The organism is Aquirufa rosea (genome assembly GCF_004118285.1).
Taxonomy (GTDB): domain Bacteria; phylum Bacteroidota; class Bacteroidia; order Cytophagales; family Spirosomataceae; genus Aquirufa; species Aquirufa rosea.
The window spans coordinates 115,343-173,013 of record NZ_SDHY01000004.1 but is presented as its reverse complement, the minus strand read 5'-3'; the positions used below and the strand labels follow the sequence as shown (position 1 = coordinate 173,013).

The window sequence follows — 57,671 nt, the reverse complement described above, 5'->3', positions numbered from 1 at the left end:
ATCGTTGAATTGCTCAAAGCTGATAATTTTGAGCCATACCTCACGGTAAAAACCCAAAATCAATTTGAATTTAAGCACGTGGAACCAGGATTATATATAATACGAGTTATCGTAGACGAAAACAATAATGGTTATTGGGATATTGGCAACTTTAAACAAAAAAGAAAATCAGAAACTGTCCATTTCTTTGAAAGTAAAATCAAATTAAAAGCCAATTTTCAAATTTCCGATTTGTTGATAAATGTTCAAAAATAGTGTGGAAAACTTGTGTAAAGTCGTGGAATAAATAAACAATTTAATTAATAATTGTGGATAAAATGAAATAGGCAAAACATATAGACAATTGAATAGCATCGTTCCACAGAAAAACTAAAAGTTATCTACAAGATTAAACTCAACAAAAAATACTTAAATACTTAATAATTAAGTATTTATAAATCAAATTAGATCTTATCCACTTATCCACATCAAATAACAACAAGAAACAAAAAAAAGATTTTAAATTTTTTTACTTTTTTAAATAATATCATGTGGAAAAGTATTTCTAAACCTTTCCTAGTTCTTTTTTTACTATTCCTTGGATACCATGTATCCTTAGGTGCTCCGATAATTAAAAGTTCTGATTCCCTGTTTGTCCAAAAGCTCCATCAGATTGTACAGATTAAAAAGGAGAAAAAAAAGTTCAAACAATTGGATGAATTGTTTACAAAAAACTTAAGTAATAATTCATTTTTAACATTTTATTCATTTAATGAAATAATTAAAGAAAATTTAGCATCATTTTGGATTAAGTACTGTGGACAAATTGTTGATAAGTTGATTAGTCAGCAGGAATTAGATAAATCTAAGGATTGGTTGCTAGATTTATACGAACAGAGAATCTCGAATCGGGAGGTAGAACAGGTATTAGTTTCTTTAGTTCAAGCAAAACCTGAACAGGTGGAGCCAGTGGAGTTATTGATTCATTGGTATGGATTGAATCAACAATGGGAAAAAGTTTGGATTCATAGGAGGGCATTGGACATGCGTCTTAAACAAGGAGGAAAGGAAATTACCGATTTTGGTATTATGGCTTTTCAAAGACAGCAATGGCCTTTGGTAAATCAAGTATTCGATTACTTGATTAAGTCTTATCCAAAATCTCCGCAAGTTGCTTATTGGAAACAAATTTTATTAGCTTCTCGTGAGCAAAGTATTCAAAATAAACAAGCCATTGATAAAACCGAGTTTTCTAATTTGATTCAATCATATCGGGACTTAAGAAGGGATCGTGGGATAAATCCCACTACAGTAGAAAGCTATTTATCTGAGGCGAGAATATTTTTGTTTCAATTGAATCAATTGGATTCAGCCGAAAAAGTTTATCGAAAGGGGATAGAATTATCAGAATTTAATGTCTATGTGCAAGCTCAAATGAAATTGGAATTGGGCGACTTATATTTATTCGCAGGTAAAAAGTATGATGCATTGATTCAATATGCACAAGTAGAAAAACAAGTAAAGGATTCACCTATAGCTTATGAAGCGAAATTAAAAATGGGTAAACTTTATTATTATACTGGTGACTTTGAGTTAGCCAAGGCCAATTTTGATGTTTTAAAGCAAAGTACTCAAAAGGAAATTGCCAATGATGCATTGAATTTGAGTTGGGTTATAGAAGATAATACTGGAGTAGATTCCTTGGAAACCGCTTTAAAAACTTTTGCTACCATTCAATGGTTGTACGAGCAAAAAAAGGTTCTAGAGGCCGATTCAAAATTGGAGCAATTGCTGAAGGATCAAAAGGGTCAAAGTTTAGAGGATGATATTCTTTATCAGATGGCAAGCAGGGCCTTGGAAAAAAGTCAGTGGGAAGAGGCAAAGAAATTATACAAAGAGATTTATGAACGTTTTGAATTAGATATTTATGGTGATGATGCGCTTTATCACTACTTACGTTTGAATGGTTTTAAGGATCGAGAATTAGGTCTACAATTCATCACTAAATACCCCAGTAGCATTTATCTTCAAGAAATAAGAAGCAAATTAGCTAAACCATAAAGTGTATAAATTATATCCTAAAAAATAACTTAAATCTCATATTTTCTTTCTGAGATTTATCTAACTTTGATTTATATATACTAGAACCATTTTAGATATGAAACATGCTTCATTAACACGTGTATTTGATTTGTTAAAAGTTTATGAAAACTTCCACAAGTCTGATTTATTAAATAAAAAAGAGGATGGTTACTGGAAAAACTATTCGAACAAAGATACCTTAGAAATAATCAATGAATTAGCCTTAGGCTTGTTGAGTTTAGATATTCAACCAGGCGACAAAGTGGCCATTATTTCTACCAATAGACCGGAGTGGAATTTTGTTGATTTTGCAGTTCAAATCTTAGGAGCAGTGACGGTTCCTTTGTATCCGACTATTACGGTAGAGGATTATGCTTTCATTTTTGAGGATTCAGGAGTTAAGCTAGTTTTTGCTGAAAACGAGGAATTGTACTTAAAAGCTAAAGAAGCAGCTAAAGACAATCAAAAAATTAAGTCAATTTATACTTTTGATCCTATTGCAGGAGCAAATTTATGGACAGAAGTAAAGGAATTAGGTCAAGGTAAGGATGCAAGTAAATTGGAGCCAATCAAAGGTTCTGTTCAGCCCAATGATTTATTGACATTAATTTATACTTCGGGTACTACAGGTAGGCCTAAAGGGGTAATGTTAACCCACCATAATATCATAAGCAATGTGAAATCTTTGGACCGAGGAGATTTTTTTCAAATTAACCCGAGGGATAAGGTGTTGAGCTTTTTGCCTATGTGTCATATATATGAGCGTACAAATCTTTATCTGTATTTATTTTATGGTGTTTCTATCTATTATGCAGAAAATTTAGATACTGTAGCCGAGAATATAAGAGAAGTTAAACCAGCCATGTTTGCTACTGTGCCTCGTTTATTGGAAAAGGTGTATGACAGAGTGTTGGCTAAAGGGAATGAATTGACTGGTTTTAAGCGAAAATTATTTTTTGCTGCGATTGATTTCGGTTTGAAATATGATCCAATGGAGAAGTTGGGCTTTTTAGATGGTATTAAACTTTCCATTTACAGGAAATTGATTTTTAGTAAATGGCAAGAGGCTTTGGGTGGAAATATTAGGGCTATTACTTCGGGTTCTGCAGCACTTCAGCCTCGTTTATCTAGAATATTTTGGGCTGCAGATATTCCAATTGCTGAAGGATATGGTTTAACAGAGACCTCTCCTGTTATTTCCGTTTCCAAGATTAGTCCTCCCGATTTTAAAGTAGGATGTGTAGGAACTTTGTTGGATTGTATTGAATTGAAAATTGCCGAAGATGGAGAAATTTGTGTGAAGGGAGATTCGGTTATGCCAGGATATTATAACAATCCAACGGCTACGGCTGAAGCCATTGACTCAGAAGGATGGTTTCACACGGGAGATATCGGAGAATTAGTGGAGGGAAAATACCTGAAAATTACGGATCGAAAGAAGGAAATATTTAAAACTTCAGGAGGTAAATATGTGGCACCCCAATTGGTTGAAAATAAGTTGAAGGAATCGGCATTTATTGAACAGTGCATGGTGGTTGGAGAAGGTCAGAAATTCCCTTCTGCTTTGATTATTCCTGAGTTTAATGCTTTACAGATTTGGTGTAAGCAGCAGGACATTCATGTGACGACTCCTGAAGAAATGATTGTACATCCGAAGGTATTGGAAAAAATGAATGAGGAGGTTTTGATGACCATGTCTTCCGTCGCTAAGTTTGAACAAGTTAAAAAGTTTGTTCTATTACCAAGATTATTCACCATTACAGATGGAGAATTAACCCCCACATTAAAGTTGAAGCGAAAGATCATCGTTTCCAAGTATGAAAAATTGATCTTGGGCTTGTATGATTAGAGGAGTTTGATACCTTTAATTCCTTAGAATTAATAGCCGAAGTCACGGATAATTTTTAGTAATTTTACACGATGTGCAATTGTGGAGGGGATGCTTCATCCTTTCTTTTTAATCATTGAATCAATAATATATGTCTCAAAAACAAAAAGTGGCTTTAATTACGGGCATCACAGGTCAAGATGGTGCGTATTTGGCAGAATTTTTACTTAACAAGGGTTATCAAGTACACGGCATTAAGCGGAGAAGCTCATTGATTAACACGCAGAGAATAGATCATTTATACCAAGATCCACATGTAGATTCTTCTAATTTTCACCTACATTATGGGGATTTAAGTGATTCGACTAACATCATACGAATTATTCAAGAGGTTCAGCCAGATGAGATTTATAATTTGGGGGCCATGTCTCATGTTAAAGTTTCATTTGACGAGCCAGAATATACGGCTCAAGTGGATGGAATAGGAACCCTACGTATTTTGGAAGCGGTTAGATTATTGGGCTTGACCCCCAAAACTAAGATTTATCAAGCTTCTACATCTGAACTTTATGGTTTAGTGCAAGAGGTTCCACAATCGGAAAAAACGCCTTTTTATCCGAGGTCGCCCTATGCAGTTGCCAAAATTTATGGTTACTGGATTACTGTAAATTACCGGGAAGCTTACCAGATGTTTGCGGTGAACGGAATTTTGTTCAACCATGAATCTCCTTTACGAGGGGAAACTTTTGTAACTAGGAAAATTACTAGAGGAGTTTCTCAGATTGCCTTGGGACAATTAGACAAGATATATTTAGGAAATCTTGACGCTAAGCGCGATTGGGGACATGCTAAAGATTATGTGGAAGCTATGTGGTTGATTTTGCAACAAGAAATGCCCGAGGATTTTGTCATTGCTACAGGCATTACTACCACCGTACGGGATTTTGTGAAGATGGCATTTCATGAGGTAGGAATTGAGTTGGAATTTTCTGGTTCTGGAGTGAATGAAATCGCTAGAGTGAAAGCTTGTCATAATCCATTATATCAAGTGGAAATAGGGAAAGAAGTGGTGGCAGTTGACCCTAGATATTTTAGACCTACGGAAGTGGATTTATTGATTGGAGATCCAACCAAAGCACAAACTAAGTTAGGTTGGAAATTAAAATATGATTTACCTGCTTTGGTAAAAGATATGATGAGTTCTGATATTCAATTATTTACTAATCGATAAATGAACACATCTATAGCAATTATTGGATTAGGCTATGTAGGTTTTCCTTTGGCGGTAGAATTTGGAAAACAATATCCTACCTTAGGCTTTGATATAGATATTGATCGAATTAATGAATTACAAAAAGGAATAGATCGAACCAACGAAGTTTCGGAAAATCAATTAGCATCTTCTAAATATTTAAAATTTTCGTCACGTAAGGAAGATTTATCCGACTATCAGGTTTTTATAGTAACGGTTCCTACGCCAATTGATCATTTTAAAAAGCCGGATTTGAGTCCTTTGATGAAAGCCTCCGAAATGATTGGAAAATCTTTAAAAAAAGGAGACATCGTTATTTATGAGTCAACGGTTTATCCTGGTTGCACGGAGGAAGATTGTGTTCCGGTACTAGAAAAGTTTTCTGGGCTAAAGTATAATCAAGACTTTTATTGCGGCTATTCTCCAGAAAGAATTAATCCTGGTGATAAAGTAAATACTCTCACAAATATTAAAAAAGTTACGTCAGGCTCTACTCCTGAGATAGCCGATATAGTTGATAATTTGTATCGTTCTATCATTTTTGCGGGTACCCATAAAGCATCTTCTATTAAAGTAGCTGAAGCTAGCAAGGCAATAGAGAATGCTCAAAGAGATGTTAATATTTCATTCGTTAATGAATTAGCATTGATTTTTGATAAAATGGGTATAGATACAACAGAGGTGTTGGAAGCTGCAGCAACAAAATGGAATTTTTTAAATTTTAAACCAGGTTTGGTTGGAGGCCACTGTATAGGAGTTGATCCCTATTATTTATTACATAAATCAGAAAGTTTGGGATATTATCCACAAGTAATTCTTTCTGGGAGAAGGGTAAATGATAATATGGGTATATTTGTGGCAAATAAACTTGTTAAGTTATTGATCAGAAAGGGTCATAAGGTAGAAGGGTCTAAAACCTTAATGTTAGGTATAACCTTCAAAGAAAATTGTCCTGATATTCGAAATTCAAGAGTGGTAGATATTTATCGAGAATTAATCGACTTTGGAATGGAAGTAGACGTATATGACCCTTGGGCCAATCCAAAGGAAGTATATCGTGAACATGGAATAAAGTTAATTTCGGATTTGGCAAATAGCTACCAAGCGATAGTATTAACTGTCGCTCATCAAGAGTTTTTACATTTGGATTACAAAACATTAAAAGCACCAACAGGTATATTATTTGATATTAAAGCTATATTGGATCGGACCTTAGTAGATGCTCGCTTATAATTATTTCTAAATCGTATGGCTTGGTATGCCTTATACACCAAATCTCGTCAGGAGAAAAAAGTAGCTTTTCGACTTGAGGAGCTGGGAGTTAGTTGTTATTGCCCATTAACTAAAAAGAGGAAACAATGGTCCGACAGAAAAAAGTGGGTAGAAGAACCATTGTTTAAATCCTATGTCTTTGTAAATATTGACTTAGAGGCTCAATCAGCCACGGTGAGAAAAGTGAATGGTGTGGTCAATTTTGTGTATTGGTTGCAAAAACCAGCTCTCATTCAGGATTCAGAAATTGTCGCCATTCAACATTTTTTGGCGGAACATGCCGAAGTAGAGGCTCATGGAAATTTGGTCAATATCGGTGATTTTGTAACCTTAGATTCTGGTGCCCTATCAGGTCAAAAGGCAGAGGTGATCGGATTTAAAAATAAACATGAAGTTCGATTAAAAATTGAAAGCCTCGGTTTTGAGCTTGTTGCTTATATAAACCAAGGGCCGTAATCTCAAATTTTCAATTATCTTTGAATTCATGAGTCAAATGAACCCCAAGTATTCTTTTATTTCCATGATTGCTTTTAAAATCATGGTCCTTTTATGCATACTGATAGATTCTCATTCTCTTAGGGCTCAGAGAAATGTTCAATCCAATTTTTCTGTTGGGATGGGAGGATCTGTTGGGGGTGTATATAATCCCTTATGGTTGCGCGCTAACCAATATGGTTTGGTACCCGCCTCGGGCTCTTATGGATTTTCAGGGATTTCCTATTTAGTGGATTATCGCCCAAATAAAAAAATTGATTGGGCTTATGGTGTTTCATCACAAATTAATTTAGGGGAGAATAAAGCTGATGTCTTTTTTCCAGAGGCGTATGTAAAGGGGAAATTGGGTATTTTCGAATTGGCTGCTGGTCGACAAAAACAGATGTTTGGTTTAGTGGATTCTACTTTGAGTTCAGGTTCCTACATTTGGTCTGGCAATGCATTGCCTATGCCCAAAGTAGAATTACAAGTTAAGGAGTATTGGTCGCCAGGCTTCTTGAAGGGCGTTTTAGCTTTTAAAGGATCTTATGCACATGGATGGTTTGAAAACTCCAGAGAAGATGTTAGAGATTTTTATTTACATCAAAAAACATTTTATGGGCGCCTAGGTAAACCTCATTGGAAAGTTAAATTTTATGGAGGTTTTAATCATCAAGTTCAGTGGGCAGGTAGATTAAAATATGCAGATCCATATAATATTTCAGCCAAAAACGGAGTAATTCCTTCTGATTTTAAGACTTATATATCAGTAGTAACGGGTCGCTCAAATGCTGTAACAGGTGATACAGCTACTTATGGATACAACGATGGATTTAATCGGTCGGGGAATCATTTAGGCACTGTGGATGTGGGTTTAGAGATTGAATTAAATAAATCAAAGGTGTTTTTTTATCGACAAAGTATCTACGAAGATGGATCTTTATATTATGGCAATAACATTACCGATGGTTTGCATGGTTTAGCAATTACACGAAAGGTCGATCAAGGGTTAGTTAAATTGGTATTTGAATACTTAAATACGACTTCACAAGGGGGTACGATTTTTAGTGATAAAACTAATATTAGAGGATTTGATAATTACCTGAATAATGGAGTTTATTTAAATGGATGGACTTATTTTGGGAAAGGGATTGGAACACCTTTAATGACTTTAGATGCTGAAACAGATTTAAGCCCCTCTAATAGGATTTATTATGATAACAATCGGGTAGAGGCTTTTTATATAGCGGGAGAACTAGCTATGGGTAGGAACAAAATTCAATTTAGAGGTAGTTTATCTAATGCCATTGGGTGGTTTGGGTCTGAATATTTTCCAGTTAAAAAACAATATTCAGGAGGTATTTTATGGCATAGACCTATCCAAATTCCCGGTTTCCCAGAATCCATCTTAAAAGCTAATTTGGGACTTGAAAAAGGGAACTTGACTGCTCCCACTATTGGAGGCAATGTAGCCATCAGTATTCCTTTGGATTAATTAACCAAAGAACAAATAACTTACGAATATCGCTGTAATTATTCCAGCTAAGTCTGCCGTTAGGCCCGCCCAAAGCGTATATCTGATATTTTTTACTTGAACAGAGCCAAAGTATAAGGCAATCACATACAATATCGTTTCAGCCGAACCTTGAAAAACACAGGCTAATCTTCCCACAAATGAGTCGGCCCCAAAAGTTTTCATCGTATCAATCATCATGGCCCTAGACCCACTACCACTGACTGGATGTAAAAGGGCAGTTGGCATGGCATCGATAAATCGGGTGTCTAATCCTGACAAATTAACTAACCATTTCATGCCATCTACGATAAAATCTAAGGTTCCAGAATTACGTAAACAGCTGATTGCCACCAGCATTCCCACTAAATAAGGAATGATTTTTACAGATGTTTCAAATCCCCCTTTAGCTCCTTCTACAAAGGTGGAAAAGATGTCAATTTTCTTCCAAAAGGCTGCGACGATAAAACTTAAGATTAAGGTGAATAATAATCCATTACTGAAAATTTTGGATTGTATTTCTATCTGCTCTTTGCTTAATGAACTAAAATAAGCCAAAATTCCTCCAAAGAAGATGGTAAGCCCTAATATCCAACTTAATAATACGGGCTCCAATAAGTTGATTTTTTGTTTGATGGAAACAAATATTAATCCAACTAAAGTGGCGGCGTAGGTAGCCATTAAACAAGGGATAAAAACATCTGAAGCATCTTTCGCCCCATAAATGGCCCTTTGTGCCATGATACTTAAAGGAATCAATACAGGTCCTGCACTGTGCAAAGTAAGAAACATGATTTGCGCATTGGAGGCGGTTTCTTTGTCTGAATTAATATCTTGAAGACCTTGCATAGCTTTTAATCCAAAAGGAGTTGCGGCATTGTCTAAACCTAATAAATTGGCAGAAAAATTCATGATCATTTGTCCGTGGACTGGATGGTCTGAAGGTATCTCAGGAAATAGGCGTGTGAAAAACGGACGAATTCTTTTGGCTAAAAATTGGATGGCCCCGGCTTTTTCACCAATCTGTAAAATACCCATAAAAAAGGTCATCACTCCCGCTAGGGGTAATGCTATTTTCATAACGGCCATTTCGGCAGAATCAAACATGCCATCTACCAAGATTTTGAAAATTTCTGTATTTCCGAAGAATAAGAATTGAATGATAGCAACTATAAAAGCTACCCCAAAAAATAAAAACCAAATCCAGTTTAAAGCCATAAAGAATTCTAGGTAAGATAGGCACCTACCCAATTAAAATTTGGCTAAATTTAGGGAATTTCTTGATTTTTATGTGGTATTCCTTTTTCATTCCTTGGGTATTTATTGCTAGTTTTTGGCCCTTTATAGGAATGGCCCAGCAAAAGCCTTGTATGTATGAAGACAAAATGCGGCAACAAGGCTTGGTAGAAGTACAAGCTGAGGTGAAGCAGATTTTGGTCCAATTGAAATATGCTACAGTGGATAATTTCATGCACAAAAACGTATATGGATGTTTAACCAAGGCATTTCTTCAGAGGGAAACGGTGAAAAAATTGGCCTATGCCCAATCACTGTTGGAGCAGCAAAAGCCTGGTTACCGATTGTTGATATATGATGCTGCGAGACCTTTATCTAAGCAATGGGACCTTTGGAATGCTTTACCCCAATACCCTCCTGTTGTGAGAAAAAATTATGTGGCATCACCTCAGGAGCATTCCATTCATAATTACGGAAGTGCGGTCGATTTAACCATTGCGGATGAATCAGGGAATCCATTGGACATGGGAACGCCATTTGATTATTTTGGAAAAGAAGCGTACCCCAAGGCGGAAAAAGAATTATTTGACCAAGGAATACTTAGCGATAAAGTCATTAAAAACAGGCTTTTACTTCGAAATATCATGCAAAAAGCAGGCTTTCTGCCGATTGAATATGAATGGTGGCATTTCAATGCTTTTTCTCGGGCGGAGGCTAAGAAAAGATTTCAAGTAGTTCAATAAGTGGGATTTATCCTTTTGGCTTGCCGTTTATCCAAAATCTCCCAATTGCCCCATCTAAAAATAGTAACATTGTGTTAAATACTTTTTATTCAGCTATGCACAGGAGATCATTCCCAACCATTGTATGTCTTTTTGCCTTGCTTTTTGCCATGACTTTTACATCTTATGGGCAAACAGCTATTCAAAGTAATGGCTCAATAGTAAAATTAAAATTGAACCAAGCAGTAGATATTGCTTTGCAACATAATTTGAATGTAAAATCATATCAAGTTAGTTTACAAAATGCTGAGCTTCAGTACCAGCAGGCTAAGTATAACCAATTGCCATCCTTATCGGGAAATATTAACCAAGCAGCGAGTTTTGGACGAAGCATCAACCCATATACCAATGGTTATGACTCAAGAAATATCAATTATAATAACTTAGGATTAAATGCCAATGTACTGTTATTTAATGGGGGTCAGTTAAAAAATAATATTTTACAATCGGAATTTACTTTAAAGGCTAATCAGGAAGACTTACAGGCCATACGTGAAAATATTTCATTACAAGTGGTGCTTTCTTATTTGTCTATTTTGAATGCGGAAGACCAATTGGCTATTGCTAAATCGCAAACGGAAATTTCCAAATTGCAAATTGAAAGAACCCAAAAATTAGTGAATGCGGGTTCTGTTCCTATATCTACCTTGCTAGATTTGAAAGCTCAATTAGCCAATGAAGAGTCCAATGTGGTGAGCTTTCAAAGTACCTTGGATATCAATAAATTGACCTTATTGCAGCTATTAAATGATTCTGCGATTAGTCAATTCGAGTTGGAACGAATTCAAGTTCCGGTGCCTAATTCTGCTTCTTATGAATTAAGCATAGCTGAAATTTATGCAAAAGCCGTGGATGCCCAACCATTAGTTAGAGCTGCTGATTTTCGAGTTCAGGGAGCAGCAAAAAGTGTCGATGTGGCTAAAGCATTCCGTCTACCAACGTTGAGTTTAAGTGGAAGCTGGTCTGCCAACCAGTCCAATGCCCTGAAATCGGTACAGATTTTAGGAACACAGGAAGTTACATTAGGTAATGTGAATGTTGGAGGAACGAATTACCCAATTACGACTACTCAGCCAAAATACGGAGAAGGGAATACAGTTGGGTATTTTGATCAATTAAATAATACGCAAAACAAGGTGGTATCTTTGAATTTGAGTATTCCTATTTTTACTAAATATCAGAATAGAACGAGAGTTTCTCAAGCGAACTTGCAGAAGCTTAATGCGGAAATTGAAGCCAATAAAGCCCGATTGAATTTACGTCAAAACATTGAACAAGCATATGTTAATATGCTTAATGCGGCAAAAAAATATGAGGCAGGAATGACGCAGGTCTCAGCATTAGAAGAATCATTTAGGGCATCAGAAAGTAAGTTCAGTGCGGGTACCATCGACTTTGTAAGCTATAATTTGCAAAAAACCAATTTGGACAAAGCAAGATTGGCTTTAGTTCAGTCGAAATATGATTATGTCTTTAGAACAAAGATTTTAGATTACTATCAAGGTAAAAATTTAACATTTTAATTTTCAATTATTTAAAAGAGATGGCAAAGAACAATAGCAAGCGCACTTGGTTGTTTATCGGCGGTGGAGTAGTTGTGATATTTTTAGGCTTATTTATTGCCAAGCAACAAGGTTGGATTGGGAAAGTAGATCCCACGGTAGTGGAGTTTGGTAAGGTTAAAAGAGAGTCTATTGTGGAGAAGGTTTCTGCATCTGGAAAGATTCAACCAGAAGTGGAGGTAAAGGTTTCTCCTGACGTATCTGGAGAAATTGTGGCATTAAGCGTTGCCGAAGGAGACTCCGTGGTCGCTGGTCAAGTGTTATTAAAAATTCGTCCAGACAACTATGTGTCTTTATTAGCCCGAGCTGAGGCGCAGTTGAATGCTACGAAAGCAAGCATGGAGCAAAGCAAGGCGGCATTGGCACAAAGTGAGGCTAGACTAAGTAAGGCGAAGATTGACTTTGATCGGAATCAAAGATTGCACAATGATAAAGTTATTTCCGATGCTGACTTTGACCAGTTTCAGTCGGCCTATATGGTTGCTAAACAAGATTTGGAATCAGCTAAAGCGAATGTTAAAGCGGCTACTTATAATGTTAAAAGTTCGGAGGCGGCTTTGAAAGAGGCTACGACAAATTTAACTAAGACCACGATTTACGCTCCTCAAAGTGGAATCATTTCAAAGTTAAATGTTGAATTAGGTGAACGTGTGGTAGGAACTTCTCAAATGGCTGGAACGGAAATGTTGCGAATTGCTAATTTGAACAATATGGAGGTTCGAGTAAATGTAAATGAGAATGATATTACCCGAGTAAGTTTAGGTGATACGGTAATTATTGATGTGGATGCTTTTACCTCTTCTGAGCGTAAGTTTAAGGGAGTAGTATATGAAATAGCAAGTTCAGCAAATCAGTCAGGAACAGCCACCTCGGTAACTACAGATGCGGTTACTGAGTTTGAAGTGAAGATACGTGTTTTGAGAGATTCTTACAGGGATTTGATCAAGGGTAGATTATCTTATCCTTTAAAGCCTGGTATGACGGCTTCAGTGGAAATTTTAACGAATCGTAAGGACAATATTTTGACGGTGCCATTGGCGGCAGTTACTACCCGTGAAATAGGGGGAGAAGAAGTAGCTAAGGATGCTAAGAAAGGTTCAGATGCACCAGCAGAACCAGCTAAGGAAGAAACAGCGCAGCAGGCGAAGAAACGTAAAGAGAAGATCAAAGAAGTTGTATTTATCAGTGAGAAGGGAAAAGCGAAAATGGTTGAGGTGAAGACGGGTATTTCTGACTTTGATAACATTGAGATTGTTTCTGGATTAAAAGAGGGTCAAGAGATTATATCAGGACCATATGCTACGGTAGCCAAGAATTTGAAAGAGGGAGAATTGGTGAAAAAGAAGGATGCTAAGGCAGAGGAAAAGAAATAATGCTAAATTTTAATAAAAAAATAGGGGACATTATTGCAAATATGCATTATGACCCCTATTTTTGCAATCCCAAAAGGGCAGAAACTCCTTCTTAGCTCAGTTGGTTAGAGCACATGACTGTTAATCATGGGGTCCCTGGTTCGAGCCCAGGAGAGGGAGCCAGAGTGCACAAGAGGTCAGAAATGACCTCTTTTTTGTTTTTAGAACCTTCCAAAACCCCTCTGGCATTGATTAAAACCTCAATTGGGGGTGTGTACGTGGGTGCTGCAGCTTTTCCATTTTCAAAATGGACTTTTTCTGAAAAGATGCAGCTCAATATCTGTTTCTTCGTCTTACCATCCACTTTTTGATATAATGAGGTTAAATCTTCCAATGCAGGTACGTGTCTATTCAAGTACTCTTTGTATGGGGATAGTTCTTCATTCATCTCCTTCAGGGAGCGTTCCTTTTCAAACACCTTCGTATCAATGGTCATTTTCAACTCCTGATATTCAAGTGATGAAATCTTTCCGTCCATATACTCATCTTGGATATGGTTTTTACGTTGTTTAAGACGTTGAATTTCGTCTTTGGTGTTCTGTATTAGCTTTACCCTACTTGAGTCTTCTGCTTCGAAAATTCGTTCTAAAATGGAACGATATGATTTGATAACTCTGGCTGAGAATTGAACCTCACCAAGTAGTCTTTCAATCTCACTATGTGCATAGTCGATTGGATAACGTGGACATCTGTTCTTAGTACAAACGTAGTAATGGTGAATTTTACCACTACGACTTCTTGAACCGTATGCAGACAAAGTTCTTCCGTGTATCGGACACCTTAAATGTCCTTTCAAAGGGTATAGGTCGGCTTTGTCATCTTTAAACTTCATATTACGTCTACGACCCTTCAGTACATCATTTGCTGTTGCAAATACTTCATCTGATACCAATGCTGGATGTAAACCTTGAACAATCTGTTCGGGTTCTCCATTGAATTCTTTGACTCTGATTTTGCCGGTGTAAGTGACGTTACGAATAATATCAAGGAAAGTGTTTTTTGATAAGGTCATCCCTCTTGAATTTAACCATCGTCTAATTTCATCTGCACTATAAGTACCACTTGCCATTCTCTCAAATGCTTCTCGAATTAATGGTGCATCCTCATTGAATTCAAGTGTGGATTTTGTATCAAGTCTGAAGTTCTTGTATCCTTTTGGTGCTATCCCTGTAAAACAGCCACTCTTACGTGCCTTATGAGACCCCTCTTTAGAGCGGCGACTAATCTTCGAGTTCTCAACCTGTGGAAGCGCGTAACCTATCGCTTGGAGTAAAAGTGCATCAGGACTTGAGTCATCCACTTGTCCTTCAACAAACTCAACCTCACAACCTAATCCTGCAAGTTTAGTTGTTTCTGTGAATGATAAAATCAGATTTCTTGAATAGCGGTCAGGTCTTAATATCACGATGCTTTCTATTGCTAGTGAAGTTTTTTGACTTGATTTAATAAAGGCCAATATCTTTTTCCATTCCGGCCGTTCAAAATCTTTGGCTGAGTAGTCCTCTTGGAAGCACTTAACTACATTGTAGTTTTTGAATGTGCAATGTCTTATGATGGTTTCCTCCTGATAATCCAATGAATGACCCATTTGTGCCTGTTCATCTGTTGACACGCGACTATAAATAATAACGTTCTTCATTTTATGCTGCATCTTTTTGTAAATGGCTAATGTCGATAATTGAACTTGAATTGCCTTCGCAAGTTGAAAGTTTCTCTTTTAAGTAAAGATTATACTCAATACGTGCTAGTTTGTCCAGCAGAGCCCATATTTCAAGGTTCTGCTGTTCAGACAAACTAACTCCTTCAATGTTCAACTGCGACTTTAGCTGAGACGGATTCATATCAAATGTTAAGCGGCTGTTTGTAATTCGACCTCGCATTCTTGACCCAAGACCATACGCATTCTTTTTTCACAGAACTCAATTGATTCTGGGTCAATGTCAACTCCAATTGCATTGCATCCATTTCTTGCAAATACCTCAAGTCCTTGTCCTGAACCACAATGAATGTCAATACAAGTATCACCAGGCATTGTGTAGCTTGATACCATAATATCATAAATCTCCATTGGGCACGGTGCATCGTGTTTGAAATTGGGGTCATAGATTTTATACTCAGAATGATTAAACGCTGCAGTCGTTATTACATTTGAAATTATTGTTTCATCATCCTCAACAAAATATCTTTCAGCACCATCTATAGCTGTATGACATTTTTTCACAGATGACTTTCCATCTTTCGTTGGCTTCATCTTAGGATTGAATGAAATTTCTGCACCTTTAATTTTGCATACGAATATTTTCTCGTTTGCAGGACGAAAGAAATATTTTGGTACTGCCGGAGTTGGATTAAGTTTTACCCATTCGCAAACACCTAAAATATCAAGACCACAATCCAAAAGCATTAACTCATATCGGCTAGTTATACTTTTGTAGCCACCTTTGTAGGCTTCTCCGATTACGATTACAACCACACCGTTTTCGTCCATTACATTGACTAGCTCTTTAATTATTTTTTTGCTGTTATCTAAGTATTGTTGTAAAGATGGTTCTTGGCCGTACATAATTTCACCTTGATTTCTGTACTTCCTCATCTTCCAATACGGGGGACTAAACATTGCGAACTTAGGCTTCAAATGCTTTAGATTTGACAAATCTGTCGCACTTTGTTCAAATAATTCAAACCAAACGTTTGATGTGACTCTGTCTATTACAATTTGTTTTCTACGTGCTTTTTTGGATTGTTTGTCAATTAGACTCTTCATTAATTTGTGGGCACCATCAATTTTGTATTTCCCTGAATTGATACCATCAATTAATCCAAGACTGTTATCATCCTTTTCATAATCGTGTACAGCCATTAACTTGCGTAAAGTTCTCGCAGAAAATTGAAGACCAGATAAAATACAGGCTTTTTCAAATCTGTCTTGTCCAGCTACGCCAAACTCCTTTTCATCATCTAAATTTTTGTTTCCTAATAAATCGTTACGTTTACCTTGCTCGGTTCCAATCAATCCCAAAATGTGTTCAATATTTCGGCAAACTTCGATTGTATGAACCTTTGATTTTTGGTTATGAACAATTCTAGTGTCTAGAACTTGTTCATCAGAAATGTCTAAAATTTTACATTCCAGTGTTTCGATATTACCAAGTTCAACTGCGGCGTTGTATCGAAGTACACCATCGATGATTAAATAACCAATTTCCCTTTTTACCACAACGATTGGCGTCTTTTGTCCATCGTGCTTCATCGAAAATTGGATTGGGGCGTATAAGGTATTATTCATAACACCTGATACCAAAGGGTGAATTTGTAATTCACCTAAACTAACTGTTTCTACTTTTTGCATTGTTATTTATTTTAGTTAAAAATTTGTGTCTTATATTTTTATGTCAGATAATTTTATCCAATAATTTTTGTTAAAAAAAAGACCGTTAGGTCTTGGTTTTGTTAAATTCCTGAGAACTTAATACCTGGGTATTCTAATATTACCTTCGCTATCAGTTCCTGCTTCAGCATCACTAATATATTCCCAGTAATATAAATCCTCCATTAATGACAAAATATAATCCTCAACAGCTTTGATGTCACTATGTGGGATTTGCCCTCTTACCAATACTTTGTTCTCTGCACCCAAATTCTTTGAGAACTTTCTAAATGGCTTACCCTTTTCGTCAATCCAAAACGCACGCATCACGATATATCGTACCTGTGTCTCCTTGTTTACATTAGTAGTCTTGTAAAGTCTCAAATTGAAAATCAACCACAATTTTTCAATTCGTATCTTATAATATTCAATTGCATTATAAATTTCAACCGGCGTAAGAGTTTTTCCATCAGCATCAGTAACACTCTCTTTTGTCTCCAAAAATGCTCTGAAATCATCTAAAAGCTCTCCATAATGGTCCCAAAGCCCTTTTAATTTTGAGTAAGGAATTCTAGGCTCCTCTTTCTCAATACCCTTTAACCAAGTATCTAAATTGAAACTTGGAACGGAATGCTTTATGGAATAGTCAATTTTCATATTGTGGATACAAAGAAAAGTACAATATTTTAATCCACAAAATATTTTTTCACTTTTTTTTCAACTTTTTTTGAAATAACGGCAGAAAGTACCCCTTCAAGTGGGGGTGGAGGCCCCTCCCGACTCCTGTATCCCCGGCACAATTCGGCGTTTTAACGGCCAAAATATTAGGTAGACCCTACTTTAATAAAAAATTTTGGGTAAAATTTTTGAAAATCAGATATAGTCCGGCATTCAAAAGAAAATTTTCTGAGGAATTTTCAAATACTCAACATATCAACCAATCCAACTAAATCGAGCAGGCCAGAAATTAGCTGTTCGAATCATTAGTCAGTTTGGAGAAGAATGCACAAAAGTGATATCGGTTGATTAATTATGTCTTTTTGGAGAAGGGGGTGAGCGGAATTGGGGATGAGGAAACCGAAGGTTTGAACTGCGTTCATCATCCCCTTCGGGGAATTGGAGATAGATTTAATTTATATATACTTTTCAATTTTTATTAATTCTGTTAATAAAGGAAAAATGATTTTATATTCATTTTCATCAACGGAATACTTAAACATATCTAAATTTTCCGGAAACGTATAATCAAATATCTTTTCGCCTAAACTGGACTTGTTTACCAACTCATTTACAATCTCTTCATATCTTTGAGTATAAAATTGATTCATTGTTATTCCAGAAATTTTTGTTTCCCCAGTATACTGAATTGTTTCTTGAATTAATGAAAATGAATTGGTAGGTGTATTAATTGTGTTCTCAACAGAACTACGTTCGTCAACTTTGAGAACTACCTCTTGTTTAGTATCGGAACTACCATTTTCTGCTTCGGGAACTAGGGTATGTTTCTTGAATGAACTACCTTTTGTAATTATTCTTCCAATGCAAAGTTTGCCCTTGTTAATATTTTCAGAAGTAAAATATCCCAGCTCTTCCAACTTATTTACTCGTTTGTTGACAGAACTTCTTCCAATACCTAATAATTTACCAAAATGATTATCTGAAGCTATGCAACCATCAGGTAATTTGCAAAGTGAATAGATTTCAGAAAGTAACGCCTTATTAGTCCAATCTAATTTCTTGTCAACCATAATTTCTTCGGGAATCCAAATTCCTTTTGTTTTATTTTTTTTGTTTTCCATATAAAAATGAACCCCAAATGAAAAATGTGTCCCTTCCCTACACAAATCTCACCGGGGTCTTTTTAAATGTCTTTAAGTTGTTGTTGGAAGGGATAATTAAAACATAAACTAAATTTTTTACAAAGTCAAATGGTCTTGTACTACAATTTGAAGTATTTATAGATATGAAGAAAACAAAGAAAATCAATATTAGACTAACTGAACAGCAGCTTAAAACCCTTATTGATGAATCAATTAATAAGAACAAATCCAAGTCTATATTAATCCGAGAAATGATTGAGGATTATAAAATATTTTGCCGTAAATCTACCGCAGATGAAAAAACTGTCTAAAAGTCAAATATCCTTGATTGATACATTAGAATCCCTAATTCGGAGTGAGTACTTTCAAAGGTTAATGTCTAAGGAATCAATCCCCCCTCAGTTTAGCAAGCTAGTTTTAAAAAACTCAGAAACCGGTCTTGCAATACAGACCGTTAAGTTGGTCGCTCCGCCAATTGAGGATTTTAACTTAGAAGAAAAAGAACTCCTTTTACTCATTACTCAAAGAATCGGACATCTTACTTATCCATCAGATTTACTCGTTATTAATTGTACTGTATCTGACTTCTTAAATTTACTGTCATATACGATTCGAGAGGCTAGGTTTTTTAAAAGTGAACTGTTTTAACAAAATACTAGCTTTCTACTTCCTGAAGAATTGTCAAATTTCTTCATTTAGTAGCAACTGCTAGTCTTTTATAGTCAATTTTTAAAGAGGTTATCAAATCTTAAATCCTCGTTTGGCATTTGCAAAATTGGCGCTTATATTAGCCAAAACGCAATAAAATGGAAAATTACATTGCCTATGTTCGAACGAGTACAGGTCGTCAAGTACTTGGGCTAGAAGAACAGCAATCAAGAATCAATCAATTTATCGAATCAACTGGTGACAACTTAATTGAAGTTGTAATTGAACAAGAAAGTGGTAAGAACAATAATAGAATAAAATTGGAATATGCTACTAACTTATGTATCAAATATGGGTACACCTTACTTTTTACAAAACTTGACAGATTATCTCGTGAAGTAGAGTTCCTTTTCACTTTGAGAAATAAGGGGGTTAAATTACGTTGCATAGAATTACCTGAATTAAACACATTGACATTAGGCATATTTGGTTCAGTTGCACAATGGGAAAGAGAGCTCATTTCAAATCGAACCAAGGCTGGTTTGGCTGCATTGAAGGCACGAGGAGTTAAATTAGGTTCTCCACAAAATTTAACTCTTGAAGCAAAATTAAAAGGAGGCGAAGCAATAATCAGAAATAGGGTCGAAAACGAAAATTGGAAAATGGCACGAATGTTCATCGAACACTTCCAAATGAAAAATGGTTATCTTAACTTTACACACATATCAAGGGAACTTAACCTGAATGGCTACAAGACAAGATATGGATGTGAATTTACACCGGCAAGTGTGAGGAGGCTGTACATTCAATAATAGGTTATTCATTGAATTAAGGGTGACATAATAGATTTGTCATCAGAAATGTCGCCTTTTTTGTTGTCCTTCAGTGAGTTAGGCGAGTTGCATCTTTTCCATTTTCAAAAAGAACTTTTTCTGAAAAGATGCAACTTATTATGTGTTTTTTAGTCTTACCATCAACTTTCTGATGTAACGGGGCAGACGTGCTTCTTTTTACAATTTATGCTAAATATTAACAGTTAGTTTTGTGGTGAAAATCGCCATCTTAGCCAAGACCGAAAACGTTATCTGATATTCTAAACCGACATACACAGACAATCAATGACATTATACATTGACAAAATAAACAACTATATTAAATGTCTTGACAACGAGACCTTGAATGCTTTACAAAATATTTCATCTACTAAGCAATATAAAAAAGGGGAATTGCTTTTGCGCCAAGATGAAGTTTGTACAAAAAGTTATTTACTGCAAAACGGTATTGCTCGAAAATATTATTTAAATGGCGCTAAAGAAATAACAACAGAACTTTACTTTGAGAATGACTTAGCGGTTTCATTTGATAGTTATAGTTTGCAACAACCAAGCAGGGAGTTTATAGAAGCCTTAACTGATGTTACCGTTTCAATAACTCACTATCAAGCCTTTCAAGATGCTAAAGCAAAATATACCAAATTGCTAACTCTAGATTTAATGTTTGCTGAATACTATGGTATATGGGTAGAAAACAGATTGTTTCAATTTCATACTTTAACTGCGACAGAACGGTACTTAGAAATTCTTAATAAAAGTCCTCATATCATTCAGTCCATTCCGCTTACCATAATAGCTTCCTATCTCGGTATCTCTTTGGAAACATTAAGCAGAATAAGGGCCAAAATCTAATCAAGCTCATTATTTGACCTAAGTCAAATTTCGTTTGTTTTTCTATTCTGAAATTTGTAGAGTAGATTAACACAAAGAAATATGAATTGGATTTACCTTTTATTGGCTGGTATTTTTGAAATTGGCTGGACTATTGGGTTGAAACAAATGGACAACCATAAAAATTTATTATGGACTTCCATTTTCTACATTAGCATTATAACAAGTTTCTATTTTTTACAAGTAGCATTAAAAACTATTCCGATAGGAACAGCCTATACCATTTATACAAGTATCGGAGCAATTGGAACTGTTATCATTGGAATGATATTTTTTAAAGAACCTGCAACTCTCATTCGAATAGGCTTCATTCTGCTTATCATTTCAGGTGTCATTGGACTTAAATTAACTTCAACACACTAAAAAATGAAAACCAGAATAATAGGATTTGATTTGGCAAGAGCCTACGCAATCTTCGGTATGTTTATTGTAAATTTTAATACAGTTTTTGGAAGCCATACTAATCATATTGGACTAAGTGGTTTTCTAAACTTATTCAATGGCAATTCGAGCACGTTATTTGTAATGCTTGCAGGTATGGGTGTTGCCTTAATGACAAATAGAAACGATTACACGCTGGAGGAAAGAAAAAACATTAAAAGCATCATTACAAAGCGTTCTTTGTTTCTATTTGTTTTGGGTGTAGTCTTTTATCTTTGGTGGCCTGCTGACATTTTACACTTTTATGGTGGCTATATGCATATTGCCGTGCTACTTCTTTTTTTACCAAAAAAGTATTATTTGTATGCCGCCGCCGTCGCTATCATTATCTTTCACGTTCTATTGGCTGTTGTACCTTATGACACAGGCTGGAATTTTGAAACCTTAATCTATACTGACTTTTGGACTTTAAAAGGCTTTTTAAGAAATACTTTTTACAATGGTTGGAATTCAATTTTCCCTTGGATAGCTTATTTCTTAATTGGAATGTATTTGGGACGTTTAAACTGGAATGATAGCAAGACACCAAAAAAGGTATTATTGATTGGCAGTTCAGTTTACTTACTTACATTTTTAATACAATCGTTTGCGACTTCTTTAACACAAAACGAAGACCTTGTGTTTTACTTGACCGCGGATTATATTCCTCCATTTTTGCCCTTTATTTTGGGGACTACTTCATTCGGACTAATAGTAATAAGTATTTTCATTTTTATTGGCAATAGAATTGGGGAAACCCAAATTGCTAAGATATTAGCATCGACAGGACAAATGACATTGACACATTATATTTCACATTTAATTTTGGGACTTCTAATTTTAACAACAATTACTGGCAAAACACTTAGTTATGACTTGCTAAAAGAAATCCCAACAGACCCAATTATCATTTTGATTTTTGCCATTACCTATTTTTTACTCAGCTGCACATTTAGTTATCTTTGGACAAAAAAATATAAGAACGGGCCATTTGAAATGCTTATGAGAAGAATATCTGGTTGACTTACGTGGATTTTTTATAAATGATTATTGAGGAGCATATATAATCAATTACAACTTCCTGCAAACTTACACGAAGTTCAACCCTTTAATTTCCTGATTGTTACATACTCAATCATCACATTATAGCTGCATCTTTCGTCTGTAAGGGGAGCCAGAATGCACAAGGCGACAGAAATGTCGCCTTTTTTGTAGTCCTTCAGTGAGTTAGGGTAGTTGCATCTTTTCTTATATTTACTTTATGAAAACACTTCTTTTTGTTCTAACCTTTTTACTCTGCGGAAATTTATATTCTCAAAGTACGTTGAGTCTCAAAAAATTTAAGCCTATTGAAGTTTATCATTCTGAAGATTTGATTGTCATTCAAATTTCTGATAATGCATTTTTGCACACTTCATTTCTCCAAACAAATGATTTTGGGAATGTTCCCTGTAACGGAATGATAGTTCGAAATAGTAATGAAGTGGTTGTATTTGATACACCAACAAATAATAAAAGTGCTGAAGATTTAATCAATTTCTTTAGGGAAAAACTTCACTGTAAAATAACCGCAGTTGTTCCCACTCACTTTCACGATGATTGTTTAGGAGGCTTAGAGTCATTTCATAAGTTCAAAATTCCTTCATTCGGAAATTTTAGCACCATCGAATTAGCAAAAATAAATAATGTTTTAGTGCCAAAAAATGGATTTAACGATTCTCTTAAATTAAATATTGGAAATGCCTTTGCAGTAATAAAGTATTTTGGCCAAGGACATACAAAGGACAACGTTGTTGGGTATTTTCCAAATGAAAATATTTTGTTTGGAGGCTGTTTAATAAAAGAATTAGATGCCACAAAGGGATATTTGGGTGATGCAAATGTTAGTGAATGGTCAAATACTGTTGAGAAAGTGAAACAACAATTTCCAAATGTTAAAATTGTTATACCAGGTCACGGAAAAATTGGAGGTAAAGACCTGCTAGATTACACGATTAAATTATTTAAGTCCAATTAATTTCAAATTTGCACGAAGTTCAACCTCTTAATTTCCTGATTGTCACATACTCAATCATCGTATTATGGCTGCATCTTTTGTCTATAAGGGGAGCAGATATAAAGGTAAAAGGGTTATACTTTGATAGTATGACCCTTTTTATTTATATCCTTTTAAGAATTGAAAAGGGTATTACTCTTAATAAGACGGCAATCAATCTCCACCTTTTCGTTATATAAACGACTTGTTTCTTTTGTCTTATGGCTTCAAATATTTGTTCCGCAGCTTTTTGAACGGGGGCTACCCAAAAGAGACCTTCACCTTTCGCCATTGGAGTATTAACAAATCCAGGACGTACATCAGTAATCGTGATACTTGAGCCATAATCCTTTACATTTATTCTTAATCCCTCCAAATAATTGATTTGATATGCCTTAGTCGCATTGTATGATGGGGCAATCCCGTTTCCCCTGATTCCGGCAATAGAGCTAATGTTGACGAGATGACCATAGCCTTGTTCTTTAAAATGCCGTACGGCCCAGTCAGCCACACACGTAAATCCCTGAATATTCGTTTTGATTACACTATTCTCAACTTCAAAATTCAAATTTTTATTTTCCTCACCAATACCTGCAGAAATAATCAATAAATCCAATCCACCCATCTGTCTCACCAATTCATTACAGATTGGCTCTAAAGTTGATAAATCCTGAACATCCACTTTCTTAAAGAAAATTCGACTGGTCTCTTGGGTCTTAATAGATTGAAATAACTCCTCACGTCTACCGGTTACTCCCACTTCATATCCTTCAAGCAAAAGTAACTCAGCCAATGATTTGCCGATTCCACTTGTTGCTCCTATGATTATAGCTTTTTTCATTTTCATAAAAGTAGATAAACAAACTATGAAAGCCAACTTCATGCAATATTGACTAAAAGTTCAACCCCTTAATTTCCTAATAGTCAGATACTCAATCATCGCATTATAGCTGCATCTTTCGTCAATAAGGGGAGCTAGATTCAAAAAGAGGTCATTTTCGACCTCTTTTTTTGTTTAAAAACCATCATATCTTTCTGTAAAGAGACATTTTTTGTGGTTGCAACTTTTTATTTTCAATACCTCGTTTTTCGTAATTTACAATCCTAAATCAAAAGGATGAGGAAACTTATTTTTAAGAGCCAAAAGCAGCTTTTTATTTTTTGGGAATTTGCACCCAATTACATTTTTGCCTTGTGTTGCTCAGTCAAAAAATCAATCCCATCAAAAAAGACTTCCATATGCATTTTGTATATTTTATTGGTCAAAAATGTAATAAATATTTAAAATGCGTATTGCGTAATATTCTCATTTTTATGCCTTTAGGTTGTTTGAGTGTTCATTTTATAAATACTTTGAAACACATACTCTTTTTAGTACTATTGCGTATATTAGAGAGTTAGGTGTTTTAACAACAGTACATAATTAAACTTTTAATAAAATTACAATGGGACAAAAAATAGAATCAGAGAAGCTCTTAAACCACTTAAAAGAAAAGTGGCAAGGACGACCATGTCCAATGTGTGGTGTAGGAAACTGGAATGTATCTGATACAATCTTTGAACTCCGTGAGTTTAATCAAGGAAACCTAGTCATGGGTGGAGGACCAATTTTTCCTGTCATACCAGTTACATGTGACAATTGCGGGAATTCAGTTTTTATAAATGCAATTGTCACCAAACTTGTTGAACAAAATAAAAAGTAGTTATGGCAGATAATTATAAGTTTTCGCAAGACTATGAGCTGATACCACCCCAAAAGCAGCGGTCATATCCCATTTCAACTACTGAATGGAACCTCATTAAAAAGAGAATTAACAACATAAAAGACGATGCAAATCTTTGGCAGACGGTAGGATCTATTCTTGTTGGCACCGCGGTTCCTACTTTAATAACCGCTTTAATTGGCGATTTTAAAAACGACAAGTCTACATGGATATGTTGGACTGCTTTCTGGGTGACAGCAATTCCGGGTGGACTTGCTTTCTACTTTGGTTCCCAACAACGAAAAACTCAGAATGAAACGAAGGAAGATGTTCTAGACTTTATGAATATTATTGAGGAAAGGTTTGCCTCAAGTTTACAAGGACTTGTTATTCTATCTGCCAAATATGGTATTGAAGACAAATTCGCGGATGTCACAATTCTTCTCAACAGTCTTATAACTGAAGACAAATTAACCATACTGGCCAACAACCAGAATCTTGGAAGTGATCCTTATCCTGGGAAAGTGAAGCAACTTATAGTAGACTATGCACTCAATGGAAAACGAGAAACCTCAACCATTACTGAAGGTGCGACATTATTTATTGGATAAGGAAAGTTGCCTCTAAGAAATAAGGCAGCGGCTAACTGCACCTAGGCTTTATTGCCGCTATTTCACTGTGCTTCTGTACTGTTTTACGCTTTCAAATCGTATCTTAGCAAGACAAATTAACGTTACGCAATCGGCAAATGTGCCAAGCTGCAAACCGTTATAGGACATTGTAAAAAGACTCGACAACAATGATAGACTACGAAATAAGTGATATAAGAAAGTTTACAAAAATGGTTGTACCGACAGCAGACTTTGACGGGGCATTTACATTTTACTATGACGAAACGAACAACATTAAAAAGTTCTATGTCAGAGAAAATGACTTTAACTACACATTTACTGCAAATTTTGTTTTAGGTGGTTTAGTTCACTCGGGAAAGGCACCAAATGTTCAGCCCCTTATTGACAGCTTCAAACTTCAAAAGACAGCAACAGAAGTTAAATTTAAACATATTGCAAGTGGACAATTTCTCGACTGTTTAAAATCGGAAAAACTAAAATTGTTTCTTCATTTTTTAAGGGATAACGATTTGTATGTTCATTATTCAAGCCTCAATATTCTTTATTGGTCATTGGTTGACATTGTTGATTCAGCAATAGTAAGTTCTGAAGCTGCTCAACAGCTTGGACCGCAATTTTCCAATCATTTAAAGAATGACCTGTATAAACTTTCAAGACTTGAAATAGATGCACTAGTTGACCTATTTTATAGGTATGAATATCCGAATATCAAAAGTGAGTCTGTTCTTCCGTTCATAGAAGAACTGACTTCATTGTTTGACGCATATATAGACACTCAGGAATTTCATTTTGGATTGGAGTCATTGAGACAGATTTTAAAGGAAGCCAAGAAAAAAGGTTCATTGCCTTTTATCCAAGACGAAGACGATTATATTCTTCTCAAAGATTTATCACACTTCTACTTGAGACCAATTTACTTGTTCAAAAACTCAACTCACATTTTTGATAATGAAGATTCAATATCTGAAACTCTAAAAGATTACAAAATACTTGACGGTGAAGATGAAATCAAAAACTATACATTTGTAGATTCTAAAACAGAACAGTTAATTCAACTGTCGGACGTTTTCGTTGGACTAATGGGTAAACTGACAAACTATTTGAACACAAGCACACGAGAAAAAATTGATACTGACTTTCAAACATTAACAATGACACAACAATCAAATATTGACTTAATCATTCATGTAATTGACAAGTCACAAAATAAAAACATTGGGTTTTTACACAACACCGACAGCTTTGAAGAAATATCTAAAATGGACAGAATACGTGAAAACATAAAAAACAACGCCCAATAACAGGCGTTTGGCTCAATTGCGGGTTTGGTGGTTAATTGAACATTTTACCTCGCATCAACTTTTGTGCAGGTTGACAGTGTAGTGATCCGAAACCCGCCCGAAAGCAAAGCCCGAAACTGTTACCGGCAAGCTTAAAAAATGCAACATAAACCAGATTCCCGAACCAAATCGACCAAAAAGCACTTTTATTTCGCTTGAAAATATAAAATAAAGAATACCTTTGCAGACAATTAATCAAAAACAGGCAAAAAGATGCTTCTGCAATTTTCAATTAAAAACTTTAGGACATTTAAGGACAAAGCGACATTGAGCCTTATTGCTTCTAACTATGATAAAGACACCAGAGAGCACGAAAATATCGTAATCAATGATAACTTTGGACTGAGACTTCTCAAAAGTGCAGTTATCTATGGTGCAAATGCTAGTGGTAAAAGCAAGTTGCTAGATGCATTTGCATTTATGAGATATTTCGTAGTCAATAGTTCAAAGGAAAGCCAAAAAGGAGAGACTATTGAAGTTGAGCCTTTTAAACTAAGCACACAGACAGAAAATGAACCATCTGAATTTGAAATCATTTTCGTTCATAAAAATGTGTATTACCGTTATGGCTTTGAAGCGACAGCTGAAAGAATTGTATCTGAGTGGCTTTATCACAAACCAAAAACAAAAGAAGTTGAACTTTATTACAGAGAAGGAAGTACTTTCAATACTCACGAACGAAGTTTCACAAAAGGCAATACTGTTGTTAAAGAAGGTCTTGTTCGAGATAATGCATTATTAATTTCTGTAGCTGCTCAATTCAATGAAAAGACTGCAATCAATGTGTTGGATTGGTTTAAAAGACTAAAAACCTTATCAGGATTAAACGAATCAGGTTACCAAGGTTTTACTATGGGTAGAACAGAAGACCCTGACCATAAAATCAAAATTCTTGATTTATTGAAAGCTGCTGATTTGGGAATTCAAGATATCGAGTTACAAAAACTTGACATCAATAGCCTTCCGAAAGGGATGCCCAAAGAACTTAAAGATAAAATTATTAAAGAAGTCCGTGAAGAAAAACAAGAGTATGTTTCTGATGTATTAACCAAGCATAAAAAATACAATGAACACTTAAAAGCGGTAGGAAACATTAGTTTTTCTTTGGACGAAGATGAATCTTCAGGGACAAGAAAATTCTTTGCTTTAACAGGGCCGATTCTTGATGTGATTGAAAACGGTTACACATTAGTTGTAGATGAGTTAGACTCAAAACTTCATCCAAATTTAGTTTGTAAAATCGTTTTGCTTTTTAACTCCAAAGAGTTCAATAAGAAGAGTGCACAGTTGATTTTCAATACTCACGACACAAACTTATTAAGTTCAGGTCTATTTAGAAGAGACCAAATTTGGTTTACAAACAAAAATAAATTTGGAGAAGCTAAACTTTATTCTTTAGCTGACTTTAAATCAGATGAAGTAAGAAAAAATGACCCTTTTGAAGATAATTACATTAAGGGGAAATATGGTGCAGTTCCATTTCTTGGCTTTTTTGAAAATCTAAAATTTTTATTGACAGAAAATGAAAATGAAGGACAAAAAAGCTGAACAAAAAGTAGCTAAGCAAAAGCACCTTGAACAGTTAAAGGCTCAACGGAGGAAAGAACCGAGCCTAGAAAGACCTGTTGCTGAGTTAACAGAAAAACCATCAATTCTTATTGTTTGTGAAGGAGAAAATACCGAACCCTCTTATTTCAATCAATTCAGAATTACTTCAGCAAAAGTTAAATCAGTAGGAGAAGGATATAATACAGTTTCGTTAGTGAATAGAGCCCTCGCTTTAGCCCAACAAGGAAACTACGACCAAGTTTGGTGTGTGTTTGACAAAGACGATTTTAATAATAATGATTTCAACTCTGCAATTCAAATAGCCGCAGCTAACAGCTTTGGAGTAGCTTATTCAAATCAATCGTTTGAATATTGGCTGATATTACACTTTAATGACCATCAAGGTGGTGGGATGCATAGAGATAGCTATAACGATAAAATCAACGAACACCTTAAACCATTCAAAGTAACTTATGATGGCAATGGAACAAAATTAATAGAAGAAGATTTTTTTGAATTACTTGACGGTATAGACGACAAAACGAGCAAAAAAAGAGCTGAACTTGCAATAGATAGAGCCGAGAGAAATTACAATCATTTTGACCATACAAATCCAGCTAGAGAAGAATCATCAACGACTGTATTCCTACTTGTTAGAGAACTTCTGAAATATATCGATTGATAGAACGCCAGCCGGTAACAGCGATTTGGCAAAAGGCGGATTCAGTGCTTTATATGACAGTTTTTTGTTAGGTTCAAGTGCAGTTCTTCGTAAGAATATTTGTGCTCCGTAATCCGCCATTGCACTAAGCGCCAAAATGTTGGAAAACATACTGTGCTAACATATGTGTTTTAGGGAATAATACCTTTGGGGGGCATTCATTATTTATCAATAAAGAAATTGGACGATATTCATTTTCAAATAACCAACAAGGACTGGTACAAATGTGCAAATGTTTAGAATCATGACCTAATGATGATTGACTTGAGTAATTTCAATTTCAGCATTTATCATTAAAATGACATTACACAATGTTTTTAATGGTTATAAAAGTATAACTTAGAATGTATCTCTCTTAAATTATATAAAAGTTGGAAGAAATGAAATCCAAATATTTTACACGATGTTCATCATGTTGAAATAATTGGAGGAGAATATTTGAAACTTAAATCAATTTTCTTTTCAAAATAGTTCAATTCCTATCAATTTAGATAGTTTTAAGGAATTTGATGTCTGCAACATTCCCCCTATTAAGGGAGCAGATATAAAAGTAAAAGGGTTATACTTGTATAAGTGTAACCCTTCTTTTATTTTATGAAAAAGTTTTCTGTTTTCCTTCCAATATTACTCTCTTTAAATTTGAATGGGCAATCAGTTCAAAATAGGAATTGGGAATATTCTAAAGTTGTTTACACTGCATCCTCCAAAGAGAAAATAATTATTACAAATAGTTTACCTAAGGGAGGCGGAATTGTTTCCTATAAAGGAAACGAGTACAATTATTTCATTTTTTGGACTAATGTACGTAATGAAGCAACATCGCCTCTGGATTTAAAAATTAAATTTCCGACAATCATTTCTTTTAAATCTGAAGAATCGTACGCTAAAGTTGCCTTTACAAAGTCAAATATGACAATTGACAAAGTGCAGGAGTTCGATTATGGTCTTAAGGGTATAACAACTCTTTTAAATAATGAATCAAATCAATTAAAGGATTTGAATAATAGAATTTCACCATTCAATAATTATTTATTTTACAGCGCAATTTTCATCCATAAAACAAAGTGGCCGGTTAGGGCAGAATATATATTAAAAGACAAAACACTATTTTACAAGATTACAGCCGGTACAGATGTTGTAACGGTTCCCTGTGGTAGTCTTGATTTTAAGAATTAATTAGTACGATTTTTGCTAATAGAAATGAACCTCCTGCAAAATTGTACAAAGTTCAACCCTTCAATTTCCTAATAGTCACAAACTCAATCATCGCATTATAGCTGCATCTTTCGTCGGAAAGGGGAGCTTGAACAAAAAGTCATAAGAAATGGTGACTTTTTTTGTTTATAATCCACTTCTATTTCTTCTATTCATCGATTTTCTTGGTTCGAGCCCAGGAGAGGTTTTCGTGTTTTTTCGACACAATTTATCATGGGTTTTACACCTGATTTTCTATTTGTGCCAAGAATGTGCCAAGGGCTATAAATAACCATTTAAGATTAAATGGATTTTCTTAAAATCTAAACTGTCTGTTAATTAGGGACACTTACAAATTCTTTCTATAGATTTTTGACTTTATATTCATTCTTAATAGACAAAAGCAGTTTTACACAAATTTCATCATCACATACTTGCTTTATTATCATTTGACATTATAATTAATGTAATATAATTCAGTGAATACAGACATTTTAGATTAGCTTTTCGCAAAAGTTTATATTACTCCCCCAAAACTTCCTTTTTGATTCTTTTTTATCTCATTTAAAGATCTATTTGAGAAACAAGTTGAAAGTTTTGTCATTATTTAATAAATAAATATAAAATTCTTTAGGGGTTTTCGACTTATACGGAACCCTAGCCAAAATTTGTAAAATCCCATGTCAGAGGTATTGACTCATATGTCAGATGAAGAATTGTTGATACTCCTTCAAAAAGGAGATCATAAGGCATTTGAGCTGATTTACAGAAGATATTGGAAATCCGTTTACGGGTTTGTTTACCATAATTTAGGCTCCAAAGAAGACTCTGAGGAAATTTTACATGACCTAATGCTAAGTTTATGGAATAGGAGGGAGGAGCTTAAAATTGAAAACTTGAAAATTTACTTATTTATAGCTAGTAGGAATTTAATTAATAAGTCTATCCGAAGTCAAATGACACTTAGACGATACAGGGAGTTCCAATTGATGAATCAAATACATGAAACAAGTACCTCTGATGATATGATTAATTCAGAAGAATTTGATAAAAAGTTGAATATTTTATTACAGAAAATGCCTGAGAAAACTGCCTTAATTTTTAGAATGAGTAAAATCGATGAAATACCCGTAAAGCTTATTGCTTCGCAATTATCCTTGTCAGAGAAAGCTGTAGAATATCATCTAACTAAATCAATGAAGTTTTTGAAGAAGAACTTTAAAAATTTTTACTCGACTAATTAACATAAATATTATGAATACGAGAGAATTTGACCACTTATTGTCAAAATATGAACAAGGAAAATGTACTCCAGAGGAAAAGATTTTTTTGGAAAGCATAACTTATGATAATATGGATGCTCATGCAGATTTGAAGCATATATTCGATGAAAATAAAATTCAGCAGGAAGAGGACAGGCTTTGGAATAAGCTATTTTCTTCGGCTTTTCAAAATGAAAATAAAATCCATTTTTTATTTAAATCTAGATTTCCTAAGATTGCTTTTGCAGCGAGTTTGGTTCTGATATTCAGTATTTCCATGTACTTGAAATATCCAGAATTATTTCAAAAATCTATACAAGAAAGTAAGGGCTTAGAAACACACAATTTTTCAAGTAAAAATCAATCACTTCAACTTCCAGATGGTAGTACAGTTATTTTAGAAAAGAATTCAAGTTTGATTGTTTCGGAGGATTTTGGGAAATTAAACAGGACTGTATTCTTAAAAGGTAAAGGGTATTTTAAAGTTGCGAGGAATGAGAAAAAACCTTTTTTAGTTCGGATGGGTGATTTAGTCACTGAAGTATTAGGGACAAGTTTCAAAGTAGGTTTAGATAGTAAGAGCAAATCTATTGAAGTGGCCGTGTTAAGTGGAAAAGTATCCGTGTATCTTAATTCAAAAAATGGAAGCATGCGTAATTTGAATGGGGTAGTATTAACTCCAAATTTGAAAGCTATTTACAATTTGGAAAATCAAACAATTCAAGAAAGTATTGTTGAAGATCCTATTTTGATTGTTCCTGGTCTACAAAAATCAGATTTTACTTTTGATGAAATTCAATTTGGAGCATTAAAAGATCGATTCAAATATTATTATGGAGTGGACATCATATTTGTAAATAAGGAAATTGAAAAGTGTCTATTTACAGGAGATTTATGGGGTTTGAATTTATATAAACAACTTGAGGTTGCTTGTTCTTCAGTAAATGCCAAATTTGAAATTAGAGGTTCTACAGTATTCATAAATGGCAAATCGTGCAATTAAAATAATGTACCATGAATAGTTCTTAATTATATCTAAAAAATGAGCCGAGGATGTTGGCGCATCTTCGGCTCTTATTTCTATTATGAATAATAGAAATAGCTAATGATCGTAAAATCTTAACCCTGTAAAAGTATGAACAAATCACATCTGTTTCCAAAACTACTTTGGATTACTATGAAAATTTCCTTCCAGCAATTAGCCATAAGTTTAATTTTTTGCACCTTTTCTTACGCACACTCGGCTTTAAGTCAATTAGACTTGAGTCAGCAACAGGTATCCCTGCAAATGGAAAGTGTAGAAATTAAAAAAGTGCTGAATCAAATTGAGAAGCAAGCCAAAGTTAAATTTGTATATAGCTCTAGTAACATCAATATGTTACAAAAAGTTAATATCAAAGTAAGTAAAAAAAGACTTGATTGGGTGTTGCAAGAATTATTGGCCCCTATCTCAGTTGAATATTTAATTAAAGAAAACCGAATCATTCTTCGAAATAATCAAGATGAAAGCTCTCACATTTCTCATTTGATTAATAGGCAAGTGGCTGATAGAACCCTATCAGGAAAAGTGAAAGATGAGACTGGCCAAGGTTTACCAGGCGTTAATATAAGTGTTAAAGGGACTACCAAAGGAACTCAATCAGATTCTAATGGGAATTTTACGATCTCCATCATAGATGACAATGCAGTACTTATTATATCTTTTGTCGGATATCTAAGTCAAGAAATTGGAGTAAGAGATAAATCTCAATTGGAAATTTCATTAAAGCCTGATGTAACTGCCTTAGACGAGGTTGTCGTAGTTGGATATGGTAGTACTCAAAAAGTGAATTTAACAGGTTCTATTTCTACCATAAAATTTGATGAAAAAATTAATAATAGACCTTTAACTAATTCCTCTCAAGCGCTTGGTGGAACTGCTTCCGGAGTTTGGGTAAGCCAAAACTCTGGAAAACCAGGTAGCGATGGTTCTCAAATACGTGTACGAGGTTGGGGGACTTTAAATAATGCTAATCCTTTGATTATAGTAGACGGTGTAGAGGGAACTTTTGAGCAGTTGAATCCATCGGATATCGAATCCATTTCCGTTTTGAAAGACGCTGCCAGTGCTGCCATTTTTGGTTCAAAAGCTGCCAATGGTGTAGTTTTGATCACCACTAAAATGGGTAAGAATAATGAAAAAATGCAAGTCAATGTAAATTCCTATGTGGGTGTTCAAACTCTAGGAATGAGATATAAAACCATTAATAATAGTGCAGATAATATGGAATTGAGCAATCGGGCTTTAGTCAATGATGGTGCTAGTCCATTGTATTCTGCGGATTTAATTAATGCATTTAAAACGGGAACAGATCCTTATATATATCCGAATACCAATTGGTTTTCAGAATTATTCAAACCAGCCAAAATACAGGAACATAATGTGTCCATTCGAGGAGGATCAGCCCAAACGTCTACTTTTTTGTCATTTAATTATTTGAATCAAGAAGGGATGGTTGCCAATACGAATTCTCAAAGATTTAGTTTAAGAGCCAACCTAGAATCAAAAATTAACAATTGGTTAAAAATAAGTGGTCGAGTAAGTTATATCAATCGATTATCCAAAGAGCCTTATGCTGATATTACCTATGGTTCGTTGGGTCGAGTATTTGATATGTTAAGTGGTGCTGCACCTTTTATTGCTCCATATACAAGAGATGGAAGATTTGGTTCTGTTCAGGTAGCTGATAAGAATGGAGCCTTACTTTATGATAATAGAAATCCGCTGATTGATGCAGCGAACGGTCAAACCTCCACACAAGAAAATTTACTCTCTATCAATGCAACGGCTGAGGTTAATTTTACGAAGCATTTGTCGTTTAAAACGACATTTGCAGCTAATGGTACCTGGAATTTAGTAGATCGATATAATTCGAGTGTTTTTGGATACACAGATTCAGGTTTAGAAACCATTACTAAGAATTTTAATCGAGAGGGTTTAGAAATTAACAGGGGAAATATATCGGGTTTTAATACCAACCTATTTTCTACGATCAATTATTCCAAGACATTTAATCAAGTTCATGATGTAGCTGTTATTGCTGGAACACAAATTGAATCAAATAAAATTCAAACTTTATATGCCAGGAGAAGTAGTCCTCCTAAGGAAGGATTAACTCAAGTGGATGCTGGTACTTCTGGAATTCAAGGATCAGGAAACATGAATGCCTTGCGTATTTTATCCTACTTTGGAAGGCTCAATTATGCCTTTAATCAAAAGTATCTATTTGAAGCTAATTTTAGAGCAGATGCTTCATCTAGATTTAAAGAGGGAAATAGATGGGGATATTTTCCTGGCTTTTCAGCAGGTTGGAGAGTATCCGATGAGGATTTTTTAAAGAACTCAGATGTAATTTCAAACCTAAAAATTCGAGCTTCATGGGGTAGATTGGGCAATCAGAATATCTCGGATTACTGGCCTTATTTGACTATTATCAATCAGAATAATGGATTAAGCTACAATTATGGTGGCAAATTAGCGCCAGGAGTGGCTATTACTAGTCTAATTGATGAAAATATCACTTGGGAAAAAACTGCTACCACTGATATAGGTTTGGAAATATCCTTCTTTAAAAATAAGATATCGATAGAGACCGACTATTTCACAAAAAAAACACAAGATATTTTAGTTCAATTACCCATTCCATTGGTATTAGGAGGATTGAATTCCCCCTTTGAAAATAAGGGTGAAATGACCAATAATGGGGTTGAAGTTATTTTTAACTACAATAATCAAGTATCAGATCGAGATAAGCTCAATTTTAGTATGGGGTTGAATGCCACCTATATCAATAACATGGTCACGAAGTTTGGAACTTCCAGATCACCAGACCAATTGTACTTAATTAGAGAAGGCTATTCATTCAGGGAATTATATGGCTATAAAGTGGTAGGAATTTACCAATCTGATAAGGAGGCTTCTGAGCACATGTTTGCTAATGGGTTTAAACCCAAAGCAGGGAATTTGAAATTTGAAGATGTGAATGGAGATGGGAAATTAGGCTTTGAGGATAAGCAGTCTATCGGAAATACAATTCCAAAAGTCACTTTTGGAATTTCTTCGTCGTTTAAATTCAAGGGATTTGATTTGAATATACTCATGCAAGGAATTTTGGGTGTGAATATGTTCAATCAAAATAATTTCACCAATCTAACCTATGAGAATAGGGTTATTGGGGAACGTTGGTTGAATTCTTGGACACCCACCAATACAAATACCAATATTCCCATGGCCAGATTCGATAATTCATGGAATAGTTCTCAATCTTCTTTTTGGGTCAATAAAGTGGATTTTGTAAAGCTGAAAAATATTCAGTTGGGTTATAGTGTTCCTGAGAAAGTATCCAATAAATATGGGTTAAAGAAGGCATATATCTATATAAATGCCCAAAATGTTTATACTCTAGTGAATCAAGATTTTGATGGGTATGACCCAGAAAAAAATACGTTTGATTCAAGTACTAATCAATACCCAGTTCCAAGGATTGTGACTTTGGGCGTTAATTTAAACTTCTAAGATGATGAAAAATATACTTTTATATATCAGCATAGTTTTTTTGAGTATCTGTACTAGTTGCTCGGACAAGTATTTAGAAATATTTCCAGAGGATAAGATTACTACGGCGAATTTTCCACAAAATGAGGCCGATATAAAACTTACCTTAAATGGAGTTTACGCATTGCTAAGAGAGTCTTCTATTTATAATGAAGGCTTATTTGGATTTGGAGTCTTAGATGGTGCCACTCCAAATGCATTTAATTGGGGGAATTTCCCAATCACTAAGTTGGGTAATGGGCAATTGTCAGCGACAGATACGGATATTATTACATTTAGATGGACTAGGTGTTATGCCATTGTATTTAGAGCGAATTACCTGTTAAAAGCTCTAGAGCAAGTTAAATTGCCAGATGCGACTAAAAACATCTATAAGGGGGAAGCTCATTTTTTACGAGGTTTAGCCTATTCTTTATTGGCTGATGCATACGGAGGAGTACCGATTACTAATACTTCCCTCACAACAGATGAAGCAAGAGAAATCCCTAGAGCTTCCAAAGAAGCCACTTGGAACCAGGTTATAGCAGATTATGATGTAGCTATTCAAAATTTAGGAATCAAAGCACCTGAAATTGGTAGAGCAGATAAAGGCGCAGCTTTGGGTCTAAAAATGAGAGCTTATTTGTATCAAAACAATTACGAAAAAGTCCTAGAGGTTACACAACAAATTGAGGCTTTGAATAAATACGCTTTATTCCCTTCTTATGAAGGATTGTTCAAGCAAGAAAATGAGAATAATTCAGAGGTGATTTTTGATATACAATATATTTCAGGGGAAAACTCACAAGGTTCATTTCATGATCAGTTTTGTGGTACAGGCACAGGTAGTTTTACCCGTGGATCAAGGTATGTACCTACTGATGATTTAGTAGATGCATATGAAACTATCGATGGTAGTCCGGTGGATAAATCCAATAAATTCAAGAATAGGGATCCCCGCTTGGAATTTACCATCGTTATTCCAGGATCTTATATTTTAGGATTTAGGTTTCCTAATTACATCTACCCAGGTGGAGCATTCAATCATCCAGGAAATCGCTTAAAGCATTTAAGTGCTCGTAAATACAGGGAAAGTCAAATGGCGAATTTGCCTACCTCAGGTCAATCTGCCATCAATAATATCGTGATGAGATACGCGGATGTCTTGTTGGCCAAAGCGGAGGCATTAATAGAATTGAATAAAAATGTGGATGAGGCCATTGGAATCATTAATCGGATTCGGACAGAAAGAAAAGATGTGAAAATCTCATTAATTCCAACGGGTTTGACGCAAGCAGAGGCCAGAGCAAGACTAAGGAAAGAAAGAAGAATTGAATTTGCCTTAGAAGGACTATACTGGTCTGATATTAAAAGATGGAATATAGGTAAGGATATCTATCCTGTAGTGGTAAAAGATCATTTAGGAGGGGTTATTGAGACTAAGTTTCCTAATGGCTACTTGGATTATTATAATTTATTACCTATTCCTGTTAGCGAATTATCTCTAAATCCTAAATTAGTTCAAAATCCCAAATGGTAATTTGGTCATTTGGAATGCCTTTCGTAGTAGTTGATAGTACAATCAATTGGGAAGTGTCAGATAGAACTTCCCAATTTTACACAATTAATTATTAGGTTAGAAAATGAATTTCAAAAGGAATTAAAACAATATAAAATCGTGAAAAATAGCTTTTTTGCCGGTATTTTATGGCTGATATCTGTGGGAGGATTAATGGCTCAGCACTCAAAACCCAATATTCTAATTATCCTAACCGATGATCAAGGGTATCATGATGTGTCTTATTACAAGACAAAAGATCTAATAACTCCCAATATTGATAAGCTTCGTGAGGATGGAATGAGATTGGATTATTTTTATGCAAATTCTCCAGTCTGTGCTCCCACAAGAGCCTCGTTGATGTCAGGTAGGTATCCTGATTTTGTTGGTGTTCCAGGTTTAATTCGTTCTCATTCCGAAAATAGTTGGGGATATTTAGATCCTCGTACTATTTTACTACCTGCGGCTCTAAAAAAGATGAATTACCATACCGCTCACATAGGGAAATGGAATTTAGGTTTAGAGTCTCCTAACCTTCCCAATGAAAAGGGATTTGATTATTTTCATGGTTGGTTAGAAGACATGATGGATGATTATTGGACGCACCTGAGGCATGGCAAAAATTTTATGAGGCGTAACAATCAAAAAATAGAGCCTGTTGGACATGCTACTGATTTATTTACACAATGGTCGGTAGATTATATTCATCAACAAGCCCAAAGTAAACAACCCTTTTTTCTCTACCTGGCCTATAATGCACCCCACTTTCCCGTACAGCCTCCAAAGGTCTGGTTGGATAAAGTATTACAACGAAATCCTGGAATAAATGAAAAAAGAGCCAGATTAGTGGCCTTTATTGAGCATTTAGATGATGGAATTGGGCAAGTAATCAATGCCTTAAAAAAATCAGGTCAGTATGAGAACACCATCATCGTTTTTACCTCGGATAATGGAGGCCATTTGCCAGATTTAGCCAATAATGGTGATCTTCGAGACGGGAAACAAAGTATGTATGAAGGAGGGCTTCGAGTTCCAACGGTCATTTCATGGTCTGCTAAAATCCCTAAAGGATCATATTCCAGGGCAGTTAATTTGTCAATGGACATTTTCCCAACCATGATAGATTTAATTGGAGGAAAAATGGATCATACCATTGAAGGAAGAAGTTTTGCCAAAACTCTTTTAGGGCAAACTGATGAATCTCTAGAAAGGCCTATTTACTTCACAAGGAGGGAAGGAGGTCTTCTTTATGGGGGGAAAGCTTATCATGCTTTGCGGTTAGGGCAATGGAAATTGTTGCAAAATTCGCCATTTCAGCCCTATGAATTATATGATTTGAAAAATGACCCATTGGAAAAAAATAATCTTGTTCATGCCAATCCTGAAATGGTGAAAAAATTGAACACGATTTTAATGACTTACATTCAGCAAGGAGGAAGTACTCCTTGGCAAAAACCTTTGAATAAATAGAAAATGAAACTGACCTACATCGTATATGCCATTTTTGCTTTGATGAGTTTTGAGACAATATCCAAGCCAAATAAAAACCGAAAACCCAATTTCATTATCATTTATACCGATGATTTGGGATATGGAGATCTTGGAACATTTGGAAATCCAGTAATTCAAACACCTAATTTGGATCGTATGGCTGCCGAAGGACAGAAATGGACTAATTTTTATGTAGCATCCAATGTTTGCACACCATCTAGAGCGGCTTTAATGACAGGGAAATTGCCTATTCGAATGGGTATGGAAAGTTATAAGCGTCGCGTTTTGTTTCCTGATTCTAAAGGTGGACTTCCAGAGTCAGAGCTGACGATGGCTGAAATTTTAAAAATGAATAATTACCAAACTGCTTTAGTAGGTAAATGGCATTTGGGGCATTTGCCTCAATACGCTCCTAACAACAATGGTTTTGATTACTATTTTGGAATTCCTTATTCCAATGACATGGATCGGGCTAAAGGATTAACTTATGAAAGTATGTTTAACCCTAAAATTGAGCAATACAACGTTCCATTAATGAGGAATTCAGAAATAATTGAGCGACCAGCCAATCAAAATACGATCACCAAACGTTATACAGAAGAGTCGGTAGCTTTCATTAAAAAGAATAAAGACAAACCTTTTTTTCTGTATTTAGCCCATTCCATGCCCCATATGCCCCTATTTGCAGGTCAAGATTTTAAAGGAAAAAGTAAACGTGGTCTTTATGGAGATGTAATAGAGGAATTGGATTGGAGCGTAGGCCAAGTTTTAAAATCCTTAAAAGAATTACAATTAGATGAAAATACCTATGTCATATTTACTTCAGATAATGGACCTTGGAAGTTGTTTAAAGAGCAGGGTGGATCCTCAGGCTTATTGTTCGGAGCAAAAGGAACTAGTTATGAGGGTGGTATGCGTGTTCCATTCATCATTTGGTCTCCTAAAAATCTTCGACCTAAAGTGGAGATGAAAATGGGAAGTACACTCGATTTATTACCTACCTTATGTAGCATAGCTAAAATCCCACTTCCCGAAAGTGTCAATACAGATGGATATGATTTGAGTCAATTGATGGTACATAATAAAGAAGTAAATCCTAGGAATGAAATGTTTTTTTATCACGCCACCGATTTGTTTGCGGCTAGATTAGGGGATTACAAATTATATTATTTCAAAAACAATCCAATTGGATATCCTGAAAAGATTGAAAAACTAGAAAAGCCCGTTTTATACAATATATCTTTAGATCCTTCGGAACAATATGATATTTCAAATAATAACGAGAAAGTCATTCAGGAAATAAATGAACTAGTTTTGAAGCATAAAGCCTCTGTTAAAGCTGTCAAAAATAATTTGGAAGATTGATATGAAGTTTTTAATCATCCTGTTTATCGGAATAATTTCTAATTTTGAAAGTGATGGAAGACAAAATTGTCCTAATCCCAAAAACATGACTTCATGTAAAGTCGTCATTCCCCAAAGACGATTCGTTTTAACGGGTAAATCAGATAGTTTAACGACTAAATTTAGCGTCATTAGAAAAAAAAGTTATTCTAAATGATCGAATGGTTTGTTTCATTCTATTTGGGAGTAAATCCAATCATATTTATTTGCTCAGTAGTAAGCATATTTGAAAGTAGATGTTTAATATGCTGGTAATTTATTATTTTACAGAGTAATTATCACAGAAAAAGAAATGCCCATTCATCGTATTTCTTTTTCAAGTAATGACGGGATATTTTACCATAATTTAACAATAATAACCAAAGAATAATGAGTTTTAGATATTGTTTATTTATATGCAAAAGTCTGTTAATTATCAGTAGGGCATATTCGCAAAAAATGGCTGGCCGCCCCAACGTCGTGTTCATTTATGTGGATGTATAAGTGTCCCTAAAAACAAGATAGTTTAGAACTGAAGGATATTAATTTCAGATATCGCGTCGATTCCCAATAACTAATTTTCATATATACTTTGTTTCAAATTAAAACTTAATTAAATAGTAAAAACTTCCTGTATTTTACACGAAGTTTATCAAGTTGAAATAATTTGAGGAGAAAATTAGAAACTTAAATTAATTATCTTTACAAAAAAGTTGATTTCCAATCAATTTAGATAGTTTTATCATTAATGATGGCTGCAACATTCCTCTTAGTAAGGGAGCCAAACAAGAAAGTCATCAGAGATGGTGACTTTTTTTGTTGTCTTTTGGTTTGTTTGAAGGTATAAAAATTCATAGTACATTTGACTATGCCAAAATTAGATAGGACATACAGCACTTCTGGTAACCTTTTTAAACAAAAGGAAGAGGTTACTCATTATTTAGGATTGAGTAAAGAGGAAATTAGTAAGGTTTTCTCCTATTTAAATAGCGTTTCTTTTAATTATGCTATTGATAATCCTCCCAAAATAGACAAAACTGCATTTTCAATGCGTAAGAATTAGTCATGGGGAATATTTTTAATTCTGATTTTCAAGAATTTTTATTGGCTTTGAATAAAAATGAAGTCAATTATGTCTTAGTCGGAGGATATTCTGTTATCTATCATGGATTCCCTAGAACCACAGGAGACCTTGATATATTTGTTGAGGTTTCGAAAAATAATTATGATAAATTGGCTGAAGCATTTAAACAATTTCAAATGCCTCTTTTTGACATGACTGAAGAGTCTTTTCTTCACCAAGCTCTTATAAATGTTTATACCTTTGGAAGACCCCCAGTATGTATTGAAATTTTAAAAGAAATCTCTGGATTTACTTTTCAAGAAATTTATAACAATGCACTGGATACTGTTTTTGAAGAAATTCCAATGAAAGTAATTCACATTAATGACCTGAAAAGAAACAAGGAAATAAGTGGTCGAGCTAAGGATTTAAATGATTTAGAAAATCTGTCTAAATTGTAATAATTGGTTGCAACTTCCGACAAAAGGGGGAGCACAAATCAAAAAAAGGTCATTTCGGCCTCTTTTTTTGGTTAAAATCTGTCATATCTTTCTCTAAAGAGACATTTTTGTGGCTGCAACTTTTCTATTTTTAAATCCTTATTTTTCGTAAAAGGTACAACCCTAAATCAAAAGGTTGAGCAGAATTATGGATTAACGAATCAAATGAAGGTTTAAATGTTGGATTAAGTGGTTCGAGGTCAGTAGTGGGTTTAGTGGTTTGCATTTTTTAATTTTCATTATATTATATTGATGATTTCTAGCACCTATCATTTAGGACGTCATCTTTAAATTCAATGATTTGCTTTTTCATTTCCTTTATCTCTTTCATTTTTTGCTCTAAAGAAATCAGCTTATCATCAAGAATTTCTAGTTTTTGTTCCTTGGTATATTTTTGGTTATACCAAGCATCAATCATTTGACCTATTTCCCTGATGGTAAATCCCACCGATTTAGCATCGCTAATGAACTCTAACTTTTCAACGGTTACTTCGTCGTAATGAAAGTAATTATTCGATTTAACCGCTTTGTTTTGTTTTCCCTCAATTAACCCCGACTTTTCATAGAAGCGGATCGTATGTGTCGAAAGCCCAGTTTTTTTGGATAGCTCATTTATTAACATAAGGTAAATATAATGGATAGAAAAATAAATATCAACTATAGACCATACTCTATTGTTGTAGGTTTTAAAATAACGCAATAGTTTTGTTCAAAATAAAACAATAGAAATATGAAAAAGACCGTATTGATAACTGGAACATCTAGTGGAATAGGTAAAGCAACTGTTTTCGAGTTTGCTAAAATGGGTTGGAACGTTATCGCAACTCAAAGAAACCCTGAAAATGAATTAGATTTCAACAAGTTGCCAAATGTAAAAAAGTATTCTCTTGACGTTGCTAATCTTGAAAGTATTAAGCAAACAATATTACAAGCACAAAAGGATTTTGGCAAAATAGATGTAGTAGTTAATAACGCAGGTTACGGTGTTGATGGTGCATTTGAATCAATGTCAGATGAAATAATTGAAAAACAATTTAACACGAATGTTTTTGGGTTGATGCGTGTGACAAGAGAAGCGATAAAGCATATGAGACCAAATGGTGGAGGAATGATTATTCAAATTTCGAGTATGGGGGGTAAAATCACATTCCCATTATATAGCATTTATCACGCTACTAAATTTGCGGTGGAAGGTTTTACAGAGTCGTTACATTATGAGTTAAGTCAATTTAATATAAAAATGAAACTCATTGAGCCAGGTCCAATTGTCACTGATTTTTATGGTAGAAGTCGACAATTTATTAAACCAACTGACACAAACGAGTATGACGGGTTTATTCAAAAGTTTAATGAGGCTGCTGAAAAAGTAATGAAAGATGCTGAAGGTCCAGAAGTTGTAGCAAAGATGATTTTCAAATCCGCAACGGACAATTCTAATCAAATGAGATATGCTGTGGGTAAACCTGGCCCTATGCTATTGGTGCTAAGAAAATTGCTTTCTGATAAGCTATACTTTTTGATAGTTAGAAAAAGTTACAATCTTTAAGGGAACGTTCTCCAAATTACATAAAGTGTTGTTTGATGGATTTAAATAGAGAAAACGGCTACAACATTCCACTTATTAATAAGGGAGCAAAACTGTACAAGGCGACAGAAATGTCGCCTTTTTTTTGTTGTCTTTCAGTTGTTTAGGGTAGTTGCATATTTTGTATTATTTTTAATAAAAACATGATACCATGGAGGTAACAGAATCATTGTGGTTTGAAGTTGCAATTGTGAGCATCATCTATACTTTGGGAAATATACTAATGGGTCATTTTGAAGAACGAACACCAAAAATTCGTAGAGTTGGGAAGTATATGTTGACAATATTAGTGATCTGCCTCGTCTCTGTATATTTTGGCAGAACAACCGCAATGATACTACTTTCATTATGTATCATCCCCTTATTATATATTCACGGATATTATCTACCAAAGAAAAAAGGAATTAATGGCTGGACAGGTGAACCTAAAGGTAAGTATTATGAATTTCGAAACTGGGACAAGAATATTTTTAGGAATGATAAGACTTAATCAATGATTATTAAAGTAAAAATCTGTTTGCTGAAGCAATAAAATTAACATAATGTCAAGCTTGCCATTTTCAGGTTGTTTCCTATTCAATGTTCATATTATAGCTGCAGCTTTCGACTGTAAGGGGAGCAAATGGAAATTAAAAGTGTTAGAGTTGTAAAGTCTTACCCTTTTTATCAATTTGTTTTATAAGTTCATGGAATGTACTCTAGATACAGCCAATAAGAAAAGTCAATGTTTCAGATGGATGCCTAATTTTTCAGGGAAATCTTAGAATATTTTATCAAAATTTAAATACCGGACCTCTTGCATATATGGGTAAAAAGGTAACGCTTCAACTTTTTTTACCACATCTTGTAATGGTATATTCTTGAAGATAATCATAGCACCATCTTTATCTGATTTAATGAAAAAACCATCTAGAAGTTCGTTTTCTTTCCAATTCATAATGTGGGCCATTTCTTTTTGTCTTAACTCTTCAAAGTTACCTTTTGAGTTATCAAAGTGCATGGTAATTAATACGGCTATTCTGTTCATTTTTTAATAGTTTTAATTTATAATTAGTCAAACTTATTACCTTTAACTAAATAAATTAAATACACTATATTTTTGTGTATAGGCTATAATTTTAGACTAATGAAAATACAATGGTGAGGAAAACAAAAGAGTTTACACCGGGTAATTGTCCCGTAGTATTTTGTATGAATATTATTGGTGGTAAATGGAAACCCAGTATTATTCATATGATTAGAACCGACAGAAATCGTTATAGTATTTTATTAAAAAATATATCCGAAATAAGTAAACAGACGCTAACCAATCAGCTAAGAGAATTAGAATCAGATGGGATAATTGAAAGGATAATATTCCCGGAAATTCCGCCAAGAGTTGAATATAATTTAACGGAATATGGAAAAACGATATTACCCATTATTGACAGTATGTATAAATGGGGAAGACAAAATATGAAAATCGACATGAAAGGTTATTGTGATCAGATTTAAATAGCTGATTTTATTTATTTGCAGTGAAATATTCAATTTTCTTATCATTTAAGCTTCTTTCGAATTAAAGGGGATTAATAAAGGCCATAGGAATATAATTGTTTCATGTAACATTTTTTCTCCGCATTGAAAGTAAACTCCAGTTGTATAATAGTTATGAAAGATATTTTTAAAGACCTTTTGGCCCAAAACATTCATTCTTGTAGTTTTTCATTTAGTTTGATTGATGAGGAGAATATTTCTAAAAAATTGAATAATCAGGCTTCTAGTGTAGGATTCATATATAGGCATATTGGGGAGACAATGTTACTTTTTGGGTATTTTTTTGATATACCAAGTGAGATTCAAAATACCACAATGGGCCAACAAGATGTTGGGCAAGGCAATGATTTATTGGAAAGTAGAAAACTCGTAGAAAAAGGATATAAAATGATGGAAGAAATTATAGAGATTACCACAGATGCTGGTTGGTCAGATATAATTGATACACCATTTTTTGGAGCTGTTTCCAAAGCCAAATTATTTGCACATATTCTATTTCATAATGCCTATCATGCTGGACAAATCGGTCTATCCATAAAAAGAGGTAATTAAATCATTTTAAGGCTCCGATTTCCAAATTTTTAAGTGTTCCTTCATGGTAGATAGAGGAGCATCTTTCGTAAAAAAATGAGTTAGATCAAAAGACTGAAACTATGAAAATCTTCCTCCATCAATGGCATCTTTTATTTATCTTACCATTATTGTGCTTTCAAGGGATTAGTCAGCAGTCAAAGGAACAAGCATTTAGAGAAATATACAGAACCCAAGTCCTGGTAATCAATCAAATAGCGCCCAATTCATATCAACATATTTCCTATTTACCAACCAATGATTTTGGATTGGTTCCTTGCAATGGTTTGATTGTTCGAGATAAAAATGAAGTAATTATATTCGATACGCCAACCAATGACCAAGGCGCTGAAGAGTTAATCCAATGGGTAAACAAAACCTTGGGATGTAAGATCAAAGCCATTATTCCCACCCATTTTCATGATGATGGTTTGGGAGGTTTGAATGCCTTTATCCAACAAAATATCCCTTCTTGGGCAAATTTCAAGACATTGGAATTGGCCAAGCAAAATGGATATGCGATTCCTCAATATGGGTTTAAGGATTCAATAACCTTGGCTTTGGGGAAAGAAAAAGTTCTAGTAAAATTCTTTGGTGAGGGACACACCCAAGATAATGTGGTGGGATATTTTAGCAAAGACCGCATTCTTTTTGGGGGATGTCTAATCAAGGAAATGAATGCAACCAAAGGTTATTTGGGTGATGCTAATGTGAATCAATGGTCTTCGACAGTCGAACAGGTAAAAAACGCATTTCCTCAAGTGAAATGGGTAGTTCCAGGTCATGGAAAGGTTGGGGATAGCAAATTGCTGGATTATACGATTGACTTATTTAAGTGAATTTAGAATATTTAGTCAAGTCACACTTGGGAATAGAATGTGTTTAAATTTAGCTTATTGTTTGTTCTCTTAGTTGTTTATGTCAACAAATCAATTCATTTTCTTTCATTCTTAGGGAAAAATTTGAACGAGCTTACAGGAAAAATTGGCAGGAATTTAATGCAAAAGAAAGAGGCCCATGGGACCTCTTTCTTTTTAGGGTAACTTGTAAATTTTGGGAGTGGATTATTTGCTTACAAGAAATTTATTTACATTTAACCAGTGCATAAAGGCATCAAACCATTTATTGCTCGTCCGATTTGGATTACCTAAACCAAAGCCATGTCCACCATTTTGGTACAAATGAAATTCTACAGGTCTACCTGCCTTGAACCAAGATTCAATGATACCAAACTGGGAATTAAATAAAAAATCATCGCTGGCAATGACATTAAACATAGGAGGAGCATTTTCAGGAACCTTTACGGGTCCCATTCCTCCGTAAATAGGGCCAATAAACGCTAATTTCATGGTCTTTGAATTCAAAGTTGCATGCATGGTTAAACCCGCTCCGGCAGAAAATCCAATCATTCCAATGCGCTGCGTATCTACTCCCCATGCTTGCGCATTTTTTAGGATCATGGCATAGGCGGCCTCGGCATCTGCTAATTGGTTGGACAGATCCATTTGGAAAGGACTAGGAGGAGTAGCAGGTTTTGAGGGATCATCCGTTTTGGCAGGAGCTGGACGAGGACGGTTCATCCAGGCTTTGAAATCTTCCAAGGATTCAGCGGTTGGGAATAAACGGTATTTGAGTACGAAAGCCGCTATTCCTTTTTTGGCTAGAGCTTCGGCTACTTCCCAGCCTTCATTGCCCATGGAGAGCCAGCGAAATCCCCCACCTGGGGCTACGATAACTGCTGCACCTGTGGCTTTACCTTTTTCGGGTAAGAATGGCGTAAGAGTCGCTTGGGAAATGTTACGTGCCATAGGATCTCCCCATTGGCGGAACCAGGTTTCTGGAGCGGGTTGGTCCTTTACAGATCCAGTTCCTAATGGAATCGCATTGGGCTCTTTAGGAGCATCCAACGGATAAATGGTTCCATCTTGAGCGATGCTATTCCAAGCAAAGGTCTGAAAGGCTACCAGCATCAAAAATTTGAAAAACTTTTGCATGATGTCTTATTCAATTCAATCTAAAATTATCTAGAAAAATCCATTATTTATTTGGAGTAATCAGAATACGAGTCGGAGCTGGCTTTGCTTCTCAGCTCTACTTTAGGATTGGTGATAGCGAAATCATCTAAGTTTTCAATAGCTCGGTTACCAATGGTAATTCTCACTATATTTTTGCCAGGTAAAATATCTTTGGCAGATAAAATAAAACTGAGTTTGGCGTTGTTATTGCCCACTGGGGAATTTACCACTAGGTCAGTGAGACCTTTTACTTTGAAAAAGTAAAATTTAGTATTTGTGGCCATTGAGGGGAAATAAATGTTGGCAGGAACTGATTTCCCATTAACAATGATTTCAGGTAAGTCAAAAGGATTAATGTGATGAACATCCATGGAAACTTGGGCAAATGCTGCATCCATGCTAGTATCGTATTCAAATGAAAGTAAGCGAGTAGTTCTGGATTTAGAGCCATTATCACCTAGGTAGGTGGTATCCGTAGCGGCAGTTAAGTTGATGGACTTATATTGTGCTGAAACTTGGAAGCTTAAGCACAACAAAGAAACAAATAGGAAAGCGTAGACATTTTTCATTTTGTAAAGGGTTTTTTGATTAGCTAGGGACAAAAGTGCAAATAATCCGAATCTTTTAAAATTATTTATATAAAATCTTTAATAAACACAAGAAGGTTTATCAAATTGAAACTAATGGAAATAAGGAGTACGCATCTTTGAGTTGATGGTAAAATCAATCATGGTGCTGATGGATATATTGAATTGACAAATTTTACTTTTTATCCAACCAAACCACTTTCTGCTCAGGATGATGATCTTGACTTAGAATATTTTTGTATAAGTCGGGCCGACGAGCTTTTATATAGCGGTGACCTCCGGCCAAGGTAAGTTTTTCAGGCACAAGGGTAGCTGTGACAAAACTGTCCTCCAAGGAACGGCATTCTGCGATAATGTCGCCAAAGGGATCTATAATCATGGAGCAGCCATTTTTTAATTGGTCATCATCCATGCCAATGGGATTGGAAAATATAGCATAAATGGCGTTGTCATAAGCTCTGGAAGGAAGCCATTTCATTAACCAATCTCGCCCTTTCATGCCATCAAATTCCAAACGTAAGGAAGTTGGGTCAGCCTCTCGGTTATCCCATAATTTCGGGTCTACAAAACCTGCTCCTGGACGGGTAGATGGGGTACACATGGTCACATGTGGCATAAAAATAATGTCAGCGCCTAATAATTTAGTAGCCCGAACATTTTCTATGATGTTGTTATCATAACAAATTAAAATCCCACATTTCCAGCCTTTGATATCAAAAACACAATATTCATTCCCGGGTGTCAAATGCGGATTAATGAAGGGGTGTAGTTTTCGGTATTTAGCTTTTAACCCATGTTTATCCACACAGACATAGGCTTTGAATAAATTATCTTCTTCGTCTTTTTCAAATAGTCCCGCCAAGACAACGATGTCATATTTTTTGGCAATTTCAATGAGCTTTTGAACACTTTTTCCATCGGGTATGGGCTCGGCCAAAGCGATCATTTGATCCTTGTTTAATTTTCTCGCAAAACTATATCCCGTGATGGAACATTCATGAAAGGCAATCACCTCGGAGCCTACTTCAGCGGCTTTCTTCGTAAGCTCTTCTATAACCGATAAATTATATGCTTTGTCGCCACTTTTATTTTCAAATTGGGCTGTCGAAATCTTAATATTTTCCAAGGTATTTGTGTTTTAAATAGGTTTCAATTATTCCTCAATGTTTGAGCCTTATAAATTCAGCTTCTTTTTCTCTCTCACGGCATAGTCTACGGCCCTAGCTGTCAATGCCATATAGGTAAGTGATGGATTTTGCGTAGAGGTAGAAGTCATACAAGAGCCATCTGTAACAAACACATTTTTACAATGATGCATTTGGTTGAAGGCGTTTAACATAGAAGTTTTTGGATCTCGGCCCATACGCACTCCACCCATCTCATGGTTCTCATTTCCAGGCAATCTTTGTGTGTCAATGGGTTTGATGTTTTTAAATCCTGCTGCTTCATACATCTCCGTAAATTGTTGATGAAAATCTTTTAACATTTTCTCATCATTGTCATCATAGGCAATGGAAACCCGCAACTGAGGAAGACCATATTTGTCCTTCAAATTTTTGTCCAGGTGAACGGTAGAATGTGCCTTCGGAATAGTTTCGCCCATCATACCCACATTGATGTGCCAATTTCCTAGCTTTTGATTTAAAAGAGAATGTTTCAAAGATTCCCCAAGTGAGGTAGATGGATTTTCCATTACCCTGCTGGCAGATAAATTACTGGCATAACCTCGTAAAAAGTCGGTTTCTTGTTGCTGAACGTTTCTGAACCTAGGAATATAACCAGAAGTGGGCCTTTTCCCCGCTGTTTGAAAGTCTAAGAATCCATCATATTCTGCAGTAATTCTTCCCCTATAGCTATGGAAGGCCATGTGTGTACCTAGAACACCTGAGTCATTTCCTAGTCCATTTGGAAAGCGAGAAGAGGTGGAATTCAATAAAATTAAATTGGTTGCTAAAGGAGAGGCATTGACAAATATGATTGACGCAAAATACTCCTCCATCTCGTGAGTTTTGGCATTTACCACTCGTACCCCCACGGCTTTGCTTTTCTTTTCGTCGAAGATGATGGAATGCGCGATGGAATAATCTTTTAGAGTGAGATTACCGGTTAGATAGGCTGCTGGCAAGGTAGAAGAATTACTACTAAAATACCCACCATAAGGACAGCCTCGCTCGCAAAGAGTTCGGTTTTGGCATTGACTTCTGCCCACTGAATGATGAATTTTTTGTGCATGACTTAAGTTGGCGGTTCTGGCAATGATGACATGCCGGTTGCTATATTTACTTTTTAATACTTGTCCAAAATGTTTTTCCACGCAGGAAAGCTCATAAGGTGGAATGAATTCACCATCTGGTAAAATATCCAAGCCATCTGCATTTCCTGAAATACCCACAAACTTTTCCACATGACTGTACCAAGGTGCCAAATCTTTGTAGCGAATGGGCCAGTCGACCGCAAAGCCATCTCTTGCAGGACCTGTAAAATCAAAATCACTCCAACGCTGGGTATGTCGGCCCCATAAGAGAGAACGACCACCCACATGGTAAGCACGTATCCAATCATAGGGTTTATCTTGAATGTAGGCTTGCTCTTCGTCTTTGGTTAAAAAGTGTGCCGTAGCTTCGGAGAAAATAAAATTTTTGCTGGCAATTTTATAGTCCTTTTTGATGTCTAATGGGACCAGACCCCCATGCAGAAAATCCCAAGGTTGATGCATGGCGGTTGGATAATCCGCCACATGTTTCACATCTCTCCCTCGTTCCAGCAGTAGGGTTTTTAGTCCCTTTTCTGTCAGTTCTTTGGCAGCCCAGCCACCACTGATACCTGAACCAATCACAATGGCGTCAAATGTATTTTTAGTTTTTGTGTTCATGGTTTAGACCCAGAATTTGGAAAAATTATTAGAGAAATGAGGAATGGCAATTTCGGGTTCTTGTATTTCAGGATGCCAGAGTTTCTCCCATTCAAAACTATAATACCCTTGGTAATTACCCTGCTTTAATACATGGAGTGCTTCTTTGACTGGGGCATTTCCTTCACCTAGAAGCGTGTATTTTTCACCTGAACTAGTCACGATGGCGTCTTTGATATGGGTATGTAAAATATATTTTTTGAGTATCTGGTAAACTTGCGCTGGAGGCTCTTTTGTGACTGACCACATATTAAAGAAGTCCCACACCAAACCCACTTGAGGGTGATTGGCAGTCTGCATGATGTGAAGCAACATGTCACTTTTAATCACCTTGCCATGAGATTCTAATAGCACCTTGACGCCCGATGATTTAGCAAAATCCCCCAATTCAATTAAGGCATGAATGATGGCCTGAACAGTTTCATTTTCAGCTTGATCTTTGGGTAGGTCATTAGGGAATACCCGAATGAAAGGACAATCTAATTGATGGGCTAGATCAATGTATTTTTTGGCTTCGTCCAACTGGCTTTGTTTCTTCTTAGGATCCAGAAAATGCATGTTGGCTGAAGAGCCTAAATTCACGCTCTTCAATTGGGCATCTTCCACTTGTCTGCGAGTGGAGGCAATATTCGAAGGTGAAAAAATGGGGTTATTGGGGAGATCCAAATCCCCTTTGATTCCTCGAATCTCAATACCTGCGTAATGATTTTCTTGGGCATGCTGTAGGACTTGGGAGAAATTCCAAGCGGGACACCCTAGTGTAGAAAAGGATAAACGAGGCTTGGAGCTTTTATTTCCAGTTAATATCCCTAGTCCTAACAGTCCAGAACCTTGCTTTAAAAACGTACGTCGATTTGACACCATAACCTAGAAATGAAATGACTAAATGTAGCAAAATAATTTAAGAAGAATATCTCGTTCAGGAAGGAAATATGAGCCGCAGAATTCAGATCATGTTGTATTTCAATGGTACATTTCTAGCTTTGTTTGGTTTATCTGATATGATTTATTGGAATGGATGTAATTTTAGGAAAAATAAAACCGAATGAAAACAACTTGTTTCGTAGCCTTGCTACTTTGCTGGGTAAACATACTATTTGCTCAAAGTAATTCCACCGATCAGCGAGCCATCAAGCAATTGATTGAAACCTATAAATTATCTATTAATCAAGCGGATACTTTAATAGGGGCGAAAGTTTGGGCAGATGTGCCAGAAGTGTCGTTTATTCATCCCAAAGGGCATGAATTAGGCTGGAAAGGAGTAAAAGATAATTTTTATGGGATGTTTAGAAATACTTTCCAAAAGCGACACTTGACTAGTAATGATGAAGTGATACATATATACCCTAACGTTGCTTGGGTGGAATTTTATTGGGATTTTGATGCCAAATTTAAAGATGGGACTCCTTTGCAGACAAAGGGAAGAGAAACGCAGATATTAAGGAAGATTAAGAACGAATGGAGAATTGTACATATTCATTATTCGGGTATGCCACTAAGTGGCCAAAGGCAAGGATTTTAGCAGTTTTTAATGGAATAGGCGATGAAAGACTTAAAGGATTTTAAAGCGACATTGACGGAGGATAATCCTCCAAAAAATTTATCGGTCCAACTGAAAAGCTTATGGTATGATGCTCAGGGAGATTGGGATAAGGCACATGATCAAGTGGATCAATTGATGGATAGAGAATCGGCATGGGTACATGCCTATTTGCATAGAAAAGAAGGGGATATGTGGAATGCGGATTATTGGTACAATCGCGCGAAAAAAACACGCCCAAATGTATCTCTAGATAATGAATGGCAAAATTTGGCTGAGTATTTTTTGTCCCATTAATACCTAAGATTAGGGATTATACCCTAAAAATAATGGGTAAAAAATAGCATAGAACTTCTTTCCCATTTGTACCCTAATTTTCATATTTCAATATACCTAACATGAATCGAATGAGCATTTTGACCACATTACTGATGATGGGTCATACAGTCTCCGTTTTATCGCAAGGAAATTCTGCTTTTGATATCAAGAATATGAAGCGGATTGGCCAAGTGGACGAGCGCTTTCAATCTTATAATATAGAGATGTGTGAGGTGATTGGTGGAGATTTTTGGATTCCTTATAAGTTGGTAGATTCGGTGAAGAAGACTTCTAATAAAACGGGCTTTGCTGCTTTGAAATGGAAAATAGAACCCATTAATTTATACCAGCAAAAGCTTAGAAATTTAGCTGCGGCTTTGGGACCAAGCTACATCCGTGTCAGCGGTACTTGGGCCAATGCGATATATTTTCAAGATAACGATGAACCCCCAGTTAGTTCAGTTCCAGCAGGATTTAAAAATGTATTAACTAGAAAGCAGTGGAAAGGGGTGGTGGATTTTACGAAGTCGGTCCATGGGAAATTGGTAAGCTCATTTCCCATAAGCGATGGAATTAGGGATAAAGATGGGCAATGGAGTGCGAAAGCCGTGAAACCAATTATGGATTATACCCATTCCATTGGAGGAGAGATTGTAGCTGCGGAAATGTTCAATGAGCCTTCCCATGCTAGCCATGGAGATGCTCCCAAGGGATATAATGCCGATCGATTTGCACATGATTTTCGTTTATTCAAAGAGCTAATTCGGAAGGATTATCCTCGCATGAAGATATTGGGACCAGGTTCAACTGGGGAGGGGGGGAATTATTCCATCTCAGGATATTTTGGTAGATAAAATTATGTCAGCTCTGCCAGAGCCACAATTTGATGTATTTACTTATCACTATTATGGTACAGTTTCTAAACGCTGTGGAGGCAGTCAAAGCCCTGAGAAGGCCTTAAGCACCCATTGGTTAAGTAAGACAGAAAAGGGTCTTGATTTTTATCAAAAAGTACGTGATACCTATAATCCACAAGCGCCAATTTGGAATACGGAAACTGCCGAATCTGCCTGTGGGGGTAACCCAATTGCAGCTACCTATGTAGATACATTTAGGTATTTGGAGCAGTTAGGAAGACTAGCCAAAAAGGGAGTTCAAGTGGTCATGCACAATACTTTGACCAGAAGCGAATACGCCCTATTAGATGAAGAAACCCATGATCCAAGACCGAATTATTGGGCAGCACTTTTATGGAGCAAATTGATGGGTAACCAGGTATATGAAGTGGGAAGTACGGTGGAAGGACTAGATATATTTGTTCATAATACGAAAGGAAAAGCTGCTGGACGTACCATTTTGGCTGTTAATCCTACTGGTGATGAACTTAGTATTCAAATTGCTCAAGAGGGAACTATATATCAATTAAGTTCGGATGAATTATTATCCAAGAAAGTAAAATTGAATGGTCAGGACTTGCAATTATTAGCTGGGGATAAGGTTCCTACTTTAAAAGGGAAATCAGTCAAGAAAGGAACGGTGAAAATTCCGGCTTTTAGTTCAGTATTTATTAGCTTGTAGGGATTTGATTTTAGACTTGGGTAGAAATTTTAAAACAAATGGAGACCTTTTGATGATCAATTTGTTATATGTAAAATTTGCATAATTTTATTTTATAACCTCCATTAAATAATTAAATGATATTTTATTAAAACTTATCTTTTGTTTTTTCGTTTATGCTTCAACATGGAGAATAATCCGTGTCCTACTTATTTAATGAAAAAATAATCATTTAAAGGCCATGCACTTTGTGTGTGGCTTTTTTTATCTAAAGTATTTCTGACTGATCTCATCTTTATGTTCTTGAACATACTGCAAAAATGCTTTGGCCACTGGGGAATGTTTTTTCCCATGGTTCCAAACTAATTTCCATTGGGTTTTAATGGGTAAACCTTTTTGAGGGATAATCACCAAAGAGCCGTTTTGCAATTCATTTTTTATGCCAATGATGGGCATGATGGAATAACCCAGGCCTGCGATAACGGCTTGCTTGACCGCTTCATTTGACATAAGTTCGATCTTTTTTATTACATGAAATTCCTGATTTTCCAAAAAGCGCTCCATGGTCATACGGGTACCGGAGCCGGGTTCTCTAAATATAATGGGACGGTTGGAGGGTAATTGGTGCTGGTTGAATTCTGGATTTTGTGCTACTAGTTCAGGATTCCCCACCATGTATAATTCGTTAGTGAGTAAGTCCATGTATTCATACTGGTCTCCTTCTATAGGAAGAGAAACTAGGCTAAAGTCTACTTCATTTTTCTTTAAGCTTTCAATAACTTTACCTCTGTTAGTTACATCCATGGATAATTCTACGCCTTGATTTTCTTTTAAAAAATCACTTAAAAAATAGGGAATGATGTATTTTCCTGTAGAAACAATGGATATTTTTAATCGCCCAAAAAGTTGTCCATTAAATGCCCTCATTTTATAATTGATGGCATATACCTGCTCGATTATCTCTTCAGCAGATTGAGCTATTTCCTTTCCAAAATCTGTTAAATAGACCTTTTTACCTACAATTTCAATAAGGGGTATTTCAAATTGAGATTGAAAGTTTTTGATCTGAATAGATACAGCCGGTTGAGTTAGATTTAACTCCTCCGATGCCCGAGTAATACTCTTAGTTTGGGCGACTTTCAAAAAAATCTGCAGCTGATTTAAGGTATAGTTCATAAATTAATTTTATATAATACATTATAAACTTAAATAAAAATTATCAAATTCTTGCTATTTACTTTGCGCTCAATTTACGAGCGATATGAATTTCAAAAAAACATCCTTCATTCTTTTCCACTTATTTTCGATAGCTTTTCTGTTTTATTTGATTAAACTGGAACAGGATCCCATGATGGAAAAAATGGTCATAGCCAGTGCCGTTTTTATGGAATTAAATTTACTGAGAATACTGGGAGAAAAAGCTTAATCCATTAGTACAATGATCAATTTCGAATTACTTATTTTTAATTTAACTAATCCTACTTTACTGTTTTTCTTGTTAGGCATGTTGGCCAAATTTCTGAAAAGTGATTTAGAAGTGCCTGCAGCCTCTAAAAGTTTTATTGCACTGTATTTATTATTTTCCATTGGATTTAATGGGGGTACTGAACTGGCTGCTACAGGTATCACAGGCGAGATTGTCAAGAGTTTAATTTTTGGTTTTGGTTTGGCATGTTTGGTTCCTATTTATGCCTTTTTTATTTTGAGAATAAAGCTAAATTCCTATAATGCAGGCGCTATAGCAGCTTCTTATGGCTCGGTGAGTGCCGTGACTTTCGTGACTGCAGTGGCTTTTCTAGAAATGAACCATTTGAAGTTCGGCGGAGAAATGGTCGCCGTGATGGCTTCAATGGAGTTCCCTGCCATCATCATGGGCTTATTGTTGATGAACCTGTTTCCATCCGATAAAAATGAAATCGGTAAAGAAAGGATTCAGTGGGGAAGTACTTTAAAACATTCATTGACAAACGGTAGCGTTTTGATGATTTTAGGAAGCTTAATTATTGGCTTTGTTTCTGATTCGAATCAGACCGCTGGTATTAAGCATTTTACTTCAGATATTTTTAAAGGTTTTTTAGCCATATTTTTACTTGATATGGGAATGGTAGCGGCAAGTCGGATCAAGGCCTTCAAACAGCAGGGCTATTTCATTTTAATCTTCGCCATTCTATTACCGCTTTTCAATGGTTCCATGGTTGCTTATGTGAGTCAATTTATCACAGATAATCAAGGAAATCGCTTGATTTTCTCTATCCTAGCGGCTAGTGCTTCCTATATCGCCGTTCCAGCGGCTATGCGGATGGTGGCCCCTAAAGCCGATCCAGGTATTTATATTCCGATGGCCTTGGGAGTAACCTTTCCTTTTAACATTACCATTGGGATGCCCATCTTTTTTCAAATTATTCAGTAGTGGATTGGCTAGAGAGGTACCGAGGAGAAAAATTAATCATTGCCACCAAACATGCCAAGGAGGCTGTGATTGGACCTGTCATGCAGGAGGCTTTTGGGTTTATTTACGAGGCAAGCCATCAGCTTGATACGGATTTATTGGGGACATTTTCGGGAGAAATAGAGAGAACCTTGAGTCCTTTGGAGGCCGCCCGAAAGAAGTGTGAATGGGCCATGGATTTATATGGCCTAGATGTAGCCATGGCCTCAGAAGGATCATTTGGAGCGCA

The 57,671-nt window shown here is 35.4% G+C and carries 55 protein-coding genes and 1 tRNA gene (2 of these 56 running past the window's edge); 42 read left to right on the top strand and 14 right to left on the bottom strand.

Translation table 11 applies throughout. The annotated features are described in order from the left end of the window. The 7 genes from ESB04_RS07925 to ESB04_RS07895 form a co-directional block, all read left to right on the top strand. Positions 1-255: the end of an Ig-like domain-containing protein gene (locus ESB04_RS07925; protein ID WP_164969620.1), read on the top strand. It extends 1,305 nt beyond the left edge of the window; 255 of the gene's 1,560 nt are visible here — the last part of the coding sequence; its start codon lies beyond the left edge, outside the window; it ends in the stop codon at positions 253-255. Between the two features lie 273 nt (positions 256-528). Continuing rightward, positions 529-2,040, top strand: coding sequence for a tetratricopeptide repeat protein (locus ESB04_RS07920; RefSeq protein WP_129027194.1), 1,512 nt, complete (start codon positions 529-531; stop codon positions 2,038-2,040). A 97-nt stretch (positions 2,041-2,137) separates the two neighbouring features. Beyond that, entirely contained in the window at positions 2,138-3,910 is a 1,773-nt protein-coding gene (locus tag ESB04_RS07915) for an AMP-dependent synthetase/ligase (RefSeq protein WP_129027193.1), read from the top strand. A 130-nt stretch (positions 3,911-4,040) separates the two neighbouring features. Next, positions 4,041-5,120, top strand: a complete 1,080-nt coding sequence (gene gmd / locus ESB04_RS07910) for a GDP-mannose 4,6-dehydratase (RefSeq protein WP_129027192.1) — start codon at positions 4,041-4,043, stop codon at positions 5,118-5,120. Beyond that, a complete protein-coding gene (locus tag ESB04_RS07905) occupies positions 5,121-6,374 on the top strand; it encodes a nucleotide sugar dehydrogenase (protein ID WP_129027191.1) in 1,254 nt (417 codons plus the stop codon). Between the two features lie 15 nt (positions 6,375-6,389). Beyond that, on the top strand, positions 6,390-6,869 hold the full coding sequence (locus ESB04_RS07900) for a UpxY family transcription antiterminator (protein WP_129027190.1): 480 nt from the start codon (positions 6,390-6,392) through the stop codon (positions 6,867-6,869). Between the two features lie 28 nt (positions 6,870-6,897). After that, positions 6,898-8,382: a capsule assembly Wzi family protein gene (locus ESB04_RS07895; RefSeq protein ID WP_129027189.1), complete on the top strand. Its 1,485-nt coding sequence runs from the start codon at positions 6,898-6,900 to the stop codon at positions 8,380-8,382. Here the strand turns inward: ESB04_RS07895 and ESB04_RS07890 are convergent, their stop codons facing one another. Beyond that, positions 8,383-9,618, bottom strand: coding sequence for a nucleoside recognition domain-containing protein (locus ESB04_RS07890; protein ID WP_129027188.1), 1,236 nt, complete (start codon positions 9,616-9,618; stop codon positions 8,383-8,385). Between the two features lie 71 nt (positions 9,619-9,689). Between ESB04_RS07890 and ESB04_RS07885 the strand changes: the two genes are divergently transcribed. From ESB04_RS07885 to ESB04_RS07870, 4 genes are all read left to right on the top strand, one after another. After that, positions 9,690-10,379 (top strand): M15 family metallopeptidase, encoded by a 690-nt coding sequence (locus ESB04_RS07885; protein ID WP_235832200.1) that lies wholly within the window; start codon positions 9,690-9,692, stop codon positions 10,377-10,379. A 95-nt stretch (positions 10,380-10,474) separates the two neighbouring features. Further along, positions 10,475-11,941, top strand: a complete 1,467-nt coding sequence (locus tag ESB04_RS07880; protein ID WP_129027187.1) for a TolC family protein — start codon at positions 10,475-10,477, stop codon at positions 11,939-11,941. A gap of 20 nt (positions 11,942-11,961) precedes the next feature. Then, positions 11,962-13,353 carry an efflux RND transporter periplasmic adaptor subunit gene (locus tag ESB04_RS07875; protein ID WP_129027186.1) on the top strand — a complete coding sequence of 464 codons (1,392 nt, stop codon included), beginning with the start codon at positions 11,962-11,964 and terminating at the stop codon, positions 13,351-13,353. An 85-nt stretch (positions 13,354-13,438) separates the two neighbouring features. Further along, a tRNA-Asn gene (locus ESB04_RS07870) sits at positions 13,439-13,515 on the top strand. Here ESB04_RS07870 and ESB04_RS07865 read toward each other — a convergent pair. From ESB04_RS07865 to ESB04_RS07845, 4 genes are all read right to left on the bottom strand, one after another. After that, the gene (locus ESB04_RS07865; RefSeq protein WP_129027185.1) at positions 13,478-15,043 is read right to left on the bottom strand and encodes a recombinase family protein; all 1,566 of its coding nucleotides are present in this window, start codon (positions 15,041-15,043) and stop codon (positions 13,478-13,480) included. The two genes, ESB04_RS07870 and ESB04_RS07865, sit on opposite strands and share 38 nt — an antisense overlap. A 198-nt stretch (positions 15,044-15,241) precedes the next feature. Then, a complete protein-coding gene (locus ESB04_RS07855; RefSeq protein WP_129027183.1) occupies positions 15,242-16,741 on the bottom strand; it encodes a DNA methyltransferase in 1,500 nt (499 codons plus the stop codon). A 117-nt stretch (positions 16,742-16,858) separates the two neighbouring features. Continuing rightward, complete coding sequence (locus ESB04_RS07850; RefSeq protein WP_129027182.1) at positions 16,859-17,416, bottom strand: hypothetical protein; 558 nt, start codon at positions 17,414-17,416, stop codon at positions 16,859-16,861. Positions 17,417-17,892: 476 nt separating this feature from the next. Continuing rightward, complete coding sequence (locus tag ESB04_RS07845) at positions 17,893-18,558, bottom strand: hypothetical protein (protein WP_129027181.1); 666 nt, start codon at positions 18,556-18,558, stop codon at positions 17,893-17,895. 315 nt (positions 18,559-18,873) lie between these two features. Between ESB04_RS07845 and ESB04_RS07840 the strand changes: the two genes are divergently transcribed. From ESB04_RS07840 to bla (ESB04_RS07815), 6 genes are all read left to right on the top strand, one after another. Then, a complete protein-coding gene (locus ESB04_RS07840) occupies positions 18,874-19,227 on the top strand; it encodes a hypothetical protein (protein ID WP_129027180.1) in 354 nt (117 codons plus the stop codon). A 158-nt stretch (positions 19,228-19,385) separates the two neighbouring features. Then, positions 19,386-20,039 (top strand): recombinase family protein, encoded by a 654-nt coding sequence (locus tag ESB04_RS07835; RefSeq protein ID WP_129027179.1) that lies wholly within the window; start codon positions 19,386-19,388, stop codon positions 20,037-20,039. A 363-nt stretch (positions 20,040-20,402) separates the two neighbouring features. Next, positions 20,403-20,912: a Crp/Fnr family transcriptional regulator gene (locus ESB04_RS07830; RefSeq protein ID WP_205749490.1), complete on the top strand. Its 510-nt coding sequence runs from the start codon at positions 20,403-20,405 to the stop codon at positions 20,910-20,912. 81 nt (positions 20,913-20,993) lie between these two features. Continuing rightward, entirely contained in the window at positions 20,994-21,314 is a 321-nt protein-coding gene (locus ESB04_RS07825; RefSeq protein WP_129027177.1) for a DMT family transporter, read from the top strand. A gap of 3 nt (positions 21,315-21,317) precedes the next feature. Then, complete coding sequence (locus tag ESB04_RS07820) at positions 21,318-22,394, top strand: DUF418 domain-containing protein (RefSeq protein ID WP_129027176.1); 1,077 nt, start codon at positions 21,318-21,320, stop codon at positions 22,392-22,394. A 238-nt stretch (positions 22,395-22,632) separates the two neighbouring features. After that, complete coding sequence (gene bla, locus ESB04_RS07815) at positions 22,633-23,388, top strand: subclass B1 metallo-beta-lactamase (RefSeq protein ID WP_129027175.1); 756 nt, start codon at positions 22,633-22,635, stop codon at positions 23,386-23,388. Positions 23,389-23,530: 142 nt separating this feature from the next. On the opposite strand, the gene ESB04_RS07810 is transcribed toward bla (ESB04_RS07815), so the two are convergent. Next, positions 23,531-24,247 carry an SDR family NAD(P)-dependent oxidoreductase gene (locus tag ESB04_RS07810; RefSeq protein WP_129027174.1) on the bottom strand — a complete coding sequence of 239 codons (717 nt, stop codon included), beginning with the start codon at positions 24,245-24,247 and terminating at the stop codon, positions 23,531-23,533. Between the two features lie 604 nt (positions 24,248-24,851). Between ESB04_RS07810 and ESB04_RS07805 the strand changes: the two genes are divergently transcribed. From ESB04_RS07805 to ESB04_RS07745, 14 genes are all read left to right on the top strand, one after another. Next, positions 24,852-25,109 carry a hypothetical protein gene (locus ESB04_RS07805; RefSeq protein ID WP_129027173.1) on the top strand — a complete coding sequence of 86 codons (258 nt, stop codon included), beginning with the start codon at positions 24,852-24,854 and terminating at the stop codon, positions 25,107-25,109. 2 nt (positions 25,110-25,111) lie between these two features. Beyond that, positions 25,112-25,720: a DNAJC11 domain-containing protein gene (locus tag ESB04_RS07800; protein WP_129027172.1), complete on the top strand. Its 609-nt coding sequence runs from the start codon at positions 25,112-25,114 to the stop codon at positions 25,718-25,720. Between the two features lie 188 nt (positions 25,721-25,908). Further along, positions 25,909-27,042, top strand: coding sequence for a DUF3800 domain-containing protein (locus ESB04_RS07795; RefSeq protein ID WP_129027171.1), 1,134 nt, complete (start codon positions 25,909-25,911; stop codon positions 27,040-27,042). Positions 27,043-27,294: 252 nt separating this feature from the next. Then, on the top strand, positions 27,295-28,629 hold the full coding sequence (locus ESB04_RS07790; protein WP_129027170.1) for an AAA family ATPase: 1,335 nt from the start codon (positions 27,295-27,297) through the stop codon (positions 28,627-28,629). After that, complete coding sequence (locus tag ESB04_RS07785) at positions 28,604-29,311, top strand: RloB family protein (RefSeq protein ID WP_129027169.1); 708 nt, start codon at positions 28,604-28,606, stop codon at positions 29,309-29,311. The genes ESB04_RS07790 and ESB04_RS07785 overlap by 26 nt, the downstream gene beginning before the upstream one ends. 633 nt (positions 29,312-29,944) lie before the next feature. Continuing rightward, positions 29,945-30,526, top strand: a complete 582-nt coding sequence (locus ESB04_RS07780; protein ID WP_129027168.1) for a hypothetical protein — start codon at positions 29,945-29,947, stop codon at positions 30,524-30,526. Between the two features lie 698 nt (positions 30,527-31,224). Beyond that, entirely contained in the window at positions 31,225-31,788 is a 564-nt protein-coding gene (locus ESB04_RS07775; RefSeq protein WP_129027167.1) for an RNA polymerase sigma factor, read from the top strand. 10 nt (positions 31,789-31,798) lie between these two features. Next, entirely contained in the window at positions 31,799-32,809 is a 1,011-nt protein-coding gene (locus ESB04_RS07770) for a FecR family protein (protein WP_129027166.1), read from the top strand. A 174-nt stretch (positions 32,810-32,983) separates the two neighbouring features. Further along, positions 32,984-36,361: a SusC/RagA family TonB-linked outer membrane protein gene (locus ESB04_RS07765; RefSeq protein WP_129027165.1), complete on the top strand. Its 3,378-nt coding sequence runs from the start codon at positions 32,984-32,986 to the stop codon at positions 36,359-36,361. Between the two features lie 4 nt (positions 36,362-36,365). After that, complete coding sequence (locus ESB04_RS07760; protein WP_129027314.1) at positions 36,366-37,919, top strand: RagB/SusD family nutrient uptake outer membrane protein; 1,554 nt, start codon at positions 36,366-36,368, stop codon at positions 37,917-37,919. A gap of 138 nt (positions 37,920-38,057) precedes the next feature. Continuing rightward, on the top strand, positions 38,058-39,407 hold the full coding sequence (locus tag ESB04_RS07755; protein ID WP_235832199.1) for a sulfatase family protein: 1,350 nt from the start codon (positions 38,058-38,060) through the stop codon (positions 39,405-39,407). 3 nt (positions 39,408-39,410) lie between these two features. Continuing rightward, the gene (locus tag ESB04_RS07750) at positions 39,411-40,793 is read left to right on the top strand and encodes a sulfatase family protein (protein ID WP_129027164.1); all 1,383 of its coding nucleotides are present in this window, start codon (positions 39,411-39,413) and stop codon (positions 40,791-40,793) included. A gap of 886 nt (positions 40,794-41,679) precedes the next feature. After that, positions 41,680-41,874, top strand: coding sequence for a hypothetical protein (locus tag ESB04_RS12410; protein WP_164969619.1), 195 nt, complete (start codon positions 41,680-41,682; stop codon positions 41,872-41,874). Between the two features lie 2 nt (positions 41,875-41,876). Next, positions 41,877-42,335, top strand: coding sequence for a hypothetical protein (locus ESB04_RS07745; RefSeq protein ID WP_129027163.1), 459 nt, complete (start codon positions 41,877-41,879; stop codon positions 42,333-42,335). A gap of 298 nt (positions 42,336-42,633) precedes the next feature. On the opposite strand, the gene ESB04_RS07740 is transcribed toward ESB04_RS07745, so the two are convergent. After that, positions 42,634-42,996, bottom strand: coding sequence for a MerR family transcriptional regulator (locus ESB04_RS07740; RefSeq protein WP_129027312.1), 363 nt, complete (start codon positions 42,994-42,996; stop codon positions 42,634-42,636). Between the two features lie 108 nt (positions 42,997-43,104). Between ESB04_RS07740 and ESB04_RS07735 the strand changes: the two genes are divergently transcribed. Both ESB04_RS07735 and ESB04_RS07730 read left to right on the top strand, forming a co-directional pair. Beyond that, positions 43,105-43,920, top strand: coding sequence for an SDR family oxidoreductase (locus ESB04_RS07735; RefSeq protein ID WP_129027162.1), 816 nt, complete (start codon positions 43,105-43,107; stop codon positions 43,918-43,920). A 190-nt stretch (positions 43,921-44,110) separates the two neighbouring features. Beyond that, positions 44,111-44,449, top strand: a complete 339-nt coding sequence (locus ESB04_RS07730; protein ID WP_129027161.1) for a hypothetical protein — start codon at positions 44,111-44,113, stop codon at positions 44,447-44,449. A gap of 270 nt (positions 44,450-44,719) precedes the next feature. Here ESB04_RS07730 and ESB04_RS07725 read toward each other — a convergent pair whose 3' ends face one another. Beyond that, positions 44,720-44,986, bottom strand: coding sequence for a hypothetical protein (locus tag ESB04_RS07725; RefSeq protein WP_129027160.1), 267 nt, complete (start codon positions 44,984-44,986; stop codon positions 44,720-44,722). Positions 44,987-45,096: 110 nt separating this feature from the next. Between ESB04_RS07725 and ESB04_RS07720 the strand changes: the two genes are divergently transcribed. The 3 genes from ESB04_RS07720 (at position 45,097) to bla (ESB04_RS07710) (ending at position 46,904) form a co-directional block, all read left to right on the top strand. Continuing rightward, positions 45,097-45,453, top strand: coding sequence for a winged helix-turn-helix transcriptional regulator (locus ESB04_RS07720; protein ID WP_129027159.1), 357 nt, complete (start codon positions 45,097-45,099; stop codon positions 45,451-45,453). Between the two features lie 156 nt (positions 45,454-45,609). Then, entirely contained in the window at positions 45,610-46,047 is a 438-nt protein-coding gene (locus ESB04_RS07715) for a DinB family protein (RefSeq protein ID WP_129027158.1), read from the top strand. A gap of 101 nt (positions 46,048-46,148) precedes the next feature. Continuing rightward, positions 46,149-46,904 carry a subclass B1 metallo-beta-lactamase gene (bla, locus tag ESB04_RS07710; protein WP_129027157.1) on the top strand — a complete coding sequence of 252 codons (756 nt, stop codon included), beginning with the start codon at positions 46,149-46,151 and terminating at the stop codon, positions 46,902-46,904. A gap of 225 nt (positions 46,905-47,129) precedes the next feature. On the opposite strand, the gene ESB04_RS07705 is transcribed toward bla (ESB04_RS07710), so the two are convergent. The 5 genes from ESB04_RS07705 to ESB04_RS07685 all read right to left on the bottom strand — a co-directional run bounded on the left by ESB04_RS07705 (position 47,130) and on the right by ESB04_RS07685 (position 52,442). After that, complete coding sequence (locus ESB04_RS07705) at positions 47,130-48,059, bottom strand: alpha/beta hydrolase (RefSeq protein WP_129027156.1); 930 nt, start codon at positions 48,057-48,059, stop codon at positions 47,130-47,132. A gap of 47 nt (positions 48,060-48,106) precedes the next feature. Continuing rightward, a complete protein-coding gene (locus ESB04_RS07700; protein WP_129027155.1) occupies positions 48,107-48,649 on the bottom strand; it encodes a hypothetical protein in 543 nt (180 codons plus the stop codon). 193 nt (positions 48,650-48,842) lie between these two features. After that, positions 48,843-49,793 carry a nitrilase family protein gene (locus ESB04_RS07695; protein WP_129027154.1) on the bottom strand — a complete coding sequence of 317 codons (951 nt, stop codon included), beginning with the start codon at positions 49,791-49,793 and terminating at the stop codon, positions 48,843-48,845. Positions 49,794-49,841: 48 nt separating this feature from the next. After that, complete coding sequence (locus ESB04_RS07690; protein ID WP_129027153.1) at positions 49,842-51,539, bottom strand: GMC oxidoreductase; 1,698 nt, start codon at positions 51,537-51,539, stop codon at positions 49,842-49,844. Positions 51,540-51,542: 3 nt separating this feature from the next. After that, positions 51,543-52,442 (bottom strand): sugar phosphate isomerase/epimerase family protein, encoded by a 900-nt coding sequence (locus ESB04_RS07685; protein ID WP_129027152.1) that lies wholly within the window; start codon positions 52,440-52,442, stop codon positions 51,543-51,545. Between the two features lie 181 nt (positions 52,443-52,623). On the opposite strand from ESB04_RS07685, the gene ESB04_RS07680 reads away from it, so the two are divergent. From ESB04_RS07680 to ESB04_RS07665, 4 genes are all read left to right on the top strand, one after another. Beyond that, a complete protein-coding gene (locus ESB04_RS07680) occupies positions 52,624-53,100 on the top strand; it encodes a YybH family protein (protein WP_129027151.1) in 477 nt (158 codons plus the stop codon). Between the two features lie 21 nt (positions 53,101-53,121). Beyond that, a complete protein-coding gene (locus ESB04_RS07675; RefSeq protein ID WP_129027150.1) occupies positions 53,122-53,415 on the top strand; it encodes a hypothetical protein in 294 nt (97 codons plus the stop codon). A gap of 101 nt (positions 53,416-53,516) precedes the next feature. Then, positions 53,517-54,290: a hypothetical protein gene (locus tag ESB04_RS07670; protein WP_129027149.1), complete on the top strand. Its 774-nt coding sequence runs from the start codon at positions 53,517-53,519 to the stop codon at positions 54,288-54,290. Between the two features lie 4 nt (positions 54,291-54,294). After that, positions 54,295-55,014 (top strand): hypothetical protein, encoded by a 720-nt coding sequence (locus ESB04_RS07665; protein WP_129027148.1) that lies wholly within the window; start codon positions 54,295-54,297, stop codon positions 55,012-55,014. Positions 55,015-55,257: 243 nt separating this feature from the next. Here the strand turns inward: ESB04_RS07665 and ESB04_RS07660 are convergent, their stop codons facing one another. Next, entirely contained in the window at positions 55,258-56,169 is a 912-nt protein-coding gene (locus ESB04_RS07660) for a LysR family transcriptional regulator (protein WP_129027147.1), read from the bottom strand. Between the two features lie 262 nt (positions 56,170-56,431). On the opposite strand from ESB04_RS07660, the gene ESB04_RS07655 reads away from it, so the two are divergent. Then, positions 56,432-57,403, top strand: a complete 972-nt coding sequence (locus ESB04_RS07655; RefSeq protein ID WP_317127028.1) for a sodium-dependent bicarbonate transport family permease — start codon at positions 56,432-56,434, stop codon at positions 57,401-57,403. Continuing rightward, positions 57,403-57,671: the start of a DUF6671 family protein gene (locus tag ESB04_RS07650; protein ID WP_129027146.1), read on the top strand. It continues 583 nt past the right edge of the window; 269 of the gene's 852 nt are visible here — the first part of the coding sequence; the start codon lies at positions 57,403-57,405; its stop codon lies beyond the right edge, outside the window. Before ESB04_RS07655 ends, ESB04_RS07650 begins: the two co-directional genes overlap by 1 nt.

Excerpts from the sequence above, each read along its gene's own strand:
- ESB04_RS07920 (WP_129027194.1), top strand. The coding sequence starts at position 529 with ATGTGGAAAAGTATTTCTAAACCTTTCCTAGTTCTTTTTTTACTATTC.
- ESB04_RS07915 (WP_129027193.1), top strand. The coding sequence starts at position 2,138 with ATGAAACATGCTTCATTAACACGTGTATTTGATTTGTTAAAAGTTTAT.
- gmd (WP_129027192.1), top strand. The coding sequence starts at position 4,041 with ATGTCTCAAAAACAAAAAGTGGCTTTAATTACGGGCATCACAGGTCAA.
- ESB04_RS07905 (WP_129027191.1), top strand. The coding sequence starts at position 5,121 with ATGAACACATCTATAGCAATTATTGGATTAGGCTATGTAGGTTTTCCT.
- ESB04_RS07900 (WP_129027190.1), top strand. The coding sequence starts at position 6,390 with ATGGCTTGGTATGCCTTATACACCAAATCTCGTCAGGAGAAAAAAGTA.
- ESB04_RS07895 (WP_129027189.1), top strand. The coding sequence starts at position 6,898 with ATGAGTCAAATGAACCCCAAGTATTCTTTTATTTCCATGATTGCTTTT.
- ESB04_RS07890 (WP_129027188.1), bottom strand. The coding sequence starts at position 9,618 with ATGGCTTTAAACTGGATTTGGTTTTTATTTTTTGGGGTAGCTTTTATA.
- ESB04_RS07885 (WP_235832200.1), top strand. The coding sequence starts at position 9,690 with ATGTGGTATTCCTTTTTCATTCCTTGGGTATTTATTGCTAGTTTTTGG.
- ESB04_RS07880 (WP_129027187.1), top strand. The coding sequence starts at position 10,475 with ATGCACAGGAGATCATTCCCAACCATTGTATGTCTTTTTGCCTTGCTT.
- ESB04_RS07875 (WP_129027186.1), top strand. The coding sequence starts at position 11,962 with ATGGCAAAGAACAATAGCAAGCGCACTTGGTTGTTTATCGGCGGTGGA.
- ESB04_RS07865 (WP_129027185.1), bottom strand. The coding sequence starts at position 15,043 with ATGCAGCATAAAATGAAGAACGTTATTATTTATAGTCGCGTGTCAACA.
- ESB04_RS07855 (WP_129027183.1), bottom strand. The coding sequence starts at position 16,741 with ATGCAAAAAGTAGAAACAGTTAGTTTAGGTGAATTACAAATTCACCCT.
- ESB04_RS07850 (WP_129027182.1), bottom strand. The coding sequence starts at position 17,416 with ATGAAAATTGACTATTCCATAAAGCATTCCGTTCCAAGTTTCAATTTA.
- ESB04_RS07845 (WP_129027181.1), bottom strand. The coding sequence starts at position 18,558 with ATGGAAAACAAAAAAAATAAAACAAAAGGAATTTGGATTCCCGAAGAA.
- ESB04_RS07840 (WP_129027180.1), top strand. The coding sequence starts at position 18,874 with ATGAAAAAACTGTCTAAAAGTCAAATATCCTTGATTGATACATTAGAA.
- ESB04_RS07835 (WP_129027179.1), top strand. The coding sequence starts at position 19,386 with ATGGAAAATTACATTGCCTATGTTCGAACGAGTACAGGTCGTCAAGTA.
- ESB04_RS07825 (WP_129027177.1), top strand. The coding sequence starts at position 20,994 with ATGAATTGGATTTACCTTTTATTGGCTGGTATTTTTGAAATTGGCTGG.
- ESB04_RS07820 (WP_129027176.1), top strand. The coding sequence starts at position 21,318 with ATGAAAACCAGAATAATAGGATTTGATTTGGCAAGAGCCTACGCAATC.
- bla (WP_129027175.1), top strand. The coding sequence starts at position 22,633 with ATGAAAACACTTCTTTTTGTTCTAACCTTTTTACTCTGCGGAAATTTA.
- ESB04_RS07810 (WP_129027174.1), bottom strand. The coding sequence starts at position 24,247 with ATGAAAAAAGCTATAATCATAGGAGCAACAAGTGGAATCGGCAAATCA.
- ESB04_RS07805 (WP_129027173.1), top strand. The coding sequence starts at position 24,852 with ATGGGACAAAAAATAGAATCAGAGAAGCTCTTAAACCACTTAAAAGAA.
- ESB04_RS07800 (WP_129027172.1), top strand. The coding sequence starts at position 25,112 with ATGGCAGATAATTATAAGTTTTCGCAAGACTATGAGCTGATACCACCC.
- ESB04_RS07795 (WP_129027171.1), top strand. The coding sequence starts at position 25,909 with ATGATAGACTACGAAATAAGTGATATAAGAAAGTTTACAAAAATGGTT.
- ESB04_RS07790 (WP_129027170.1), top strand. The coding sequence starts at position 27,295 with ATGCTTCTGCAATTTTCAATTAAAAACTTTAGGACATTTAAGGACAAA.
- ESB04_RS07785 (WP_129027169.1), top strand. The coding sequence starts at position 28,604 with ATGAAAATGAAGGACAAAAAAGCTGAACAAAAAGTAGCTAAGCAAAAG.
- ESB04_RS07780 (WP_129027168.1), top strand. The coding sequence starts at position 29,945 with ATGAAAAAGTTTTCTGTTTTCCTTCCAATATTACTCTCTTTAAATTTG.
- ESB04_RS07775 (WP_129027167.1), top strand. The coding sequence starts at position 31,225 with ATGTCAGAGGTATTGACTCATATGTCAGATGAAGAATTGTTGATACTC.
- ESB04_RS07770 (WP_129027166.1), top strand. The coding sequence starts at position 31,799 with ATGAATACGAGAGAATTTGACCACTTATTGTCAAAATATGAACAAGGA.
- ESB04_RS07765 (WP_129027165.1), top strand. The coding sequence starts at position 32,984 with ATGAAAATTTCCTTCCAGCAATTAGCCATAAGTTTAATTTTTTGCACC.
- ESB04_RS07760 (WP_129027314.1), top strand. The coding sequence starts at position 36,366 with ATGAAAAATATACTTTTATATATCAGCATAGTTTTTTTGAGTATCTGT.
- ESB04_RS07750 (WP_129027164.1), top strand. The coding sequence starts at position 39,411 with ATGAAACTGACCTACATCGTATATGCCATTTTTGCTTTGATGAGTTTT.
- ESB04_RS12410 (WP_164969619.1), top strand. The coding sequence starts at position 41,680 with ATGCCAAAATTAGATAGGACATACAGCACTTCTGGTAACCTTTTTAAA.
- ESB04_RS07745 (WP_129027163.1), top strand. The coding sequence starts at position 41,877 with ATGGGGAATATTTTTAATTCTGATTTTCAAGAATTTTTATTGGCTTTG.
- ESB04_RS07740 (WP_129027312.1), bottom strand. The coding sequence starts at position 42,996 with ATGTTAATAAATGAGCTATCCAAAAAAACTGGGCTTTCGACACATACG.
- ESB04_RS07735 (WP_129027162.1), top strand. The coding sequence starts at position 43,105 with ATGAAAAAGACCGTATTGATAACTGGAACATCTAGTGGAATAGGTAAA.
- ESB04_RS07730 (WP_129027161.1), top strand. The coding sequence starts at position 44,111 with ATGGAGGTAACAGAATCATTGTGGTTTGAAGTTGCAATTGTGAGCATC.
- ESB04_RS07725 (WP_129027160.1), bottom strand. The coding sequence starts at position 44,986 with ATGAACAGAATAGCCGTATTAATTACCATGCACTTTGATAACTCAAAA.
- ESB04_RS07720 (WP_129027159.1), top strand. The coding sequence starts at position 45,097 with ATGGTGAGGAAAACAAAAGAGTTTACACCGGGTAATTGTCCCGTAGTA.
- ESB04_RS07715 (WP_129027158.1), top strand. The coding sequence starts at position 45,610 with ATGAAAGATATTTTTAAAGACCTTTTGGCCCAAAACATTCATTCTTGT.
- bla (WP_129027157.1), top strand. The coding sequence starts at position 46,149 with ATGAAAATCTTCCTCCATCAATGGCATCTTTTATTTATCTTACCATTA.
- ESB04_RS07705 (WP_129027156.1), bottom strand. The coding sequence starts at position 48,059 with ATGCAAAAGTTTTTCAAATTTTTGATGCTGGTAGCCTTTCAGACCTTT.
- ESB04_RS07700 (WP_129027155.1), bottom strand. The coding sequence starts at position 48,649 with ATGAAAAATGTCTACGCTTTCCTATTTGTTTCTTTGTTGTGCTTAAGC.
- ESB04_RS07690 (WP_129027153.1), bottom strand. The coding sequence starts at position 51,539 with ATGAACACAAAAACTAAAAATACATTTGACGCCATTGTGATTGGTTCA.
- ESB04_RS07685 (WP_129027152.1), bottom strand. The coding sequence starts at position 52,442 with ATGGTGTCAAATCGACGTACGTTTTTAAAGCAAGGTTCTGGACTGTTA.
- ESB04_RS07680 (WP_129027151.1), top strand. The coding sequence starts at position 52,624 with ATGAAAACAACTTGTTTCGTAGCCTTGCTACTTTGCTGGGTAAACATA.
- ESB04_RS07675 (WP_129027150.1), top strand. The coding sequence starts at position 53,122 with ATGAAAGACTTAAAGGATTTTAAAGCGACATTGACGGAGGATAATCCT.
- ESB04_RS07670 (WP_129027149.1), top strand. The coding sequence starts at position 53,517 with ATGAATCGAATGAGCATTTTGACCACATTACTGATGATGGGTCATACA.
- ESB04_RS07665 (WP_129027148.1), top strand. The coding sequence starts at position 54,295 with ATGTCAGCTCTGCCAGAGCCACAATTTGATGTATTTACTTATCACTAT.
- ESB04_RS07660 (WP_129027147.1), bottom strand. The coding sequence starts at position 56,169 with ATGAACTATACCTTAAATCAGCTGCAGATTTTTTTGAAAGTCGCCCAA.
- ESB04_RS07655 (WP_317127028.1), top strand. The coding sequence starts at position 56,432 with ATGATCAATTTCGAATTACTTATTTTTAATTTAACTAATCCTACTTTA.